A 57,671-nucleotide genomic window follows, 5' to 3' on the forward strand; every position below is an offset into this window, starting at 1 on the left:
CGATGCATCAGGAGGGCCGCCTGGTACTCCGTGGGCCGGATGTTCCAGCCGAGCGACGGGTGCTCCCACCGCGCCCCGAGCTCGGGCGCCCGGCCGGCGTTGTGAATCGCGTGGGCGCGCTTGAAGACGCCTGTGTCGTTGGTGGTCAGAATGCCGCCCTCGCCGCTGGAGAGGTTCTTGGCGGACTGAAAACTGAAGGCCGCCGCCTCGCCCAGCGAGCCGACGGGACCACTCTCCCATTCGGCGCCATGCGCCTGCGCGGCGTCTTCGATGACGACCAGTTGATGCTTGCGGGCGAGGGCCGTGAGCGCGGTCATGTCCGCGGGCTGTCCGAACTGGTGGACCGGCAGGATCGCCCTGGTCTTGCCCGGGACGATGGCCTCCTCCACCCGGCGCGGATCGAGGTTGAGGGTACCGCGTTCCACGTCCACGAGCACAATCCCGAACCGCCGATCCAGCGGCGCCGTGGCGCTGGCGATGAACGACAGGTTCGGGACGATCACCTCGCCGCCGTAGTCGAGGCCGTCGTGGTCGAGCACGGCCGCCAACGCAATGCGCAGCGCGTCGGTGCCGTGCGGCAGCAGCAGGGCATGACGGCACTGGCAGTACGCCGCCCAGCGCTCGGCGAACGCGCGCTGGCGCGTCTGCGGAAGGCCTTCGACGCCGGCCAGGAAGATCCGGCGGAAGGCCGGCTCGACCTGCAGGACCCATTCCCGAAGTGTGGCGTCATGACCCGACGGCCACGGCCGTAGGCGTTGATCACGAACCGGCTTGCCACCGTTCACCGCGAGCGGACCGGTCAGGCGGGCGCGCGATCGCGGCAACCGGCCAAGCGTTTGCCGGGCGGTGCCGAGTACCGCTTTGCGAAGCCAGGCGTTCATGCGATTAGCGCGCCTCCATTTCGACCAGCAAGCCGAACTCGGATGACCGAACCGGTGCCAGCCGGCTCAGGCCGGTGAGGGCCGCGGCCTTCGTCACCGCCGTCTCGAGCCATCGCCAGGCGGGCGATGGCTCGAACCCGGGCTGCACGACGAAGGCATCGCCCGCGGTCAGGGACTGCGGCACGGGAGGCGTCCACTTGCGGCGGACGAGCGCCCTCAATCCGATCGCGACCGCGGTCGGTGGCGACACGGGGTCGATGGTCTCGGTCACCCGCGCCGCATCCGCGCACTGCCGCAACCAGAAGCCGCGCGGGAACAGCGTGACCAGGTCTGGCGGTGGCGCCGAGTCGATCCACAGTTGCCCCCGCAGGTACAGGGCCTCGCGGTTCGGCGCGTTGAAGAACAACCGGCCGCCGGGCTTGAGCCACGACAGGAGCTGACGCGTCAATCCGACCGGATCGCCGACGCAGCCGATCAGGCCGACGTGGTAGATCACGTCATACGGGCCGCGTGCCGCGACGGTCGGCGAATCCGCCACCGCGAAGTGGTCGCCGAAGGCGGCGGTGGCGGCCGTAATTGCATCCGGCGAGGTGTCAACGCCGAGGATGTCCCGACCCGCGAGAATGGACGCCGCCGCGAGGTAGCCCCGCGAGCAGCCAACCTCGAGGATGCGAGCCGATGCCGGCAGGCGATCCAGCCGGTCGAGCACGGCGCGGTATTTCGGCGTCGCCGACAGCAGCGCGCGCAACCCGGCGAGGTCGCCGCGGGCGAAGAGCTCGCGGCACTGCTCGCCCAGGCGCCGGTAGTAACCGTAGTACGACAACGCACCAGACTGGTGCAGGCGGTCGTAGACGTCGCCGGTGTGCGGCGTGAAGCGGCAGCCGCACGACGGGCAGTCGTAGACCACGCAGGCAAAGCCGGTCAGGTAGTCCACCGTCCCGGCGACGAGGGCGCCAGGGCGCCCGCACACGCGGCAGGTGGCGGCACCGGCGATCATCGCGCGCCGGCCTGGCGGGTGAAGAGGTGGTTAGCCGCGGCTTCGGCGTTGGCGCCCTGCGACGCGCCCTGCGACACGAACTCGAGCCCGGCGCCGCCGAGGAAGGCCATCGCGCGATCGCGCTCAGCGCGGTCGGTGACGCTCAGTTCCACCATGGCCGAGACCAGCCGGCGGTCGCGCAGCGTCGCCGACGCGCCCTGCAGGATCGGCCACTCGAGCCCATCGACGTCGATCTTGAGATGCGTGGGAAAGGCCGGGGCGAACCGGCCGATGAAGTCGTCGATCGTGAACCCGATCATGCCGTGCGTGACGTTGCCCTGCCCGCTCGAATACCGCGAGGCCTCGCCGGTGGCGCTGAACTGCGACATCGCCGTGCCGATCTCGGCGGAGTCGAGGTTGAGCGTGCCCAGTTCCGTCGCCCCCGACAGCGCGACGCAGTACGACTCGATGCGGGCGCTCAGCGCGTTCAACTGGATGTTGCGTGTCAACGCGAAGTAGTTCGCGGCCGACGGCTCGAACGCGAGCACGCGGCAGCGGCGCCGCGTGGCGGCGTACAGGCTGAAGACGCCGACGTTGGCGCCGATGTCCCACAGGACCGCGTCGGCGGGCAGCGCGTCGATCCACTGGATCATGTCGGGCTCTTTGTCCAGGACACCGGCCGCGCGCGACCGCAGCAGCGGCGACGGCGCGAAGAACGTGATCGCGTCCCCGCCACCCAGCGCCAGCGTGACCGTGGCCTCGCGCGCCAGGCGGTCGAGGGCCTCGGCCCGCAGCGCCGGATCGACCAACCGCAGCGGCAGGCTGGCGGTCCGCCGCAGCGCCCCCCGCATCAGCGACCTCACGCCCATGTCATCGCCAGAACACCGAGCCGCCGGCCCGCCGGAACGGCGCTGGAATCTGCTCCGCCGACGGCAGGCCGAATTCCTGCCGGATCGCGGCGGTGGCCAGGCGCATGGTCGGCAGCAGCCGGACCGCCCAGCGGGCGGCGCGTAGTCCCGAGCGCAATTGGTAGCCGTTGGCCCCGCCCGAGGTGGACATCGAGTCGCCGTGATTGATGACGACGTTGCCCGCGAACGGCAGCGGCGCCAGCGGATGCCCGAGCTCCCGCATGTAGTCGTTGTAGTAGGCGATGCCAACCGCCGCCAGGACGTTGATCTCGCGCTGGTGCGACGCGAGGATGGTCATGTAATTCTGCTCGCCGCCCCGGATGATGCGGTCGGCCCAGGGCCCCGAAAACGGCGGATGCGTGAACGTCAACAGATCGGTGAGAACGATGACACAGGGGCCCGAGCTGGGGCTGGCGATGCGGTGGAGCCGCATGACCTGGCCGCCGTAAGTAAAGAACCGCTGCGTATTAGTGTACCAGCCATTGCCGCCACGATGCGTCTCGAGGTGCGCGCCAATGCGGTTGCTGACGTGATCGTCGGCATCGTTGAAGATCACGTACTCGGCGCCGGCGTCGCCGGCCCAGCGGGCGCCCGCCGACAGCTTGAGCACCTTGTCGGTCACCATCGAGTCGAAGTTCTTCGCCGGCAGCGCCGCGTCAATCGGCAGGAACTGCACCCGCGGATCCCGGGCCAGCGGCGAGTCGGGAATGTCGTGGCAGCCGATGGCCACGCGAATGTCGCCGCGGGTCTGCGCCAGCATCGATCGCACGACCTGCTCGAGCAGCCACACGTGATAGGCCCAGTCGTCGGCCAGCGCACGTGCGCGAAGGGAGGTCGCGAACGCAATCATCGGCATTCACCCATCCACCGTGTCACGACGCCGGCGCCGGGCGGTATTCATCTTCCGGCAAGGTGCCGTGGGGACCGGCACATTCGGCACGCGTCGAATGGCCTACCGGATCGGCTCGGTGGACAGGCTCGTGCTTGGCGAGAGTTTCGATAGTGATCCCTTCCTCGCCGCGATGCCGGACTACGCGCTTCCGGCCGACGCCATCGTCCCGGACGTCGGCGCGCACATCGGCACCTTCAGCCAGCTAGCCGCCGCGAAGGCGCCGCGCGGACGGGTGTATGCGATCGAAGCCAGCCGGGAGACGTTCGACCTGCTCACCGCAGACGTGGCCTTGAGCGGACTGGCCAATATCAGGGCCGACCATCTCGCGCTCGCGGATCGAGAGGGCGCCATCGAACTGCATCACGATCCGGACGGCAACTGCGGTCATTCGATCACCGCACCGCTGAGCGGCTCGAGCGAGTGGGTGGCGGGCACGACGCTCGGACAATACCTCGACACCCGGGACGTCAGATCGGTCCGGGTCGCAAAGTTCAGCTGCGAAGGCGCCGAGTTCCCGACCCTGCTGTCGAGCTCCGGAGTAGTAATGGCGCGCATCGAACGGATGATCGTGCTCTACCACTGCGATCTGGTGGACGAGACGCCCGAGTCCCTGGTGAGCCATCTCAACGCCCACGGTTTCGCGACCAGCATCACCAATCAGACCAAGGACCGCGGCTGGATCCTCGCCACCAGGCGGCCGTCCGGCGAGGCGCCGCCCTAAGTCTAGGGAACCAGGGCGAAGGAGTGATCGGCCAGAAACGTGCCGTCACGGCTGGTCGGTAACTGGCCGCTGCCGTAATAGTCGCCGGCGACGACTTCAAACGAACCGGCCGGCCTCAGCCAGTCGGCGACGTCGCCGCCAACCGTGGAAAAGAGGTTGTAGGTGAAGCCGCCGGGAATCAGGGCCACGCGTGGCAGCTGCACGCGCAGGGTGAAGTCGCCGGCCGGGGTGGCCGGGAGGTCGCCTCCGGCATAGCTCGTGGACCACGTCGTCACGCGCTGGCCGGCGAAATTGTCGATGCCGATCGAGACGTGGAGCGACCGCAGCGGCGCCCCGGAGGCGTTGCGCATGCGGAGCTCCATGACGCCGGGGCTGCCGGCCACCAGCGACGGAATGGCGGCGCCCTCGGCGTCGAGCCACCGCACTTCGGCGAAGCGGATGGCGCCACTGCCCTGCCGATCGGCACGACCAAGGATGGCCGTCGCCGTGCCCCTGTTAGGCTCGTTGGCATAGGCCGCGATGACCTCACGCACGGGACCCATCTTCTTGACCCGGCCGCCGTCGAGCAGCAGACCGGTCTGGCACAGGTTCTCGACCGTGGCGAGGTGGTGGCTGACGAACAGGACGGTGCGGCCGCCGCGCGCCGCCGCGTTCATCGTGCCCAGGCACTTGCGCTGGAACTCGGCGTCACCCACCGCCAGGACCTCGTCGATGATCAGGATCTCCGGCTCGAGATGGGCGGCCACGGCAAAGGCCAGCCGCACATACATCCCGCTGCTGTAGCGCTTGACCGGAGTATCGAGAAATCGCTCGGTGCCGGCAAAATCGACAATCGCATCGAACTTGCGGGCGATCTCGGCCCGCGACATGCCAAGGATCGCGCCGTTCAGGAAGATGTTGTCGCGCCCGGTCAGTTCGGGATGAAAGCCGGTGCCGACCTCGAGCAGGCTGGCGGCGCGGCCCCGCAGGACCACGCGGCCGCCGGTGGGTTCGGTAATGCGGCTGAGCACCTTGAGCAGCGTGCTCTTGCCGGCGCCGTTGCGGCCAATGATGCCGAGCACCTCGCCCCGCCGGACCTCGAACGACACGTCGGTCAGCGCCCAGAAATCCTCGGCGGCGGGCACGGGCGGCGACGTCTGCGACCGCAGGCGCCGGAACGGCGCCGTCACCTTCTGAGCAATGACGTCGCGCAGCGCCAGGTAGGGCTGGCGGGCCTGCTGATGCTGGATCCGGTAGCGCTTGCTCAGGCCCTCGACGCTGATGATCGGTTCGTCCATGGCGATCAGATCACGTCGGCGAAGCTGCGTTCCATCCGCCGGAAATACCAGACGCCAAGGGTCAAGGCGGTGGCGGACACCGCCACCGAGATCAGCAGTGAGTACGGATCGATCGGCGTGCGGCCGTTCAGGATCGACCAGCGGCAGCCGTCGATGATGCCGACGAGCGGATTGAGCGCATAGAGCGGACGCCAGCGGAGGGGCATGTTGCTGGAGGCAAAGGCGATCGGCGACACGAACAGCCCGATCTGGATGAGCAGCGGCACCACGTAGCGGAAATCGCGGTACTCGACGTTGAGCGCCGCCAGGAACAGGCCGATGCCTGACGCCAGGGCGACCGCCAGCAGCATGAAGACCGGCAGCGCCAGGATGGTCCAGCCCGGCGCAAACCCCTGCCACGCCATCACCACCGCCAGCAGCGCGAGCGTCACCAGGAAGTCCACCAACGCTGTCGCCACCGCGGCCAGCGGCACGATCAGCCGCGGAAAGTAGACCTTCGAGATCAGGTTGGTGTTCGCGATCAGGCTGGAGGAAGACTCACTGACCGCGCCGGCGAAGAACTGCCACGGCAGCACCGCCGCGAGGACCAGGAGGGCATCGGGTACGGCGCCGCGCTCGATGCCGACCAGGCGGCGGAACAGCACGAACACCAGCATCGTGATGGCCGGGCGGATGATCGCCCAGGCCACGCCGATCGCCGTCTGCTTGTAGCGGACCGCCAGGTCGCGCCACGCGAGAAAGAACATCAACTCGCGATAGCGCCACAGATCGCGCCAATAGTTGGCCGAGGCAAGCCCCGGCTCGATGACCAAACGCATGGGTGTGGGGGCCGCGCTGGCGCGGCCTAGATGAGGCGCTGCCGGACCTTGATGGTGTCGTTCGGCCGGACCAGGTCGGACATCTCGGCATCGACCTCGATGTCCTTGCCGTTGACCTTGCGGGTGATCTTGATACCCCGCGACGAACCGCGCTCGGTCAGGCCGCCGGCTTCGGCAATCGCCTGCTGCACGGTCATGCCGGGACGCAGCACGAACGCCCCCGGGGTCCTGACGAATCCCGTGACGTAGTAGCGTTCGGCCGCCTGGACGATGATGGTGTCGCTGTCCTGGAGCAGCACATTGGCGGTGAAGCGCCCGGCCTTCAGGTCCTCGATGCTGACGCGCAACAGTTCAGCCGTTTCGGTGCTGTCCGGCGAGGCCGGCGCCGCGGCCACCGCCGCCGCCATGCCGTCCTTATAGCGCTGCACGATGATCGTCGTGCCGGCGGAGGGCGTGAACGAGCCCGCCTTGGCAATCACCTCGAGCAGCGTGACCTGGCCTTCGATGGTGTACTTGCCCGGCGCCTTGACCTCGCCCATCACGTAGATCGAGCGGCTCCGGTACTGCGAGATCTCGACCGAGACCTGCGCACGCAGCACGTAGCCGTCCCGCAAGCCGGTGGCGATCATGGTCTCGACTTCGCTGAGCGTCTTGCCCCTGACCGCGATGCGCTGGAGGTACGGAAACGTGATGGTGCCGTCGGAGTCCACGCTGAAGGTCCCACTCAAGGCCGGCTCGTCGAACACCTTGATGGCCAGGACGTCCGAGGGACCAATCAGGTAGGTCGGGCTGACGGCGATCGGCGCGGGGACGCCTTGCGCGGCCCACAGGCCCGTCGTCATGGCCGCCACGAGGAACAGGAGCGAGGTCAGTTGTTTCACCATGGTCAAAACGCGTAGGCCCACGATAGGAAGATGCGCGTCCGGTCGTAGTTCCGTTCGACGAACACGGGCGACCGCCGCCGTGACACCTCGTAGTTCACCGCCACGCGCGTGCGGTTGCGCAAATTATAGCCAACGCTGGCGCCGGCGGCATCCAGGGAGTCGCGCCGGGCCGGAATGCCCTCGCGGTAGCCGTAATCGAAGATCGACTTCGACCCCCGGACCTGGACGTCCACCTCACCGAAGAGCCGGTGGGTATAGGCGAGATTGCCCGAGGTCTCCACGTAGTAGGCCTCGGTCGCGTCGAAGGAATACTGGAGATCCCGGTTCACGCTCAGGCTCAGCCGTCCAACCTCGAGGAAGGGATACGTCACACCCGCCTGGACGGCCATGCCCCGGTACCGCTCAACAAGCGGATCGACCGGCTTGAAATCCCGGTAGGTGACGGCGATGTTGCCCGACACGAGCGCCTCCGCGCCAATGCGAAGCTCGGCAGTCAGCGCGCGGTTGTCGCTGTTGCGAAGGGCAAGGGCTTCGAACCGGTCCTCCTGATAGGCCGCGTAGACGGTCAGCGAGGTCAGCGGCGTCAGGTCGGTCTTCACGCCCAATGAGTAGGTGTTACTGTCGTGGTTGAGCGCGGTGGACAGCTCCACGCCTTCTTCCACGGCGTTGAAGAACTTGCTGCGGTAGCGCGATGCCGCCGCATAGACGAGCTGGTTCGGACCCAGGTCGAAGGCGAAGCCGCCCGACAGTTCCTGTTGGTTGCGGTCGGCGCGGGTATCGATCTCGCCATTCGGACGGGTGCGGCTGCGCGTCTCGCCGCCGCCGAAGAACGGATGCATGCGGCTGATCAGAAAGTCCACGCGGCCCCGGTATTCGTGTCCGACCGAGCGTTCGTTCGTGTAGGTCCGGTAGTAGGCCAACTCGGAACCGGCGTAAAGCGACAGCTTCGCGAACCTGACGACGGAGAACACCGACACGTCAGGCGTGCCGCGGAACACATAGTCTTCCTTGGGGTTGTCGTGTTCGTCGAACACGTTGGAGTCCCAGCCCAGCTCCTCGACGACCAGCCCGGGCGCCAGCTTCACCGGCCCCCAGTTGAACACGCCGCTGGTCGGCTCCGTGGCGGCGAGGGTTTCAGTCAACGGCCCGGCACCGACGTTCTGCGCCGCGGCCAGCCGCGGCCCGGCGATGCACAGGCTCATACAGATCAAGACGCGGCACACGTGGATAAAGCCGGAGTCCCGGACCATCATCGCTTCCCTCCGCTCTTCACATCCGAGGGCCCCGCGCCCGTCACCACGACGAATGAGCCGTCGAGCTCCGGATCCGCCTCCACGCGGAGGAACCGGCCCGAGGCGTCGTACACCAGCCGGCGATTCGCCCGGCCGCTGGAGAACGTGGTATCGAACTCGGCCAGCCGGAGAACGGTCCCCTCGTAGCGGTCCCACCGGTCCGGACGGCCGTCGGCGTTGGTGTCTTCCTCGGCGCGAACCATCACGCCGTCACGAAAGTACTCGCGCCGGTCAATCTGGCGGTCGCGCCGCCGCGAGTGGTCAACCCGGCTCTCGCCCGCGACCGCGCTCACCCAGGTCCACGTGTCTTCGATGCCGTCATTCATGCTCGAGGTCCCTACTCGCGTCAGCGCCGACCGTTCGTCGAAATATTCCCAGCGATCGATCCGGCCGTCGGCATCGGCGTCGGCTTCCCCGCGCAGCGGGCGGTTGCCGTCGAAGAAGGCCCACTGGTCGATGCGGCCGTCGCCGTTCTGGTCCGCGGTCAATTGCACCAGTTGGCGCGTGTAGTTGTCGTAACTGGGAACCGTGAGTCGCCGCTCACCAGCATCGTCGCACGCCAGCGACGTGGCGACTACCAACGCCATCAACGTTCCGGTCGAGAGCCCCTCGCTCCAGCCAAGCATAGCTTCGCCCTCTCAGTTACAGACATAATACGACATTACACGCCAATACATGACTCAATAGGACTAGACATCGACACATTGCCGGTATCCGCCTGGCAGGGAGTCTTATCGGCGCGAGACGCCATGTGCGTAACTGAGAACCAGTGTAGTGGGAAGGAGCGCGCCAGGCAGGCGGCCGCCAGGGGCGCGGCCGGCGCGCCGAGTGGCGAACCGGCCCCTGGCGACGGGCGGCGGGTGGAGGTTACCGGTACCAGCTCCCGTAGTGCGACGAGTTGGAGCACACCCCGCTGGTGTTGTGGTTGTGATTGCTGCCACTGCTGTTCCGGTCGTCACGGTCGTCACCGCTGCGATACCAGCCGTCGTTGTCGTTGCAGCGGCTCGTGCGCGAGTGCTGTTCGTCACAGTCGCGGTCGTGATTGCTGTCGCGATCGCAATCGCTGTTGTGGCGGTGGTCGCGATCGCAATCGCGTTCGCGATCGTCATTGCCGTCGTGATCGCCGTCATGGTCGTGGTCGTCGCCACAGCCGTCGCCGTCGGTGTGGCTCGACACGGTCACCGACACGGTGGCGGTGGCGGCGCCATTGCCGTCGCTGATCGTGTAGCTGAAGCTGGTCGTGCCGACCCAGTTCGAAGGCGGCGTGTACTTGACCGTGCCGTTGGCATACTTCACCACGCTGCCCTTGGCGGGCTGGGTCACGGCGGTCACGGTCAGTGTGTCGCCGTCGGGATCGGAATCGTTCGCGATCACCGAGATCGTCTTCGCGGTGTTCTTCGTCGTCGTCAGGCTGTCGGCGGCGGCGACCGGCGGCCGGTTCCTGTCGAGCACCGTCCAGGTGAAGGTGGCGGTTGCCGTGAGGCCCGAGTCATCCGTCACCGTCAGCGTCACGTCATAGCTGCCGGCGGCCGAATACGCGAGCGTGCCGCCGATTTGCCCGGTGGCCGGGTTGATCGACAAGCCCGGCGGCAGGCCGGCGGCGCTGTAGGTCAGGTCGTCGCCATTCGGATCCGTGCCGACGACCTGCACGGAGGCGGCATCACCCTCGTAGTTGGTCTGGTTCGCCGCGGTTACGGCGGGGGGCTGCAGGCCCCCCGGGCAGCCCAGCAACCCGTTGTTGACGGTGCCCTCGTGGTAGTTCAGGTTCAACGACTCGAGAATGCCGTTGAGCATCGAGATCGAAACGCCGCTCGGCAGCGCGCTGGTCTGACCGCCAATGACCTTGTTGGCCATGACCAGGATCTGGTTGACGCTGGAGCCGGCCAGCGGTCCCGACAGCATGACCAGGTCGCCAAGGCCGGACTTGGTGACGCCCGCCGCGGAGAAGTCCACCGCCAGGCGCAGCGCCAGAAGTTGCGCCGCGAAGTTGCCCGCCGACGAGCTGGTCGGATTGACCGCGCTCGAAGTGAGCACCGCCGGCGTCCCACCCTGCGGCAGGAACACGGCAATCGCCGCCGCGCTGGTGAACTTCAGCGTCTTCGTGCCGCCGATGATCACGAAGCCCCCCGGATACACGCGGGCGAAGTTCGTGGCCAGCAGTTGGCCGGGGTTGTTGCCCTTCGGTTTTGCGCCCCAGCCACCCTGCGAGTAAGTCGTGAAGCCCGAGTTGGTGCACGACTGCGCCGCGGTGATCGTGACGGTCACCGTGGCCGTGGCCGTGCCGCCCTGGCCATCACTGATCGTGTAGGTGAAGGTCACCGTGCCGACGAAGCCGGGCGTGGGCGTGAACACCACGAGGTTGCCGGACGTGGTGACCACGCCCTCACCACCGGTCGGTTGCGTGACGGCGGTGACGCTCAGCGTGCCGCCATCCGGGTCGGAGTCGTTGCCCAGAACGGTGATGCTGACGGGCGCGGCGCCCACCGAACTGGCGGTGTCGTTGGCCGCGACCGGCGGCAAGGTGCCCAGGATGGTCAGCGTGCCTTCAACGAACGTGAGGTCGTAATTCGGTCCGGCGGTCAGTGCGCCCTGACGAATCGTGTAGCCGCCGAGCAGCTCACCGGCGTCGCGCACCAGCGCGCCCGAGAAGCTATCGGTGCCGACCAGCGGGCCACCCGAGGTGATCGTGTAGGTCAACGGCGGGTCGATCAGGCCGAGGAACTTGTTCACCGACGTCGCCGTGACCGTAATCGGCCGCTGGGTAATGGTGAAGGTGCCCGGGTTGCTGGCGAAGATGTAGTTGCCCGACGCGCCTCCCGTGGCCGTCGCCGTCGTGTCGTAGCCACCGGCGGTCTCGCCGCCGACGCGGGTCGTCGTGAACGTGATGCCGGCGACGTCGGCGGCCAACACGCCGGAGTGCGTCGTGGTCAGGGCCGGGTCGGAGGCGCCGTACACCTTGGTGCCGCCGCCGGCGTTGATGACCGCCGGAATGCGGTTCACCACGAGCGTCGCCGGCGCATAGTCGAAGTCGAAATTCGCGTCCTGGCCGCCGCTGCAGGTGATGGTGTAGCTGCCGGCATCGGTGTGGGCCGCGGCCACGGTGCAGGTCGGCGCCACATCGACGTCCGCCGCGGTCGCCCCGTTCGGGAACGGACCATACGCAAAGGCGAAGACCGGCGTCTCGCCGTAGTCCACGGTCACGGCCTGCGCCGTCACCGAGACAGGTGCCTTGGTGATCGTGAAGTTGCCGGTCACCAGAGTGATCTCGTAGTTGTTCAGCGCCTCGGCGGTGCCCGTGGCGGCCGGCGTCGTCACGTAGCCGCCGACATTCTCCCCAGTCGCGCGGCTGACGGACAGGGTGATGTTATCGGCGGCCAGGAATCCGATCGCCGAGACCGCAATCGACGGATCCGGGAACGTGCCCCACACCTTGGTCGCATCACCGGCGGTGACCACGGCCTGGCGGCGGCCGACCACGAAGTTGGCCTCCGTGTAGTGGAGCATGTAGCCGATCGGTAGCGTCAGACCGTACTGGCGAATGACGTAAGTGCCCGGGGCTTCGCCCGCATCGCGGCGGAGAAATCCGTCGAACGTGTCGCCGTTGAGCAGGGCCGGAGTGTGGCTATAAGTCAGCGGCGGGTCGGCTTCGCCGACCAGCCTGCCCAACGCATCCGCCGTCACATAGATATCGAGCGGCCTCACGGACAGGTAGTCCTGGTAGAAGTTCAATTGGTAGTTCGGCCCAGCGGTCAGGGTGCCAATGCTGATCAGGTAGAGGCCCGGAAATTCGCCGGCCGCGCGTGCAGGAGCGCCCGTCAACCTGTCGGAGCCGACCAGGAAGCCGCTGGTAATACGGAAGGTCAACTCCGGTTCAGATCCACCGTAGTACTTCCACTGTGGATCGGGGACCAGTTCGAGCAGCATCGGGACGATCTTCAGCTCCGCAGGAACGACTGTCAGCGTGTAGTTCGTGCCCAGGCTGAGGGTACCCTGCGTGATCGGGTATCCGCCAACGTCATCGCCCGCCGCGCGCGCCAAGCTCCCTTCGAACCCGTCACCGCCAACCAACGCGCCAAGCGCTATGCGATAGGCCAGGGCCGGATCGGCGGCGCCGTAGGATTTCTCCTGGTAATTGGCCGACACGGTGATCGGTGCCGGTGTGACGACCACGGTGGCCGTCGTCGAAGCGCTGTCCACGGCCGCGTCGCCGGCGTAGCTCACCTGCATCGTGTAGGTGCCAACATTCTCGGTCACCGACGGGATGACCACGGTGGCGATACCGTTGCTGAGGGCGGCCGTGACGGTCGTGCCGCCGAAGACGAACGCGACGTCGCCCGTGGCGACGGCCGGCAGCACCGACGCGGTCAGCGTCGTGGTCTCGCCATAGACCACCTGCACGTCGAGCGCCGCGATCGTGGACCGGCTCCGGGCCAGCACGGTGACGGTGCCGGTAACGGTGGTTTCGTTGCCGGCGTGATCGCGGGCCGTGAACGGCCGCGTTGACACGCCGAGGGGAAACTCGACGCCATTGACGACCGGATTGATGATCGTGGCCACGCCCGAGAGCGCGTCGGTGGCCTCGGCCACGAAGACGCCCGGCTCGAGCACGGCGAAGCCGGCACCGGTCTGGACCACTTCGAGGTGCGGCGCAATCACGGTGGGCGCGGTGCGGTCGATGTTCACGACCTTGCCGCCACGCTCCGGATCGTTCGTGCGGTACTCGCCACCGTTGCCGACCAGGTCGGCGTCCAGCCTGACGATGTGGAGATCGCGGCCTTCGCCGACGATGGTGAACTGGCCGCTGATGCGATCAGGCGAGCCGTCACCCATGTCCATGCCCGATTGCCCGTCCAGGACCTGGAAGTCCGCGATGACGTCGCCGACGTACCACTCGGTCCCGAAGTCGGCACTCACCGGATCGCTGTTGACGTTCGCGGGCACCGGCCAGTTGCTGAAGGTCGCGCTCGGCGGATCCATGTCGATCTTGATCGTCACCGCCACCTTGGGGCCGACCGTTTGGTCCGCGGTCACGGGCCAGTAGGTGATCTCGTTTTCGGGGCCAAAGAACGGCACGTCCACGTAGCGAACGTCCGCGCTCAGCGGCGAGGCGTGAGTGCCGGCGCCGTGGCGCTGCATGTCGGAACCGCGGACGAACCACTCGATGCTGGTGACCAGCGGATCGTCGTTCTTGGGGAACAGCCGGACAAACACCCTGCGGTTGAACCAGTCGCCGGTATCGGTGGTTGTGCTGACGGACGCAACCGGGGCGCCGGCGAGCGGCGCCGGGTAGTCGTAGATGAGGTGAGTCGCTTCGCAGGCCAGGCACGTGCCGCGGACCAGCACGGTGACCGGGTCGGCCACCGTGTCTTGCGGCGAGGTCTTGTTGCCGACCGCGGTAATCACGAAGGTCACGCGCTGGCTGGGCGTCGGGTTCGTGTAGGCGAACTCGTACTGCACCCAGCTGCCGCGCGGAATGTCGTTCGGGTCAGCGGTAGTGGCACCAGGCGTCTGCACTGCCGGCGGCAGGGCGTTGACGCTGGTCACGACCACACCCGGTTCGGACGGCGTCACCGTCACGGTCACCTGCTGCACGTCGGCGACCTTTTCGGCCGGTACCGCCACGGCGAAGGCGCCGGTGCCGGAGGTCGGCGTGGTGGCCTGCGCTTGCTCACGAATAATCGCGAGGTCCGCCAGTTCAAGCCGTTGCACCTGGTGGTTCGCGGTGTCGATCTTCAGATACCGCCCGGCCGGATCCAGCCCCTGGCCGGTGCCCCACTGCTCGGCGAGACCGCTCGGCACGCCGTCCAGGTCGTCGCCGGCCGCCGGCACCTCGAACTGGAACTGCGCGACCGGCGGCCCGGCCACCGGGAACGTCATGGTGTAGAACGCCAGGCGGAAGTTGTCGGAGTCGTTGACGACCAGACGGCCGAGGTGATCGATCAGGACCGACGACGGGGTCGCGACCGCGTCGACGGGGGGTAATTGACCCGGCGCGAGGACGGGCGGCTGGCCGACTGAGCCGAGCAGCGCGCCGTCGCGATCGTAAATCACGACGCGGTTGTTGAAGGAGTCCGCCAGGTAGATGTGGTTGCCGGCGTCGATCGTGACGCCCGTCAGAACGCTGAAATGGCCACCCGCCGCCGGGAAGCCAAACGCCCCGCTGGCGCACAAGGAGTCCGGCTCCGTGGCGGCCGGCGCCTGCGTCGGCAGCGTGGCGATCGGATTGAACCCGGTGTCGAGAATCCAGACCGTGCACTTGTAGCGGTCGAGGACGACGATGCGGGCGGCGGGATCGGTGGGCGCGGTCAGCGGAGCGACCGCGGATGCACCGGGCGAAATGGCGACACTCGACGGCACCACGGGGCCGCCAATCAGCGGATGCGCCGGGATCGAGAAATCCGAGGCAAACGAGGCCGAGCCGTCCGGATTGAAGACGGCAATGCGGCCGTTGCCGCCGTCGGCGACGAGCAGGCGGCCATCCGCGTCAACCGCCAGGCCGTTTGGCTCGCGCAGTTGCGAACCCGACAGGCCCGCCGCCGCGCCGGTGCTGTACGAATACGCGCCGGTGCCGGGCTCGCCGTTGCCGATGGGATGGGCAATCGCGATCGGATTGCCTTCGAAGTCCATCGTATCGACGCGATGGTTCATGCGGTCAGAGACGTACACGGTCGGGCCGTAAACGGCGACGCCCGATGGGTAGAACAGCTTCCCGGCCGGCGGCGGCACCATCGACCCATCGGCCGCCTTGCACTGACGCGGCAGGGAGGGGTCATCACCAAGATGCGCGAACGTGCACTCGCCTGGCGCCAACTCCGCGAATGCCGTGGCCAGATCGCCCGCGTTCGACACCCAAATCTCGTTGCCCACCGGATCAGTGGCGATCACGCCCACGTCCATGACGGGGGTCGCAAACTCCGGCGTGCCTGCGACATCGACATTCGGCTGCAGTCGCTGACCGATCGGCGCGATCGTGCGCCACATTTCGCCTTGGGCGGCCGGATCGAAACAGTTGAGTTCGCCGGGGCCGGTGCCGCAAACGCCAACGGGCGGGAGTACCTGTGCAATCACGCCGATGCTGACGGCAGCGGCCGCAGCAGTGAGCAATGCACGAAGAGGAATTCGATTCGCCATATTCACACGTCAGTCTCTGGACAAAAACGCAATAGCCGGAAGGCCCTTAACTCTTCAAAAAAGAATCAATGACTGCGTCAGTGTCATCTAGAGTCATATATAAGATATTGAAATACCCCCAATTTTGTCAAGGGGAAACGGATTTTGGTGGGTGCTGGGAAGACGCGAAATATGCCCCGAAAAAGGCCTGATCCGGACCGCGACAACCGACCTTAAGCCGCGGGATCGTGGGGTTCCGAGTCGAAGGCCGCTTCGCCCCCCCCCGGGTGCTCTCCCCTGACTACTATTCCCCGGATGATGAAGGCCCCCCCGAGGACGGCAATGGCCCCGCCGACCCCAACCCCGGGCCCCGGGCTTCCACCAGCGAACCCGATGGCGATCGCGAGCGCCAGCCCAAATCCGACCACGATAATGCCCACGGAGACGGACCGGCCGCCGGGAGTCCGGTGGCCCGGACCGCCGCGAGCTGCCGGCCGGTGGGCCGATTCCAGCGGAATGTGGCCCCTTTCGATCATCGCCAGCCGCTCACGATGCCGCATCTCCAACTGAAGGGTCCGTTGCCGGAGGCCCAGGTAGATGATGAACACACCCGAGACGATTCCGGCCAGAAACACCGTGGCAATCAGGTTGAGGTCGGACATCAGTTCTCCATTTTCCCTTGTTCGTGACCCTTAGACTCGGTGCGAACCTCGATTGTTTCACCCGAAACAATTTCCCTCCTGTTCCGCTCTAAGCTTCGAGACGGCGAATGAGGGTCCCCCCGGAGCACGAGCTGGTCGAGCGATGCCGGCTGGGCGACGAGGCCGCCTTCCGTGAGTTGGTCGATCAGTACAAAGGCATGGTCTATTCACTGGTGACGCGCAGCGTGCCCAATCGCGCCCGCGCCGACGAGATCGCGCAGGACGTGTTCTTGCGGGTGCACAAGGGACTGCCCTACTTCCGCGGCGAGTCGAAGCTCTCGACGTGGATCTATCGGATCGTCGCCAACGCGCTGGCCCAGGAGCCCCGCGAGCCGCGGGCGATCTCGATTGACGAGGCCGCCGCCTCCGGCGAGCGCGCACCGATTCTGCCGGGCGTGGAAGACCGCGCCTTTGGCGACCTGGTGCTGAAGGACCGCCTCACCAAGGCGATCGCGCGGCTGCCGGCCGGCTACCAGGTCCTCGTGAACGGCCACTACTTGAAGGGCATGCGCTACGAAGACCTGGCCGCGGCGCTCGACCTGCCGATGGGCACGGTGAAGACCCACCTGCACCGGGCCAAGCGGCAGTTGCGACACCTGCTCGAAACGGAGTTGCGGTGAGATGATTTGCGATCGACTGGAGCCGCTGATCGAAGGCTTTGCCGACGGCACCTTGACGCCGTCGGCGGAGGACCTCGCCCACCTCGACGGGTGTCCGGCCTGCGCCGTCCGCCTCGACCTGGCGCGGTCGATCGAGCACTGGCTCGCCGCGCGGCCCGAGGTCCAGCCGCCGGCGGCATTCACTTCCGCGGTGCTCGCCCGGGTCGGCCACGAGCAATGGGAAGCCGAGCGCGTGGTCGATCTCGGCTTCAACCTCGCCGTCGCCGCGGGGCTGCTGATCGTCCTCGCCGGCGCCGCCGGCCTCGCCTGGTCGCTCGGCTCCCTGACCATCACGGTGGACCTCGACGCGTTACGGGACGTCGCGAGCACCGTGCTGGCCGAGCGCGTGCGATCACAGGTACAGACCATCGGCCTGGCCGCCGCGCTGCTGACGATGACGTTGGGGTTGTGGTGGTGGGCGGAAGCCGACCACGTGCTCTGAGGCGCTACGGCGCCGGCCGGGCGGGGGGCCCGGCGATCAACCGCAGCAGGTGGCGGGCCACCATTTCGTTGCCGCGATCGGACAGGTGCACGCCATCGACAAACACCGTGCCGGGTGCCACGTCGGCGCCGGCCATGGGAATGTCGGACAGGTATTGATCGAACACCGACGACAGGTCATGAAACTCGAATGAGGACGGACGCCGCTTGATCACGCTGGCGTGAAAGCCCGGCCGGGCCTCGGCCAGGATGGCGCCCGACGCGCGCAGGTGCCGGTGCAGCCCGGCAACCGGTTGGAACACCGCGATGTAGCGGGCGCCCGCGGCTCGCGACAGGGCCGCGATTTGTTCGAGGTTGGCGAGGTACCTGGCGGCCGCGGCGTCGAGACGCCCGGGGTCGATCGGCGGCGCCGGCGTCTCAGCGAAGATCGCGTGCCGGTATTTTCGGACCCGGTGCATGACCTCGGGCAACACCCCGTCGAGTGTCAAACGTGCTCCCCAGCCTGACGGGTCGTCCACCACGCGTTCGAGCTCGTCGAAATTCTCGGGCGTTCCCGCCGGGTACGGCGCGCCGGTCGCGGGGTGCGCCAGGCTGGCGCCGGCCGCGTCGTTGGCGCCGTCGTAGGTGATGACCAGGGCCGGCCGCCGCCCCGCCACTTCCAGGGCCACGCGGAACAGCTCCTGTGTGGAATTCCACGACGGCACGCCGGCGTTGACGAAGAAATACTCGTTCTGCATCGCGTTCATGTAGGACGTGATCGTCGTGTCATTGGAACTCGCGTAATAGCCAAAGGCGGCGGACCCGCCCAACAGGAACGCCAGCTTCCGTCCGTTCGCATGCGCGGGGCCCGGCTCGCGGAACCCGTCGGCGTCGAGGCTGCAGGTCGGATTGCCGATCGCGACGCGATCGGCCGCGCGCAGCGGAAAGAAGAACAGGTAGTTGGGGTGCAGGTGCTGCGTCCCAAACGGTGCGTAGGCGCGGGTCAGCTCCCCGAGGCGCGAGGTGTCGCGCGCGAAGGCCTCCCGGATGGCGACACGGTACTGCAGCAGGATTTCCACTCCTGCCAGTCCGGCCAGGCCGGCGAGCCCCCACCACGCGGCGTGGGTGAGCACGACCGCTGAGAACCACCGCCCTTGAGGCCGCATCGCCACGTCTACAACGACCAGCGCTTCAAGGTGGAGTGCACGAACAGCCGCTGGCGCACCATCCGGCCGGGATGGCGCGAGAACTTGATCAGGCGGTGAAAGACGTGCTGCAGGCGATCGGTCATGGTGTCGGGATGACCGGCAATCCGCTCGAACACCTCACGCGCGTCGCGGCGCCGGCGCGCCAGCAGGTCGGCCCGGCCCGTGATCGAATCGCCGTGCAGCCGGAACGCGGCGACGAACGCGTCGAGGTCATGGAACACGGCGCCGGTCCGCGCCAGGTTCGCCCACAACTCGGCATCCCAACACAGGGTGGGCTGGGTCCCGAATCCGCCGGCCCGCTCGAACGCGGCGCGCCGGAAGAACGTGGCCGGCTGGATCAGGACACAGGCGCCGTGCCTGAATCGCGTCGGATTCCAGCGGTCGCTGTAGGCCGGCACGCCGAGGTCACCAGCCGGCGTGGCGAAGTAACCATGGCCGGCCACCACGTCCGCCTCCGGATGCGCCACCCACTCACGGGCCATCGTCGCCAGCGCGTCCGGCAGGTGGAAATCGTCGGCGTTGAGCACGCCCAGGATCTCGCCGCTGGCCAACGCGAATCCCGCGTTCAGCGCCGCCGCCGGTCCGCTATCCGGCGTCGAGCGCCAGTGCGCGAGCGAGGGCGCGTAGCGCGACAGGATCTCGACCGTGCCATCCGTGGACCCGCCATCCATCACGATCAACTCGAGGCGCGGGTAGCCCTGCTCCAACACCGAACGCAGGGCCTGCTCGAGGTACGGGCCCTGGTTGAATGACGGCACGACGATGCTGATCGCCGGCCACTCCGCGGGCATGGGCAGAGGCATCTTACGAGGGTGGTGGGAAGGCGGCGTGGGCGTGCCCCGGCCGGCGGATGGTGTTGTTGGCAAAACAATAGCGGCAGAGTTCATGGTTGACCACCTGCCGCTCGGGCTGCACCTCGGCGAGGCGGTACCACGGCCGCGGCGTCGCGCCGCTCTCGAGGTAGCCCGGCCCAACCGGCCGATACATGTCGGGATAGTCGAACACGTCAACGCCCTTCGAGCGGGCGGCGTCGAACACCGGGGGGCCGCAGGTCAGCAGGACCTTTTTATCGAAGTACATCGGTCCCGAACATCCGCACACGCACGGAATCGGCGAGGTGGCGCCACGTTCGGGCAACGCGCGGAACTTCCCCATGCGGTTCACGATCACCTTGCGGCCGTGCACGCGAATCGCCTGCACCAGCTTCGGCTCGAGGTGCGCGGCCTCCGGATAGAAGCTGACGCGGAGCGCATCGATACAGGCCCACGACGCCGCGTCGAGCCGATCGATGCCGAGTCCGTTGGTCTGGATTTCGACCCGGCCTATCGCGGGAGACTGCCGAATCAGGGCGAGGCCCTCCTTGAGGTGCTTCCAGATCAGGGGCTCGCCCGGACCGGTGAGGTCGAGGCGCTCGACGAAGTAGCCCGAGGCCACGGTGATCGACAGGAACTCCCGGAGCTCGCCGATCGACAACTGGTAGTTGGCATGTTCGTAGCGCATCGCCTGGTGGGCGCATGACACGCAATCGTACTGGCACGGCGTGCACACCGCGAGGTGCATGCGCTCCATGATGCGCCGGTGCCGCAGGCGGCGAACACCGCGGACCGTCGCCGTCCGCAGGGCGCCCAGGCGGTTCCATCCCCACCGGGCCAGCTGCCGCGGCAGGCGCCACGGCGATTTGGGATGCCGTGCGTCCGGCCCTACACTAGCGTCCAGATGCATCGTCCGCTTTCGACCATCGCGCAACGGGTCGTGTCCCGCGTGTCGTCGTGGTGGTGGTCACAGTGGTTCGTCCTGGGACGCCTGCCGCTGGTGCGCGAATGGCGTGGCCGCCAGTTGCGACGGCTCGCACCGCTCGCCGGCGGCCGGCCACGGGGAACGGCGATCGTGCGGTACTACTGGGAGCGCTTTCTCGAGCGGCATCGCGCGGATGTCCGGGGACGCTGCCTGGAGATCGGTTCGACCGCGACCCTCACGCGGATCGGCGGCGGCGCGATCCTTCGCGCCGAGGCCCTTGACCAGGCGCCGCGCGACGGCGTCGATGTCGTCGTCGATCTCAGCCGCGCGGACGCCCTGCCGGGCGACGTCTACGACTGCTTCGTGATCCCGTTCACGATGCATTTCATCTACAACAGCGAGGCCGCGCTCTATCACGCCGTGCGCCTGGTGAAGCCCGGGGGCGTGCTGCTGGTCAACTTCCCGTGCGTCGAGTACTACGGCGCCGACGGACTCGACATGGGCACCGGGCAGCCGCTGTTCGTCTTCTGGTGGTTCACGCCGCTGCATGTGCAGAACCTGCTGCGGCGCATCGGGCTGGGCACCGGCGACTTCGAACTGACCATCGACGGCAACCTGTTCTCCCGGGTGGCCTACCAGATGAACATGACCGCCGAGGAACTGACGTCGCGCGAACGCAACCACCGCGACCCCGGACATCCGCTGCTGATTTCCGTGCGCATCGTGAAGCCCGCAGGCTGGCACCCCGAGCCGCCGGCCTGGCGCGAGCCGTGGCTGCCGGCCACCACGCCGATCGCATGGAATGCGGCAACCGGCCACTACCCGCCACAGATGACAGCCGCAGATTAGACACCGATCTGATGGGACGGACTGTGCAAGGGTTCGCCCCTTCCTCTTGGTAGCGGGCGCACATTGTCGAGCAAGCATCGAAGTCCCGGGAAACAATTACGGAAAGATCTGTGTCCAATCTGTGTCTAATCCGTGGCTGTACTTGATCTGTGGCTATCCGTGGCCCTCACCAGGCCGTTCGCCCGCCATCGACGACCAGGTTGGCGCCGGTCATGTAAGACGAGGCGTCGGACACGAGAAACAGCACCGCGCCCTGATACTCGTCCACGCGTGCCATGCGGCCCATCGGAATCCGGTCCGTGAGGTTGCGAACGAAGACGGGATCGTGGCCGGCGAACACGCCGCCCGGCGACAGCGCGTTGACGCGGATGCCGTCCTTCGCCCAGTAGGTGGCCAGGTAGCGCGTCAGGTTGATCAAGCCGGCCTTGGTCGTGGCGTAGGCAGCCGGGGTATTGAACGGTTCGCCGGTGTGCGGACTGCGCGCCCCTTCGTAGATGCGATGGTCCGGGCTGACGGTCCCGACATCCGAGGCAATGTTCAGGATCACGCCTCGCCGCTGCGCCACCATCTGCCGGCCCACCGCCTGGCAGCACAGGAACGCGCCGGTCAGGTTGACGCGCAGCGCCTCGTCCCACAACTCGAGCGGGTAGTCCTCGAAGCGCGCGAAGTAGTCGCGGGCCCTGGCGCCGCCGCCCTGCACGGTCAGCGCCGCGTTGTTGATCAGGATGTCGATGCGGCCGAACCGCGCGAGGGTCTCCTGCACCAGCCGCTCGACGTCGGCCTTGACGGTCACGTCCGCGGCCACGCCGTCCGCGGCCACGCCGGTGGCCGCCGCAATCTCGGCGGCGGCCTGCGTGGCCCGGTCGGCCGACAGATCGGCGAGCACGGGATGGCCGCCGCAGCCGGCGATCGCGCGCGCATGCTGCCGGCCGAGCAGGCCGGCGCCGCCGGTGATAATCGCGACGCGGCCGGTCAGGTCGAAACGGCCGTGCGGTGAAGGACTCTCATTCATGATCAGGCTCACACCGGATGGCGGATGTCGTACGGCGGTTCGCCGTCCGGATTACCGCGCTGCAGGGCCGCCAGCGCGGCCTCGACGCGCGCGATGTTCTCGGGATAGTCCAATTCGTAGACCGGCTCGTGCATCACGAACGGCAGGATCCGCCGCCCGCACATCATCCCCTGTTCGAGCACGACGTGCGGCCGGACAATGTCCACGTAGCCGTTCTGCCAGTAGACCTCCGGCAGCGACTGGCGCGGCAGGCAGTAGGGCTCCCCGCTCTCGACGGGAATGACCGGTTCGAGCAGTCCGCCGACGACTCGCCACATCTTGTACGGGGTCTGCGACGGGGCCGTCACCGACCGCAGCGAATCCGCGGCGCCATGCCGGAGCATCAGGTCGATGGCCTCGTCCACGCGTGCCGCGCGCCTGACCGGACCGGTCGGACGCAGGTGCACGACCAGGTCGCAGGCGTAGCCCTCGGCATCGCGCAGGGTCTCCAGCGCGTGGCGAAACACCTCCAGGTCCGTTGACAGATCCTGGGCCAGCGCCGCCGGCCGCATGAACGGGACCTCCGCGCCGTGCGCGCGCGCGACCCGCGCGATTTCGTCGTCATCGGTTGAGACGATGGTGCGGGTGATGTGCCGCGACGCCCGCGCCTGCTCGATCGAGTAGGCAATCAACGGCTGGCCGGCGAGCATCATCAGGTTCTTGCGCGGAATGCTCTTCGAGCCGCCGCGGGCGGGAATGATCGCCAGGATCTCGGGCCGCCGGGCCGATGCCGTCACGATAGCGTCACCGCCTGGCCGAGGGCCAGCGACTCGCGCGCGGCGAGCGCCACCCGCAGGCTCCGCGCCGCCTCGCGCAGCGGCACCATCGGCGCGTGGCCGCCGGCCATGGCGGTCATGAAGTGCGAGAGCTCGTCCACGAACAACTGGTTCCGCTTGAAACCGTCGAAGGTCTGCCGCTCGACCGCGCCCGCCGCGGTGGTCATCGTCAGCGAGGGGGCATTGAGGTCCACCTCGATCACGCCGTGATCACCCTCGATCCGGCAGGTCCGCGCCGCCGGCCTCGTGAGAAAGCTCAGGTGCAGTTCCACGATGACGTCCCGATCCGCGAACCGGTAGTCCATGACCGTGATTGCCGTGTCTTCGACGTCGATCTCCAGCTGGCCCAGGCGGCCGCCGGTGGTTGTCACGCGTTGCGGCAGGCCGAACCACCAGGTGAGGTAATCGAACTCGTGGATGTAGCAGAGGATGACGCCGCCACCCAGGTCGGCGCGGGCGGCATACGATTGCCGGTAGTCCTCATACGGATGCGCCAATGGCAGGTACTCGCCAAACTCCGCGCGCACCGATCGCAGCGGGCCAATCGCGCCCTGGCACAGCAGCGCGCGTGCCCGCGCCAGCGCCGGGTGACAACGCAGTTGATAGCCGACCGTCGCCACCAGCCGTTGCCGTTCGACGACGGCGATCAGGTCATCGACGCCGTCCCCAGTGTGCGAGAGCGGCTTCTCGATGAACAGGTGACAACCGGCGTGGGCGGCCGCCATGGCGGTCTGCAGGTGCAGACTGTTCGGGTTGCAGATCATGACCGCGTCAGGACGCTCCGCCAGGGCTTCGTCCAGACTCGCGAACGAGCGGATGCCGCAGGCGGCTTCCACCGTGACGGTGTCGTCGATCGTCATCGTGTCGGTGATCACCTGCGGGAGTCCGCGCACGCGATACGCCAGGATTTCGACGCCGGCCCCGCACGACGCGCGCAAGTTGCGCGCGTGCCGCTGGCCGACGCTGCCAAGCCCGGCAATCAGGACCTTCATCAGGATGCGGCGCGCGACAGCGGCGGCGGCAGGTGGCCCCGCAGGTGCGCCAGGTTGCGGCGCGCCATCGCGACCGGATCCGGGCCGGCAGGAGTTTCCAGGATCACGGCTCCGGCGTAACCGGCCGCAGCGAGGGCGGCGAAGAAGCGCGGAAAGTCGGCGTCGCCCTGGCCGAGCGCGACACTGCCGCCACCGCGCGTGCGATCCTTGATGTGCACGCCGCACAGCACTGGACCGAGCGCCCGCAGATCGCCCGCCGGGTCGTGGCCCATCGACGTGGCGTTGCCGACATCGTAGTACGCCGCCAAGGCCGGCGAGCTTGCCCGATCGATCAGGCGTCTCAGGGGTTCACCCGGCCAGTCGCTCTCCAACCCGACGCGGATGCCGAGCCGCGCGGCGGCCGCGAGCGGTTCACCGAGCGCGCCGAGCAACTCGTCGGCTTCCGCCTCGGTGAGAATCGCTCCCCCCTCCAGTACGGGGACCAGCACCACGCCGATGCCGGCCTTGGCACTTCGCTCGATCAGCCGCGTCAGCAGGATGCCGTGCTGTTGTCGCTCGGCCGCGGTAACGCGCACGAACGGCCGATCGATGAAGCAGTCGGCGCAGAGCGAGGTCAGCCGGATCTCGTGTTCGGCGGCCAGGGCACGAATCTCGGCCATGCCGCGATCGGTCCAGATCGGATTGTCGTCGAGGCCATCGCCGGTCACGAGCCACTCGATGCCGCCAAAGCCGCACGCGCGCGCCGCCGCAAACTCATCGCGCCAGCTCGCCGCGGGGAACGCCTGAAGCCGGGCGGCCGGAGGGCGTGACAGCCGGCCCTGGAGGATGCCGATGATGTTCACGGCTTGAGGCCGACGCGGCGCAGCTTCCGCATGGTCGCCACCTCGCTCGCGTAGACCCGCTTGACACCGTCACCAAGTGCCAGTTCCACCGCGTGGATGTCTTTGACGAGGCGCGTGAACCCCTGCGGCTCGACCGATGCCGCCTGATCGCTCCCCCACATGGCGCGGTCCAGTGTGAGGTGGCGTTCGACCACCGCCGCGCCCACGACCACCGCGGCCACCGTGGTGGTGAGGCCGACTTCGTGCCCGGAATAGCCGACCGGCACGCGGTATCGCTGCTGCAGGACGGGAATCATCCGGAGGTTGAGTTCCGCGGTCCGGCTCGGGTAGGTGCTGGTGCAGTGCATCAGCACGAGTTGGTCGCGCGACAGGATCGCCACCGCGGCGTCGATCTCTTCGAGCGTGCTCATGCCGGTGGAGAGCAACAGCGGCCGGCCGGTGCGGCGATGGCGTTCGAGCAACGCATGGTCGGTGAGCGACGGCGATGCGATCTTGTAGCAGGGCGGGTCGAAGCGCTCGATGAAGTCCACCGACGCCTCGTCCCAGCACGACGCAAACCACGGCAGCCCCGCCGCGCGGCACGCCGCATCAATCGCGAGGTAGTCGTCGTGGCCGAACTCGAGCCCCCGTTTCAGGTCGCCGTTGGTGGCGCCGAACGGGCTCTCGCGGGGCTCGGCCAGCGCCTCGGCCGAGTAGACGCGCTCGACGGTCCGCTTCTGGAACTTCACCGCGTGACAGCCGGCGGCGGCGGCGGCCGCAATCAGCTGCGTCGCCAGCTCCACGCTGCCGTTGTGGTTGATGCCGATCTCCGCCACGATCCAGGCCGTCTGGCCCGGTCCGACCGCGCGCCCGCCGATGGTCACCGTCGTCATGCCAGCGCCTCGGTGCGGAACCCGCGCGGCAAGACGATTGGCGGGCCGTTGAGGATGCCGTCGCAGACCACGTCGAGCGCCGGGTTTCGGCCAGGCTCGAGGTCGGCCATCGTGCGCAGCACGAGCCGGTAGGGCGGTTCGAGGGGGCTGGTCGTCCAGGTCATGGGCACGTGGTAGCGCAAGAAGAACAGGTGAAAGTATTGCCGCGCCAGCGCGATCGCGCCAGGGTCGGCGACCGCGCGGTTGCCGGCCGCCCAGGTGTCGAGCCAGTCGGCATACGCGCGGCGAGAATCGATGTCTACTGTGAAGCCCTTGCCACGATAGTGCGGATTGCCGCAAACCACCGTGGTGCGGCCGCGAATCACCGACTCGAGGCCGGCGGTGCTGTTGTAGGCGAGCACCAGGTCGGCGGCCCCGCACAGCGCCGCCGCAGAAATCGGCTGCTCCGGCTCGAGCAGGATCACGCCCGGCAGCCCGGCGGGCCACGCCTGCCGGATTTGATCGAGAATGCGCTCGCCGGTGGTGACGCGGGCTTCGGCCGGGTGCGCCCGCACGATCAGGCGCACCTCGGGGTGCCGGGCGAGGGTGCCAATGGTCTCGCGCAGCCAGTCGAACACGCCGGAGAACGCGACGTCACGGCCGGCCGTGGCCAGGTCCCACGTCACGTTGGTGAACGCCACGGCGACCTTCGACGCGGGGCTGATTCCCAACTCGGCGCGCAGATCGACCGCCGCGGTGGCGGTGGCGGCCGGTGGTCGATCGTCGTAGGTCCGCGCCGGGAGGTCGGCCAGAAACGCATCGACGTCGGCCTCTTCGGCCGCCGTCAGCGGTTGGCCGCGAGCCTGCCGCCAGAGGTTTTCGAGGTCGGGGTCCATGCAGTCGCGATTGATCGCGTAGATGTGGCGATCCCATCCGCCCTTCCCCATCTCGCGGCACACCACGCGCACGCCCCGCGCCTGCGCCAGCTCCGAGGCGATGCGCCACATGAAGTGGGCGCCGCTCTCGGCAATCACGACGTCGGGCTTCACCTCGTCCAGCCAGCGCTCGACGGCTTCGACGATGACCAGCGCGCTGACCAGGAGCCGGCGGCGCACGGCGACGTGGTCCGGCGCGTCGCCGCGCGCGTCGCGGCGCAGGAAGTGACAGCCCGAGACGTGCAGCCAGCTTCCGACCGGCCAGCCGTTGAACACAAAGGCCTCGAGGTCGGCGTCGGCCACCTGCCTCACGGTGGCGTGGGCCCGCACCTGGGCGTCGGCGGTGACCAGCGAGCGCACCCCGCGCCACGGCAGCCCGCATGACTCGAGAATGCCCCGCTTGTCGTCGATGCAGCCGGGGCAGCGGTCGCCGCGCCGCGTGAACACCGTCCGCTCATCGCAGATCGGCAGTTCCGGCAGATCGCATAACAGCAGCTCGGCGCGCGCGCCGCGGCGCTCGAGGGCGTGGGCCAGCAGGATTTCCAGGACCAGGTGCCAGCAGCCGCTGCCAAACGTCGCCACCGCGACCTTGGGGCCGGCGTCGCCGCGGCCGGCGCGCGGCGGCGCCGACTCGATCAGCGCGCGAAACTCGCGCTCGAGGCGCCGCTTGTGCATCGACGACACCAGCCGGTTCTGGATGCGCTCGACGGTGTCGCGGGCGAAACCGCTCACGCCAACTGGCCCATCTGGTCGGCGACCGGCTGCCGCCACAGGAAGTCTTCCTGCGCGCCCTCCGCGGCCCACGCCCCGAAGGCCCGCAGATCCGGCGCGGCCTTGAGTTCCTCGCTGCTGCGCGCGGTGACGCGCACGCGCATGGTCGCCTCGATGTCACGCTCGTGCTCGATCACGACGCTCGACAGCGGCAGCGGGCGCAGCAGGAATGCGCCGTAGGCGTAGCGCTCGGCCAGGGTGCGTTCCGCGGCGCTCATCGCCGGCATCGTGTGGAGCCGCGCCAGCCGGTCGAGATACTCCTCCCGCGTCGAGGAATCGGTGGTGAAGCCGCGGTGGTCGTAGCGCCCGGTCCCGGCCGTCAGCACGCGGATTCCAAAGCTCGCCGCCTCGATGCCGATGGTGCCGCGCACCGTCAAACAGTAGTCCATCACGCCGAACAGTGAGAACGTGTTGATGTCGGTGCCGGGAGGAACGATGGTCACGTGCGGGGGCAGCGCGCCGATCCGGGTCCGCAGCGCCACCAGTTCGCCGGCCTCCCCGCTGAACCGTTCCATCGCGTTCTTGGCCACGTGCACCGGGTGAATCTTGATCACCCAGTTGAGCGCGGTGTTGGCGCACGCGGCGCGCACGGTCTCGACCAGCCAATCCTCGTAGTTGCCGAACAGGTCGGTGCCCCAGAACAGCGTGGCGTCCCAGATCACATGCGGAAAGATCACGGCGGTGGGCTTTGCCGGATCGAGGCCCAGCCGCGCGCGCAGCTCCGGAGCGGTGACAATCGACTTGTTGATCTGCGTGCCGCCCCGGCTGTACCAGTCGCCGGCGGCATAACTGTCGGCGAGTTCGGCGCGAAGCGCCGCGCGCTCCTCATCGGACCAGCGCGCCGCCGTCATCTTCGCCCACGACTCATCCGAGAGCGACGCGTGATGCTGATCGCGGTTGCCTTTGTGGTAGCGCTTCAGGATCAACGCGCTGCTGCGATGGGCGTCGAACCACGTCAGCACATCGATCCCGCGCTCGACGCATACGTCCATCATCTCGCCGTGACCGGTGTAGCGATTGCCCATGAAGATGACGACCTCGGGCCGCACGCGATCGACGATGCGGTGGGCGGCGGCGGCGCGGGCCATGCCGGCGGCCAGGTGATCGAGCAACGTGCGGCGGGTCAGCTCCTGCGTGAAGTCGAGCCGGCCGGCTCGCAGCGATCGAAACGTCGTCGACAGCGCGAAGCGGGCGACGCGAGCGCCAAGGTACTCGAACCCGATCACGTCTTCGACGCAGTGAGCCCGCGCCACCACCGCGGCGGCCTCGCGCCGCGGCTCGGCGTGGGTGAACTGCTCCCAGTGCACGAACTCGCCGACGCCCGCCATCCGGAAGTACTTCGCGAACTGCTTGTCGGTGAGCACCACCGGTGTGAAGCCGCCGAGTTCCAGGCCCTTCACCAGTCCCGATTCCACCTCCGCGCCCTTGATGGTGCCCTTGGTGACGAGAAGCGCGCGCCGCGCCGGCCCGGGCGCCAGCAGCGACGGCCCCAGGACCGGGGCGTAGGCCCGGTGCCACGCCCGGTACTCCTCCCGGTTCCTGCGCTCGAACCGGCGGAACTCCGCGTTGAGCGCCAGGCGGCCGAGGTAGCGCGCGCGGCTGATCACGCGGTCAAGACCGACCGTCCGTAACGCCGCCTTGAGCTGGTCGCGGCGGGTCACGCGGCTCCCGGACGCCGCTTGGGATGCGGTCTCAGGTCGGACGGATCGCGGTTCACGTACTGGTGCAGGAACGACCCCGTCCACCGCGCGTCGAGGCGCGGCTCGGCGCGGAAGGTGGCCGGCCGCACCTGGAAGACCAGGACGTCGCGGTGCGAGGTCCGCGCCAGCGTGGCGCGATGAATCACGTTGTCGTCGAACATCACGACGGTGCCGCGAGGTCCGGTCACGGCGTGCCGCTCGTATCCGTTGGCAAGATAGCGCTCGACCTCGGCGGACGGCACGCGGCTCTTCCAGTGGAGCGGCGCCAGTGGCGCCCCGTACGCCGGACGCCCGGAGCCCCGCTCGCGCACGAACTCGAACGGCGCCGTGCCCTCGTTCACGTCGGTCAGGTACACCATCACCTTGATCACCTCGCGGGGATGGTTGTCGTAATGCCACAGCCACGATGCGTCCGGCGTCTGCTCGCTGATCGGGCTGCGATAGACGTAGACCTTGTCGACCACGACGAACGAACCGTAGAAGCGCCGCTCGATCTCGTCCATCAACGGTTCGCAGAGTTCCGGCAGGCCGTCGAGCGACAGCGGATCCAGCAGCTGGATCGCGATCACCTGGCGATTGATCACTTCAGGTTGGGCCTCGGTGCGCGGTCCCGGCATCGCCGCGCCCAACGGCGGAACGAACTGGCACTGCGCGGTGATGCCGAGCGCCGCATCGGCGGCGGCGGCGACGCGGCTGACCACATCACCGTGCGACGCCGCCAGCGGCAGCGGCGCCGACGCGTCTCCGGGCCGGCTGACAATCACGCCGAGGTCGTGAATGCGGCCGGCGTTCGGCGCGGCCGCGGGATGGGCGCGGCGAAACGCCCGCTGCGCCCGCCGGTAGTGCCGTGAGTAGCGCCACAGGATGTGCCGGCCCTTGAGCAGGTCCCATGCCTCGCGGGTGCGGCGCCCGGCGTAACGGGCAATGGCCACTGGTCCGCGAAGGCGCACGCCCAACGTCCGTTCGGTCAGCAGCCTCACCAGGCGGCGCCCGGCCGCCGGGTCCATTTGCTTCGCGGCCTGGTACACAGCGCGATGCCGCGCCGCCCGGCCTTCCGCGCGGTCCTGCGCCAGGCACTCGGCCCAGTTGCGCGCCAGCCGCTCGCGAAGGGCCTCCCGCGCCACGGCATCGACGTCGAAGGCGTCGAGCACGAACCCATAGAGCCGATATCGCTCCCGCACGGTCACCGAACGAGGCGCGCTCGCGCGGACGGTGCGGTCATGGCTGCGAAAGCGATTGAGCGGTTGCGCCACGTAGGCGACATCGGCCTCGCGCAGCATGCGGGCCCAGAGCATGTGGTCGGCGGCGAGGCGGAACGTGGTGTCAAACCCGCCGCAGCGATCGAGCAGCGAGCGCCGGAGCAGGACGGCGCTCGCGGTCGGAATGGTCTTCTGATCCAGGAGGAACGGCAGCTCGATTGCTGCGGTAGTGATGAAGTCCCGGTCCCATCGCGGGTGAGAAGGGCTGACCGATTGCGGCGTGCCGCCGGCGTCGATGATCCGGGAGCGGCAGTAGGCGAGCCCAACCGGCGGGTTCGCGTCCAGCACGCCGGCCAGCACCGCGAGCAGCGCCGGCTCGCACGAGTCGTCCGCGCCCGCGAAGTACAGGTACTCGCCGTGCGCCATCGCAGCGCCATCGTTCCAGCGCTGGTACGCGGATCCCGAGCGGGTGTCGAACCACACGGCGCGGATCCGCGGATCCCCCGCGTACTTCTCAATCACCGCCCGGCTGCCATCCGTTGAGGCATCGTCCAGCACCAGCAGCTCGAAGTCACCAAGCGTCTGGTCGAGCAGCGACCGCAACCGCTCGTCCAGGTAGGACGCGTAGTTGTAGTTGGGAACGATGACGCTGACCTTCACCGGCATGCGCGACCCGTCCGCAGCACGCCGTGCCGTGCCAGTTCCGTCAGGGCGTGCCCGGCCGCCGCGTCAATCGGCGGTTGCTCCCGGTACCAGGCGACATACGCCGCCAGCCCCTCGGTGAGTGAGGTGGGGTGCCACGCTCCGAACATCGCGCCATAGGCCCGCAGGTCCGCCGACGCATGCCGGATGTCGCCGACGCGGTAGCGTCCGGAGGCGGCGAGCGTGGGCGACACCCCGGCGATCGCGGCCAGCCGCAGGGCCATCTCGCGCAGGGTCGTGCGGCAGCCGGTGCCGACGTTCAAGGTGTGTTGCCAGCGACCCGGGTGGCTGATCCCCGACACCAGCGCTCCCACCACGTCGGCGATGTAGACGAAGTCACGGGACATCTCGCCGTCTTCGAACAGGTCGACGCTCCCGTTGGCCAGCATGCCGGTGGCAAAGTTGGCGACGATGCCGGTGTACGGGTTCGCCGGCTGCTGCAGCGGGCCGTAGACATTCTGGAACCGCAGCACCAGCAACTCGAGGTCGTGGGTCGCGGCCGCCATCTGGAGCGCCTGTTCCTGCCACAGCTTGGTCAGCCCGTAGATCGAGACCGGCCGCACCGCCGCCGCTTCATCCGCGGGCACCGGCTCGAGAGGCTCGCCCGCCGCGTTCTCGAACTCCCAGCGGCCGGCTGCCAGGTCCGCCTCGCGCCGCGCTCCCGGATACAGCAAGCGGTCACCATCGCGATACGGTCCCTCGCCGTACACCGCTCGGCTCGACGCCAGGATCACGCGCGCGGGCCGCGAGCGGAGCGACGCCAGGCCCTCGCACAGGCAGACCGTCGCGCCGGCGTTGGCGTCGATGTAGCGCTGCTGTTGGTACATCCCCTGCCCGGTGCCCGTCAGCGCGGCGAGGTGAACGAGCACTTGCGCGCCTTCGGCCGCTTCCCGCCAGGCGTCCACGTCGTGAAGGTCGCAGCGGACGCACCGGGCGCGAGCGGCGACATCCGGCGGGAACGCCGCGGCCGGTCCGTGCACGTCGGGCACGAGCGAGTCGATCACCACCACGTCGTCGCCGGGAGGCAACGCGTGAAGCAGCGATCGGCCGATGAAACCCGCCCCGCCTGTGATCAGGATCTTCATCAGCGCAACCGCGGGCGTGACTGCCGGTTTGCCCACCCGGACGCCAACAGGTGCGGCCAGGTGGATAGCGGGCGGCCCGACACCGTGGCCCACGCCGCCGACAGGCGGTGCTGCCAACGCTGCCGGAACGCCGCCGGCCGTTCCCGCGTCCGCCGCCACACCGCCGCCACCGGAGAGGAAGCCGCGCGCGACGCCCACCGGCCGGCTCGAGCCCAGCCAACGCGGTTCGCCAGGCCGGCGTAACACTGCAGGCGCGCCCGCCGCCACGGACTGACGGCCGAGCGCAGGGCGAGATCGATGAGCCGGCCGGCTTCCGCCTCGAGTCCGGCGGCGGCGCAGCTGGTGGCGGCCCTGGCCAGCTTCGCGGCGTAGCGATCGAGGTCGGCGGCCGCGACCCCGGCAGCGAGCGCGTAGCCGTGCATGCGCTCGTGAATCCACGCGTAGTCAGTCAGGGTGTGGGGAGGCACGCCGCCCTTGCGCTCGCCGGTCAGGTGGTGGATGTCGCGCTTGTCGGCGAGGTAGGCACGGCAGTGGTGCAGCCGCACATTCCGCGATGCCGCGCGGCCCTCGAATTCCCAATCCTCGTAGATGGCCAGCTCGCGGAAGGGGCCGTTGGCTTCGACCACGTCCCGCCGGTAGAGCGGCGACGGCGCCGCCCAGACCCTGCCCATCAGCAAGTGCGGAAACAACCGCGCGCGGCTCTCGCCGGTCCCCCTGGCGGGAAGTCCCGACCACTCGCCGCCCAGCGGGTACTCGCGCGTCAGGCAATACGAGATGCCGCAATCCGGATGGTCGCGCAGCCCGCCGACCTGCCGCGCGAACTTGTCGGGCATCAACAGGTCGTCGGAATCGAGGAACTGGATGAACTCACCGCTCGCGGCCTCGAGTCCGGTGTTGCGCGCCGAGGCGACGCCGATCGCGGCGGTGCGCGCGAAGCGCACTTCATCCGGATGCGCCGCGGCCAGCGCCTGCCCCACCGCCGTCGTGTCGTCGCTGGAGCCGTCGTCAACAATGATGGCTTCGATCGGCCGGTAGGTCTGCGCGAGCACGCTCTCGACGGCCGCCACCAGCAGCACCGGCCGGTTGCGGACCGGGATGATGGTTGACACGAGTCCGGGACGGCACTCGATCATGGGTCCATCTGCTGGCCGGTGCCGCCGCCGACGGCGGCGCCCTGGGCCAGTGACTGATTGAGCGCGTCCACCATCGCGTCGATCGCCGGCGCGCGGTCGCCATGCTGCCGCTGAATCATGGCGAAGCTGTGCGCGAGGTTTCGCTCGCGAGTGGCCTGGCCGAACATCAGGGTGCCTTGACCGCCGACGTACCGCCGGAATGGCACCGGGCCGAAGAGCGCGACGTGATGGCCCGCCAGCCAGGCTCTGAGCGACAACTCGTGATCGACCAGCATGCCGACCTCGCCGGGGCGGCTGTAGTCGAGACTGAAGCCGCCGAGCGACAGGTAGACGTCGCGCCGGTAGAAGATCGGCCCGATACTGACACCCTGCACGAACATTAAGGGCAACCCGGAGGCGGCGTCGCGAAACGGGATGTCCTTGGCGTAGGTCCACTTACGCGCTTCGCGGTACCCGAACACCTCGCGCGCCTGCACCTTGTCGGACGGCGCCGACAAGTCGAGCTGCCAGCCCTGGTGGCCGCCGAGCACCGCCAGGCGCGGGTAGCGGTCGAACAAGTCGAGGGCCTGCGCCGCCCACGCGCCCGAATCGGGCGGAATGTCATCGTCCTGGAGGAGGCAGACCACTTCGCCCCGCGCCAGGCCGACGGCGCGGTTGTAGGCGCGGCTGTCGTGCACGTCGTTCGACCGGATGAGGAAGTCGTTCGGCCGCGACAGCAGGCGTTGCCACTCGCGCTCGGAGCCATCGACCGAACCGTCGTCGCACACGATCAGTTCCTCGGCGATGGTCCGGCGCAGTCCCGCGGCGATCGCCGCGATGTTGTCGCGATGATTGAACGACAGCAGGATCAGGGAGAGCCGCGGACGCTCGCTGTGGGTGTGCGGGCTGACCGCCCGCGCCGCCTTGTCGGCGCGCACGCGTGCGATCAGCCGCTCGCGGCGGCTGAACAGGGCCGTCAACCGCCGCCACGCCCGCCGTGGCAGCGCCCGCAGGGCGGTGTCAGGCATTGGCACCCGCCAGCGGCGCCGGGGGCGGCGGCTCCGCCAACCGGCTGTCGCGCTCCAGTTGCAGGGCGTCCCACGTTCCCGATCGCACTACCTTTCCGCCTTCCATCACCAGAATCATGTCGGCGTGCCTGATGGTCGAGAGGCGATGCGTGATGACCACGATCGTGGTCCGGTGGTGAATCGCGTCGATCGCCTTCTGGATGCGCTGCTCGTTCTCGGTGTCGAGTGAGTTGGTCGCCTCGTCGAGCACGAGGATGCGCGGCCGCCGCAATAAGGCGCGGGCAATCGCCAGCCGCTGGCGCTCGCCGCCCGAGATCAGGACGCCGCCGGCGCCAACCAGGGTGTCGAGGCCGGCGGGCAGGCCCGACACGAACGCATCGGCCGCCGCCAGCCGGAGGGCGTCCCAAATCTCGTCGTCGGTGGCTTCGGGGCGTGCCCACCGCAGGTTGGCGCGCACCGTGTCGTCATAGAGAAACGTCTCCTGCGGCACGTAACTGGTCTGCCCGCGCCACGACGCCATGCCGTCGCGCGTCAACGGCTGGCCGTCCACCAGGATCCGGCCGGACGTCGGCGACAGCAGCCCCCAGCAACAGGTCGGCCACCGTGCTCTTCCCGGAACCCGACGCGCCGACAATGGCCGTCGTGTCGCCGGCCTTGATTTCGAGATCAAGATCGGCCACCGCCGGTGTCTCGCGGCCCAGGTACGAGAACGACACGCGATCGAACCGCACGCTGCCGGTCAGCGTGACGTCCGCCGGCGAATCGACGCGAGGCTCCGCGGCCGCAAGGCAGTCGCGCTCGAGTTGCCTCACGATCTCGAACACCGGCAGCGTCGACGCCAGCGCCTGGAGATGCCGGTAGACCGCGACCAGCCGGGGCATCAGCCGCGCGAAGATGAACAGCATCACGAGCAACAACGCCGCCGGCTCGTTGAGCAGCGCGGACGAAGCGTAGACGATGAACGCCAGGAGGATGGTGGACCCCAGCTCCAGCATGCGGTGGAAGTCGGCGTCGCTGGCCGCCGCCTGCAGGGTCACCGCTTTCGAGTCGCCCGCCAGTCGCACCACGACGTCTTCGTGCCGGGCGGTCACGGCGTAGCTCTTGGACACCTTGACGCCGCCGACGTGTTCGACGATGGCCCGATGCAGCCGCTGCCGCTGGCGCGCCGCCGTCGTGCTGAGTGTGCGCGCCTGATCGAGCGGGCCGCGCACGAACCAGCCCAGCACGACGGCGCTCACCAGCACGAGCACCGCCATCTCGGGCGAGAGCCGGAGCGCGAGAGCGAAGTACACCGCCGCCACCACCAGCGCCACCAGCAGATCCATCAGGTTGCCGGCGGCCACGCCGACGCGACCCACCTCGGTGATGATGACGTGCATGAAGTCGGACGGAGTGCGGGTCACCAGGAAGCGCCACTCGGCTCCGACCATGGCCTTGTAGACCCGGAGGCGCAACGCCTCCGCGAGGTTCTCGCGCAGCGATGTGGTGAGCACGGATTGCGCGCGCTGAACCACCGCGCGCACGGCGGTGATCGCGACAAACAGCAGGAGCACGGCTCCCAGCGTCGGCGCCACACCAATGGCCCCGAGGCCGGACGTGATCCACCCGCCCGCACGCGGGAGCGGATTCTCCTCGACCGCGCCGACCAGCTCGAGCAGGGGCGCCAGCAGCAGCACGCCGGCGCCTTCGGTGGCCGTCAGCAGGAGCAGGAGCACGGCGGCGCCGGCGGCTTCCCGCGGCGAGGTGCGGATCATCTCGCCCAGCAGCGCCCGGGCACTGTGCGGCAGCCGCGCGGCCCGGCGCGCCTGACCCTCGCGCGGCGATCCGGTTACCAGTGGTACAGCTCCAGCGGGCAGTTGTTGTTCAAGTTCAGCAGCGCGTCGTGCGGATGCAGGTGAATCCCGGCCGCCGGCCGGCTCAGGCTGATGTGCGGGACAAGGTGGCCCTGCCCGCCGACGGCCAGCAACCACGCCAGCAGGCTGAACTCCGAGTTGAAGGCCCCGACGAACGCCTGGCAATCGGCGAACAGTTGCAGGTCACGAATCGCGCTGAGCGCCAACGGGCGCGCGATCTCGGGCCGCGCCAACGCGCGCTCTTCGATGTACTGCCCGTTCACGGTGATGTCCGGAAACAACGCGCGATCGTGCGCCACGGTGAGGAAGGTGTACTGCGGCCGGAGGGCCGCGGCGCGGGCCACCTCCACGCTCGATTCGGTCGCCAGAAAGATGTGGCGGATGCCGTAGGCCGTGCACAGCGTGTCGGCCGCATCGAGGTATTGCGACATCCCGAACGACCGCCGGTTGGACCGGAGCGGCGCGTCCGGCTCGGTGCTGGCCGCGTCACTGCGGCGCACGTGCATGCCGAGCACCGGAACCCCCGCCGCCGGCCAGCCCGCGGCGCGCTTCCACTCAACCAGTTGCGCCTCGAGGTCCGCGGTCGGCGTGAACGCGTAGCGCGTGGCCACGGCGAGCTTGAGCGTGCGTTCGAGCCGCGCCGGCGTGAAGGCGCCGCAGCCGGGGCCGCGCCATCGCGGTGGCGGCGCCATCGGCGACCAACCGTCAGCCGCGGTCCGCGATGGCTGGGCGAAGAACTCGCGCCAGCCGTCCGCCGCGCTGGCGCAACGCGCGGCGTCGGTTGGGTTTCCCGTACGGCTCCACAGCCATGGGCTCCAAGTCCGCCCTTCGGAGGCGAGGGCCGCCACCTCGGTCGGCGGTCCGTCGGACATGATCTCGGTGGCACAGCCAAGGTCAACGTGGTGACGGATCGCGGTGCCCACCAGGCGGATGTTCTTGCCGATCGGACGATACGTCAGGCGCACCGGCCGCGCCGAGGCCGCGCCGTGCTGGACGCTCTCGACGCGGCGGCGGTAGTGATCCGAAAACTGCCGCTGGCCCGCGATCGCGGCCGGGTCGGGCGAAGGGGCGTGCTCGGCTGGCACCGGCCCCGACTGGAGGTGGGACCGGTAGTGCTGCAGCAGGAGCGCACGCCGTTCGCGATCCCAACGCGGTCCCCAGATGTCCCGCAGCCAGAAGCGCAGTGCGCCCCCTCGCCGCGGCGCGGCGGCCAGTCTAGGCGATGCCGACGCCACGTTCCGCTTCCGCGCGCGCCCCGAGAAGATCCCGGTACCACGCGAGATAGGCCTCGACCTGGCGGTCGAGGGTGAAGCGACTGGCGACGTCGCGCGCGGCGTTCTCGCCCAGCCGCACCCGTACCGGCTCGCAATCCAGCAGCGCCTCCACCGCGTCGGTCATCTCGACGGCACCGGCGGGAGGCACCAGCATGCCAGTGGCATCGCCGATCCCGTCACGGCGCCCGGCACGAACGGCCTCGATCGCGGCCGGCCGAATCTGTTCCGGAATGCCGCCGACCGCGGTGGCCACCACCGGTGTGCCGCACGCCATCGCCTCCAGCACCGCGAGTGGAAACGTGTCGGCCCGGGCGGCGTGAAGGTAGAGGTCGGCCGATTGGTAGTACTGGGCCATGACGCGGGGATCGCCGACGACCGGGACCGATCGGATCGCGGCACCGGGCCGGGAGCGCGCCGCGAACTCGCGTCCCACGGCCACGAACACGAGTGGCTCGGCCCGGCGCCGGGCGGCGAGACCATCGATCAGCCGAGCCAGCGTGCGGTCGTCTTTCCACATGCTGCCGCTGCTGCCGGCAGTCAGCAGGATGATCGTCGAGGCGTCCGGCAGGCCGAGGCGGGCGCGCGCCTGCCGGCGGTCGGCGGGCCGGAACACGCTGGTGTCAACGCCGTTCGGGATCACGCGCACATCGCCGGCGGACGGGGCCAGCATCGAGCGCCCCACCTGATCGCGCAGCCACCGCGAGGGCGCCGCCAGGTGAACGCGACTGGCCGCAAACACCTCCTGCTTGCGGCGCCAATTACGATCGGTCGCGTCGCGACGAATGGGGGGATCGAGCGTGAGGTCCGGACACTGGCCGCAGCCGGTTTGCCAGCGGCCGCAGCCCAGCGCATGCGCGCAGTGGCCGGTCATCAACCACATGTCATGCAGGGTGAGCACCGTCGGCAATCGAGCACTGATTGGCGCCAGGGCCCGCAGGTCGAAGTAGCCGCCGTGAAGGTTATGCGCATGCACCACGTCCGGCGCTGAGGCGAACTGATCGAGCAGGCGCGCGCTGGCCGGGAAGGCGAAGTCCTCGATCCCGTTCAGGTGATCGACGATCGCGCGCGGGTGCGTGGCCATCCGCAACGAGCGGCTCAGCAGGCCGAACCCGCGGTTAGGATGGCGCTCCGCCAGCCGCCGTAACCGAACCTGGACCGCGACATAGCCGGTGGCGCTGAACCACGGGCGGTCGTCGTCCGGCAACGGCAGCACGCCCGGATCGCCGGTGCCCTTGCGTCCCACGACGTGCCAGACCTGGTGGCCGCGAGCGGCATATCCGCGCATCAGGCCGGCGGCGACCGTGGCGGCCCCGCCGCCGTGATCGGTGGCGCCGACCTGCACGATGGCGAGCGCGCGCGCGGACGCGGTCAACTCGTCCACCTCCGCCAATGCTCCCCGAACTCGTCCCCCGTCCAGTTGCGGACCAGCACGCGCGGCACCCGGAACCGGTCCGTGCCCGCGTGGACGCGACCGGGCTCGGTCGTGCACGCGAATTCGAGGCCCGCATTTCTCGCGACGGCCGCGACCTCATCGGAGACGTCGCTCCTACCGCCAAAGGGGTACGCGAACGCGGTCGCGGGCGAGCCGCGCCACGACTCCACGTGCCGGCGTCCCTCGGCGATCTCGCGCCGCTGGTCGTCGTGCCGCAGGTAGGCGAGCGACGGGTGCGAATGCGTGTGCGAACCGATCTGAATGCCGTCGCGGGCGCCGAGCGCCGTCACTTCATCCGGTGTCAACGCGCGACGGGAGGGCGGCGCCGCGCTGGCCTGCGACGCGAGTCCGGCAATCGCCGCTGCGCAGACGTCCCCGGGGACGCGCCGCAAGCGCCGGCATAGTTCGCGATAGAGCTGATGCCGAGGCGTGGGCGTGTCGCCGGCCTCGACGTGCCATCCGGCGCAGGCCGCGCGGTCGGCGTCGCTGTAGCTCGCGTCCGTCCCCATGTCCTGTTCGATCACCTCGCCGGCAATGGTCACGCGCACGCGCGCCGGCAGGGTGCCGGGCGCCAGCAGCAGCCGCTCGAGCGCATCCCACCAGAACTCGCGACCGTCACCGACCGCCCCGCTGGCAATGAAGACCGTCGCCGGCACACCGTACCGATCGAGCAGCGGCGCTGCCACCGCGAGGTTGTCGGCGTAGCCGTCGTCAAAGGTGATGGCGACGGCGCGCGCGGGGAGCGAGCCGTCGTGCGCGCGCCGCACCAACTCCGCGAGCGGCAGGGGCGCCGCGCCCCGGCGCAGGATGTCGAGGTGGGCCTCGAAGGCGGCCGCCGTCACGGCGAGCCGCTGCGGGTCGGCATCCAACTCGGCGACACGGTGGTACAGCAGCACCACGCCGCCGGGCGGCCATCGATCGAGCCGCCGGCGAACGCCGTCCCATGCCCGGCGCCACGCCGGCCGCGGCGGGATGTTCAATCGTCGATTTTGAAAACCGGGCAGAGCTCCGCCCTCTCAGTCACAGCAGCGCCGAACGTTCTTCCGCAATTCGTTCACTGAGAAGGCTTCGGGCGCTGAGGGACAGTCGTTATCGTAGCCCGGCATCTCCCGTCGCGGCGATGCCTTTCTGGGCGCGCGCCGCCTCCACTTGCGAGGCGATCCACGAGTAGGTCGTGGCCAATCCGGCGCGGAGGGGCATGCGAGGGGACCAGCCGAGCTGCTGGCGCAGGAGGCGGTTGTCGGAGTTGCGGCCGCGCACGCCTTCGGGACCGGCGACCGGCCGGATGCTGAGGTGCTTCCCCGACAGTTCGATGATGGCGGTGGCCAGCGCGCGAATGCTGATCATTTCTTCCGACCCCAGGTTCACGGGCCCTGCGAAGTCTGAACGCATCAATCGCAGCACGCCCTCAATCGCGTCATCCACGTGCATGAACGATCGCGTTTGCGCGCCGTCGCCCCACATCTCGATCTCGCCGCCGTCGTCTGCCTCGGCGACCTTGCGGCAGAGTGCGGCGAGCGCTTTCTCGCGGCCGCCGCGCCAGGTGCATCGCGGACCATACACGGCGTGAAAGCGCGCGATGCGAACCGCGAAGCTGCCGTTGCGCGCATGCGCCGCATACAGCCGTTCGGAAAAGAGCTTTTCCCAACCGTACTCGCTGTCGGGTTGCGCCGGATAAGCAAGCGGTTCGGCGCAGTGCGGGTCGGCCGGGTCGCGTTGCACCGACGCCGGGTAGACGCACGCAGACGAGGGGAAGAAGAGCCGTGGCACGCGGGCTCGCGCGCACGCCAGCGCCACGTTGATGTTGATGAGTGCCGAATGCGACATGATCGCGGCGTCGTGATCGCCGGTGAACGTGAAGCCGGCGCCGCCCATCTCGGCCGCCAGTTGGTAGACCTGGTCGAACGGTTGATCGATCACCTCGCGGCACACGCGCGGATCGCGGAGGTCGCCGATGACGAACTGGTCGGCGTCAACCGGTGAGAACTCAGGATGCTTGAGGCCGATGGCGCGGACCCAGGCGCCGTCGGCCTTCAGGCGCGAGACCAGGTGCGCGCCAATGAAGCCGCCGGCCCCGCACACCAGCACACGTGACATGCAACAATTCTACCCTTCGCCCGGACCGAGCAGGGACGCGGCGCGGACGGCCTGGTCACCACACGTAGCGCGTGATGTAGAGCGGCGCGTTGTGGAGGCCGGCCAGCAGCAGCACCACGACAACCCGCCGATAGAGGACGGGCCGGGCGCGTTCCAGGTGCGCGAGTGCGGCGGATCCGAGCATGGCCAGGAACGGAATGGCGTGCAGGAGATATCCGGCCTTCACGTCGAGGCCGGGATAACCGATCAGCAGGGCGAAGTATCCACCGGCCGTCACGACCACCACGATCGTGGCGAGGCCGAGGCCGCCCGCATCACCATCCCCCTCTCTCCGGCGCCGCGTCTTCCACATGCGGGTCATGCCGAGCCAGATTCCGGCGAGCACAACCGCGGTGGGCACGAGCGCGACCGCGTTCACCCGTCCCAGGTACGGCGCGATCGTCTGCCGGTTACTCGCCACCGGGTTCGACTGGGCAATGTCCATCAGGACCTGGCCTGACGCCCAGCCACCGGCGGGATCGTGGGCGCGAACCACCCAATAGCACCAGTAGTCGCCCCAGAAGTCGGCGTAGAGCACGGGCAGCAGGGCCTGGCTCTCTCCTACTGCGAACGTCTCGCGCACAGGATCCAGGAACAGGTCTGGCAGGCCAAGGTCCGAGTAGAAGCCCGCGGGCCGGTTCGCCAACGACCACCGCTCACCGGGCGGTGTGTTGAACGCGGCGATCGATCCAAAGCGCTGAAACAACGACGCGTAATACCAGCCGCAGATCAGCACCGCGATCAAAGACACGGTGGCCAACCCCCGCATCCGTTCCGCGCGACGGTCCCGCTCAACGACGACATGCCACGCGAGGTAGGCGACGGCCGCCACGGCAACGAACGCGCCCCACTGCTTGGCCAACAGCAGCAGACCGATGCCAGCACCGAGCAGGACCCAGCCGCGAACGCGGCCGCGCCGATCCGCGAGCGTGGTCAACAGGCGTTCGACCACCACCACCGAGAGGAACGCCGCGAGAGGTTCGCCGCGAACAAAGGCAAACATCTTGTAATAGACCGGAGTGATGGCCAGCAGCATGAGCGACCAGCGCGTGAACGTTCGCCCGCCGGGCCGGATGACCTGGCACAGCCGAACCAGCATCAACGTCAGGCCGATCGACCACACGACGTTCTGCATCTGCGCGGCCTTGACGACCACGCCCCAACGATCGGTCGCGAACGCCCGCAGCAGCGCCGGCAGCACGTACGGGAGCGGCGCGGCAAAGAATTCCGCGGTGTCGTCGGGGCCAGGCAGGTGCCCACCCGCGAGCACGGCGATGTAGCGCAGGTGGTCGAGTGCGTCGTAGCCGACGAACGGACTGTGCAGCAGCGCGTTCAGCAGCACGAGGCCGTTGATCCAGAACAGGGCGGCCACGACGACCCAATCTCGCCACACGCTGACGACGGGACGGCGAGGCGCGCCTGCGGGCATCGAGCGGGATTTTGACACGGTATGCCGCGGTCGTGGTTCGTAGACAGCTAGAACAGCGGCGTCGGCACGTCGATCGACGGCCGTCGCGCGAGCGACGTGCCGGCGGAGTATTCGCCCTTCTCGGGCGTGAACTCCACGATCGGGTAACGGCCCGGGGCAAGGGCTTGCGGGCGGCACAGCACAACGGCCGCTGACGGCTCGTCTTCGAAAACCATGACCTGGCCGTCGGTGCAACGCTCGCGAAACACCGACGCCTCGGCCAGGAACTGGTACTTCTGCAGCCACAGGACGATGGGGCCCCGCCTGTCCCAATGGATTGAAATCACCGTCATCATCAGGATCAGGCCGGCGAACACGCCAATCGCCAGGCCACGAGTCGAGGGCCGGCCACGCTCCAGTACCGCGGTCGCTATCGCGACCAAGGCGCAATACGCCGGCACCAGGACGAACCGGGGTTCGTAGCCCTGCGGCTCCCGGTCCGGGGCCAACAGGAACAGCACCGTGGCCGCGACGCCAAGATACGCGAGCCACGCCCGGACTTCAGGCCGGTTCGCGCCGGTGGCCCATTCGCCGCGGGCCCGGCGGCGGACTGCCGCTGCCCACAGCCCGCCGAGCGTCGTCAGCGCCACCACCATGATCACGACGTTGTGTGGATAGTCGCCGCCCAACTCGCTGAGCAGGCGCCGGCCCGTGGGGGAAAAGACCGGGGTCCATTGCCCGCCCCATGCCTGGGCGGCGTGGACGACCGTGACCATCGCGGCCAGGGCTCCGTACTGACGCCGCCGCGCATGATGGGCGGCGGCCGCGCGAAGCAGGATCGGCACCGCCAGCAGGCCAACGGGCGTCGTCAACAACCCGACCGCGACGCCGGAGAATCCGATCCAGGACAGGCGCGCCGGCACGGTGGTGGCGGTGAGCAGGTACGCCATCGCGGCCAGGCAGGCCGACCAATTGACCCACGTGAGATTCGCGAACAGGCTGGAGTCGATGACGTGCAGCGCGCACATGATCGAGGCGGCGAGTAGCGCGGCCGCGCCGGCGTGCTGCCCACCAGGTTCGGCCAGCAGCCGCTTCGTCTCGCGATAGAGCAGCGCGACGGCCGCGAGTGCCGCCACGCGGTAACCAACGGCTTGAGCCGCCAGCGGCAGGTAACCGAGCGCGTAGGCGACGGTGGCGGGAATCACATGAAAGTAGCCGTTGGCCCAGAAGAACGGGGTGGCGCCGGTGACGTTGTTGATGTACGTCAACAGCCCGGTGTCGTCCACGCCGAGGGCCCCCGACATCAGGGACAATGCCGCCAGGGCGCACACCGCCAGGGCATCAGGCGTGCGCGTTGGGGACGCCATGGGATCGCGCGAGACTCTAACACGGCCGGCGACGCGCGCCGGGTGGTCTGACGCTAAGATGTCGGGGTGAATCGCCGGGGCCTGCGCCCGTTCTTGAAATGGGTCGGTGGCAAGCGGCAGTTGTTGCCGGTCCTGCGCCGCTACTACCCGGCGACCTTCGGCGGCTACTTCGAACCGTTCGTCGGCAGCGGCGCGGTGTTCTTCGACCTGCTGGGCCGCGGCGATCTCGACGGCCGCGCGATCACGCTCAGCGACGACAACGCCGACCTGATTGGTTGCTACGCGCGCATCGGCGACTCGCTCGACCTCGTGCTGGCCGAACTCGATCGGCTCGCGCACGATCACGCCGCCGGCGGCCGGGCCCACTACCTGCGCGTGCGCGACGAGCGCTTCAACCCACGCCGCGCGGCGTGGCGCGGCGCCGGCAGCGAGATCGGCACCTACGGCGCCGATCTCGCCGCGATGCTGATCTACCTCAATCGCACCGGCTACAACGGGTTGTTCCGGCAGAACGCGTCGGGCGAGTACAACGTGCCGCCCGGCCGCTACGATCGGCCGCGGATCGTCGATCGGCCGCTGCTGACGGAGGTGTCGGCGATCCTGAGACGGCCCAACGTCCGCGTCCAGCACGCGCCGTTCGACCAGATTGCCGACACGGCCGTCGCCGGCGACTTTGTCTATTTCGATCCGCCGTACGCACCGCTGAGTGCCACCGCCAACTTTCGCGGTTACACCGGACGTGGGTTTGCCGACGCCGACCAGGAACGCCTGCAACGGGTGCTGATCGCTCTCGCCGAGCGCGGGGTCCAGGTGCTGCTGTCCAATTCCACTGCGCCGGCCGTGACGCGGCTGTACGAGGGCAACCAGGACGTACGCGCGGCGGGACTGCATGCCTGGCGGTTCCCTGCCCGCCGGGCCGTCAACTCGAATGCGGAGCGGCGAGGCACCGTCGAAGAACTCGTGGTGTCGAACGTTCGTCCCGTCGAGGCGAAGAGCAGCTAAGGAACCAACCCGGACGAAAAGTGCGGGCTGCCCGAACACAGGCGATCGCCGACGATGCCGGCGGCCAGGGTGTTGGTTGTCACGTTCCAGTGTCCCTGTCCGGCGGGCATCTCTGGAGAAAGACCACCGTTCAAGAAGGCGCCGCTCGCGGCGCTGTATTCGGCAAGGGGCTCGGCGAGCATGACCGCGGGTATCCCGTTGGCGGCGGCAAAGTCGCGAATGCGGCGATCCGGGTAGAAGAGGTCGTCCACGCCAAGTCCGTCCGCCAGCGCCCGCCGTGCCGCCAGCTCGGGGTGCACCTGTTGGGCATTCGAGAGCGTGACGATCCAGAACTCGGCGCCGCTCGCGGCGACCTCGCGCGCCAGCGTCAGGAACAACGCCTCGGTGACGCGCCACGCCTCGGCGATGGCGGGGGTCGATGGTGGCCGGTAGATCTCCTCCGAGCCCAGCCCGCCGGCGATATCCGGCCGCAGTTCCTCCTCTTCTTCCTTGACGGCTGGCCGCAGCGTGGCCCATCCCCTGTAGAGCAAGTCCGCGGTTCGGAGGCGCTCCGTGACGGCGATGCGCAGCCGGCGAAACCAGGGCTCGCCGGCATAGGGGTCGACGGCCGTCGGCGCGTTCAAGACGAGCATGTCGCCGCGCAAGGCGAAATAGGGGGTTGGGTCGTGGTTGGACTCGTTCAAGCCGGGGTGGTTGTTGAAAAGATCGTTGCTGGTGTAGACGGCGAGCACGACCACGTCGGGCCGGTAGTTGGTGACATGACTGCGGTAGGTGAGCAGTTCCTGTGCCGTCCCGTAGCCGCCGACACCGAAGTTCATCACCTCCGCGACACGGCCGGTGCCTTGAACGCACCCCGTCAGCCGCGATTCGAGGAACGACGTGAACGTCTTCTCCTGCGGGACATTCACCGCCATCATGTACGAGTCGCCGAGCACGGCCACGCGCACGGTGCCGGGAGGCGCCGCGGCCGGGTGCTCACGGTCGCGCAGGCCATCACTATTGATCCGGACCCAGACGACATTCTCCTCGCGGCTCCAGCCTTCCTGGTTGGGTCGCAGCGCCCACCCGCGTTGAGCATCCGGCAGGTAGAACCGCGCGGCGTCCCTCTGGTTGGTGGCCCGCAACGCGATCTCGCACGCCAACACCGCCAGCAACATGGCGGCGACCGGGACCAATCGCCGCCACCAGACGCGGGGGCCTGGCGAGGGTGCGGGGGCGGGCATGGCTCATTATCCACACAGGATCGTGGAATCGAACGCCGGCGCGGCCGGGCGGGAGCCCCGGCCTGGCGCCGGTGGCGATGCGCGTGCGCCCGCCCGCCGGCCGTGCTACGCTAAACAGGATTTTCCGCGCGCGAAAGTGGCGGAACTGGCAGACGCGCCGGCCTTAGGAGCCGGTAGCCGCAAGGCTATAGGGGTTCGACTCCCCTCTTTCGCACCATTTGCCTCCTGCCCGCAAGGCTGAGGGCGGACCTCGGCGAACACCGAGATCACCAAATCACCAGATCATGAAATCAGAAATTGTTGACGTGAACGAAACGCGCCGTGACCTCACGGTGGAAGTCCCCAGCACGGTGGTCGATGAGGCCATCGGCCACGCCGCCGCCAAGATCGGCCGCGCCGCGCGCATCCCCGGGTTCCGCCCCGGCAAGGTGCCCGCCACCGTCGTCCGCCAGCGCTTCAAGGGCCAGATCATGCAGGACGTGGCCGAGCAATTGGTGGCCAAGGCCGTGGGTGACGCGCTGACCGAACGCGGCGTCGAGCCGATCGAGACGCCCGACATCAAGGACCTCGTCCTCGAGGAAGGCAAACCCCTCACGTTCAAGGCGTCGTTCGACGTGATGCCGAGCTTCGACCCCGGCGACCTGTCCACCATCGAGGCGACGCAGCCGGCGGCGGCCGTGGCGGACGAGGTGGTCAACCAGTCGCTCGAGCGCCTGCGCGAACGCGCCGCGCGTTTCGAGGCGGTGGAGACCGGCGCCGTGGAAGCGGGCCACACCGTGGTGGTCAGCCTCGAACGGCAGGGCATCGACAAGGACGGCAAGAAGGGCCAGCCCGACAAGCACGACCAGGTCTCGATCGAACTGGGGGCGCCGTCGAACCCGCCGGGCTTTGACGCCGAGATGATCGGCGTGACGCCCGGCACGACCAAGAGCTTCACCATCACCTACCCCGCCGACTACACCATCGCCGAACTCGCCGGCGGCACGGTGGACTACACGGTGACGCTGAAAGAGATCAAGAAGCGCGTGGTTCCGCCCCTGGACGACGAGCTCGCGAAGGACCTGGGCGAGTTCGACTCGCTCGACGCGCTGCGGACGCGCGTGCGGGAAGACCTCGAGCACGAGGCAATGCACGCGGCCGAGCGCCAGCTCCGCCAGGATGTGCTGAAGCAGCTCGCGGCGCGCGTGCCATTTGCCGTGCCGGCCACGCTGGTGGAGCGCGAAATCGACCGCCGGCTCGAAGACTTCGCGCGGCGCCTGATGGATCAGCGGGTCGATCCGCGGCAGGCCAACATCGACTGGAACGCGTTCCGCGAAGGCCAGCGGGAGCCCGCCACCGAGGCGGTCGGGTCGGCCATCGTGCTGGACGAGATCGCCAGGCGGGAGAACGTCGCCGTGACGGAAGCCGACCTGGACGCCGAACTCCAGCGCTACGCGGAGCAGACCGGGCACACCGTGCCGAGCATCCGGGCGCGCCTGCAAAAGGATGGCGAACTGGGCCGCCTGGCGGCCGGATTGCGCCGGGAAAAGGCGGTTTCCCTGGTCCTGTCCAAGGCGAACATCACGAAGTCCTGACGCGCCCTTTTGGCTATTGCACTTCCGGCGTCTTCAGCCGATAACAGTAGGAAGCCTAATCCATATGAGCTACCAGAATCAGCTTGTGCCGATGGTGGTCGAACAGACCAACCGCGGTGAGCGCGCATACGACATCTTTTCGCGCCTCCTCAAGGACAACATCATCTTTATTGGCACGCCGATCGACGACGGCGTGGCCAACCTGGCCATCGCGCAGATGCTGTTTCTCGAGGCCGAGGACCCGGACAAGGACATCCAGCTGTACTTGAACAGTCCGGGCGGGTCGATTACGGCCGGGTTTGCGATCTACGACACCATGCAGTTCATCCGTCCCGACGTGCAGACGATCTGCATCGGCCAGGCGGCGTCGATTGCGGCGGTGCTGCTGGCGGCGGGGACCAAGGGCAAGCGCTTTTCCCTGCCCAACTCGCGCATCCTGATCCACCAGCCGTGGATGTCGGGGCTCGGCGGCCAGGCCACCGACATCGACCTGGCGGCGAAGGAAATCATACGCATGCGTGCGCGAATCAACGAGATTCTGGTCCAGCACACGGGCCAGGAAATGAAGCGCATTCAGGACGATACCGAGCGCGACTACATCATGTCGGCGGACCAGGGCAAAGAGTACGGAATTATTGACGACGTCATTCGTAAACGGGTGTAACCTAGGTATACGGCATGGTAAAAAAGAACGGCGACGGCGGCGAGATTTTACGCTGCTCGTTCTGCAATAAAGACCAGAACGACGTCCGCAAATTGATTGCCGGTCCGACGGTATTCATCTGCGACGAATGTGTCGAGGTCTGCAACGACATCATTGCCGACGACAACCGGTTCGACAACCGCGGGACGCGCACGTCCCTGCCGGCCCCGCCCGAGATCAAGAAGTTCCTCGACGAGTACGTGATCGGCCAGGAACTGACGAAGAAGAAGCTCGCGGTCGCGGTCTACAACCACTACAAGCGGCTGGAAATCCAGAAGCAGCCGCGCAGCCGGCACGACGTCGAGCTGACCAAGTCCAACATCCTGCTGATCGGCCCGACCGGCAGCGGCAAGACGCTGCTGGCACAGACGCTGGCCAAGCTGCTGTCGGTGCCGTTCACGATCGTCGATGCGACGACCCTGACCGAGGCCGGCTACGTCGGCGAAGACGTCGAGAACATCATCCTCAAGCTGCTGCAGGCCGCCGGCGGCGACATCGAGAAGTGCCAGCAGGGCATCGTCTACATCGACGAAATCGACAAGATCGGCCGCAAGGACGAGAACCCGTCGATCACCCGCGACGTCTCGGGCGAAGGCGTGCAGCAGGCGCTGCTCAAGATTCTCGAAGGCACCGTGGCCAACGTCCCGCCGCAGGGCGGACGCAAGCATCCGCACCAGGAATTCTTCCAGATCGACACCACCAACATCCTGTTCATCTGTGGCGGCGCGTTCGTCGGCCTCGACAAGGTGGTGGAGCGCCGCATCGGCAAGAAGACGCTGGGCTTCAAGGCCGAGATCAAGTCGAACAAGCACTTCGACGTCGGCGCCATCCTCGAGCAGGCCGAGCCCCAGGACCTGATCAAGTTCGGCCTCATCCCCGAGTTCGTCGGCCGCCTGCCCGTGATGGGCACGCTGCACGAGCTCGACCGCCCGGCCCTCGTCCAGATCCTGACGCAGCCGCGCAACGCGATCATCCGTCAATACCAGAAGCTGTTCGAGTACGAGAACGTCAAGCTGCGCTTCACCGACGAATCGATCGAGGCGATTGCCGAGATGGCGCTGGCCCGCAAGATCGGCGCCCGCGGCCTGCGGATGATCATCGAAGACCTGATGCTCGACCTGATGTACCAGATGCCCGGGCAGAAGAAGGCCCGTGAAGTGGTGATCACGCGCGAGATGGTCGTGAGCAAGAACACCGGCCTCGAAGTCATCGAAAAAGCCGGCTAGCAGCACCAGGCACTTAGGCACTTGGCACGTTGGCACCAGCACCCTAGGCACGCCCGGCACCGTACGCACCTCCAGGCACCTTAAAAATATGGTCGAAGTCTACGAGACCCTCCCGATCGTCCCCCTTCGCGACGTCGTCGTGTTCCCGCACATGATGATGCCGTTCGTCATCGGGCGGCCGTCGTCCATCCGCGCGCTCGAACACGCGCTGGGCAAGGACAAGCGGATCTTCCTGGCGGCGCAGCACGACGCCTCCACCGACGATCCCAAGGCCGAGGACATCTTCACGATGGGCTGCGTCGCCAACGTCGTGCAGAGCCTGAAGCTGCCCGACAGCAACATCAAGGTGCTGGTCGAGGGCGTCGATCGCGCGCGCGTGATCGAGTGGAAGGAAGACAAGGGCTTCTACCGCGTGGTGGTCAAGGTGCTGCAGCGGCAGAAGGACGCCGCCGGCGACGTCGAGCAGACCATGAGCCGCGTCGTCACGCTGTTCGAGCAATACGTCAAGCTGTCGAACAACCTGCACTACGACGCGATGATCGCGGCGGTGCGGGTGGACGACCCGGGCAAGCTGGCCGACACCATCTCGGCGCACCTGCTGGTCGGCATCGACGAGAAGCAGAACCTGCTCGAGATCGTCTCGCCGCTCGAGCGCCTCAACCGCATCGCCGGCATCCTCGAGGCCGAAGTCGACAAGCTCCAGGTCGATCGCCGCATCCAGTCTCGCGTCAAGAAGCAGATGGAGAAGGCGCAGAAGGAGTACTACCTCAACGAGAAGATGAAGGCGATCCAGAAGGAACTGGGCCGCAAGGACGACAAGGGCAACGAGGCCGACGACCTGAAGAAGAAGATCGAACAGGCGCGGATGCCGAAGGACGTCGAGGAAAAGGCGGTCCAAGAACTGAAACGCCTCGAGGCGATGCCGCCGATGTCGGCCGAAGCCACCGTCTCGCGCAACTACCTCGACTGGCTGATCGCGGTGCCGTGGCACAAGAAGACCAAGGAGAACCGCGACCTCAAGAACGCCGAGGTCGTGCTCAACGAGGACCACTACGGCCTCGACAAGATCAAGGACCGTATTCTCGAGTTCCTCGCGGTGCGCGCCCTGGTGAAAAAGCCCAAGGCGACCATCCTCACGTTTGTCGGCCCGCCGGGCGTCGGCAAGACCTCGCTGGCCAAGTCGATCGCCCGCGCCATGAACCGCAAGTTCGTGCGCCTGTCACTGGGCGGCGTCCGTGACGAAGCCGAAGTGCGCGGCCATCGCCGCACCTATATCGGTGCCTTCCCCGGCCAGATCATCCAGATGATGAAGAAGGCCACCTCGCTCAACCCGGTGTTCCTGCTCGACGAAATCGACAAGATGTCGATGGACTTCCGCGGCGACCCGTCAGCGGCATTGCTCGAAGTGCTCGACCCCGAGCAGAACGGCACCTTCCTCGATCACTACCTCGACGTCGAGTACGACCTGTCGAACGTCATGTTCATCTGCACCGCCAACGTGCTGCACACCATTCCGCAGGCGCTGCGCGACCGCATGGAAGTGCTGCAACTGGCCGGCTACACCGAGCAGGAGAAGACCGAGATCGCCAAGCGCTTCCTGGTCAGCAAGGCGGTGGAGGGCTCGGGGCTCACCGAGAAGAACATCACGTTCGCCGACGAGGCGCTCCAGAACATCATCCAGCGCTACACGCGCGAGGCGGGCGTCCGCAACCTCGAACGTGAGATCAACGCGATCTGCCGCAAGATCGCCCGCAAGGTGGTGGTCGAGGGCCCGAGCACGTCGGAGACGATCACCGCCGAAAAGGTCACCGAATACCTCGGCGTGCCGCGCTACCGCCCCAGCGTTGCCGAAGAGCAGAACGAGATTGGCGTCGCCACCGGCCTGGCGTGGACCGAAGTCGGCGGCGAGATCCTGGTCACCGAGTGCACGCTGATGCCGGGCCGCGGCCGGCTCATCCTCACCGGCAAGCTCGGCGACGTGATGCAGGAGTCGGCGCAGGCGGCAATGAGCTACGTGCGCTCGCGGGCCGAAGCCTTCGGCATCCCGAAAGACTTCAACCGCAAGGTCGACGTGCACGTGCACATCCCCGAAGGCGCCATCCCGAAAGACGGCCCCTCGGCCGGCATCACGCTGGCCACGGCCTTGATCTCGGCGCTCGCGCGCATTCCGACGCGCCGCGACGTCGCCATGACCGGCGAGATCACCCTGCGCGGCAAGGTGCTGCCGATCGGCGGCCTCAAGGAAAAGCTGCTGGCCGCGCACCGCGCCGGCGTGAAGACCATTCTCGTGCCGAAAGAGAACGAGAAGGACCTGGCCGACATCCCGAAGAACGTGCTCGACCTGCTCGACATCCACATGGTCAGCCACATGGATGAAGTGCTGAAGATTGCCCTCGCCGGGCCGTTGACGCCGCTGACGCCGACACCCGATGCCGACATCGACGGGTCGGCCGATGCGATTACGCACTGAGTGAAGGTCACTTCTGAGTTCGTCACGAGCGCCGCGGGAACAGTTGGGTTCCCGAAGGACGGCGTGCCCGAGCTGGCCATGGTGGGCCGCTCGAACGTCGGCAAGTCGACGCTGATCAACGCCCTCGTCCGGCAGAAACTCGCCCGGACGAGCGCCGCTCCCGGCAAGACGCGACTGGCGAATTTCTACCGGGTCGCCGTGGAGAGCAGGCCCGCGTTTTACCTGGTGGACCTCCCCGGCTACGGCTATGCGCGCGGCGGCGAGAAGAGCCGCCAGGAATTCGACGCGCTGGCCGCGGAGTATTTCAGCAGCCGGCACGCCGAGGACGATCCCGGCGGGCCGGCGTCAGGCGAGAAGGCGCCGGTGTTCTGCGGGGTCCTGGCGCTGGTTGACAGCCGGCACCCGGGGCTGGACGCGGATCGCATCGCCTGGACGTGGTTGAGCCGCATGGGCATCGAACGCCATGTGGTCGCGACCAAGGTGGACAAACTGACGCGTGCCGAGCGGCATCGTCATCTCTCGGAACTGGAACGGCTTTACTCAGGTCCGGTCACGCCCGTGTCGGCGGAGACCGGTGAAGGATTGGATGCACTGTGGACACTGATCGCCAGGCTGCTGACGCGGCCGTAGCTACGCCGACCACGCCCGCCACCGAACCGGCCACCCTCGATCTCTCCACCCTCAAGGATCTCGGCGTCACGGCGCTGACCAAGATCGCCAGGGACCTGGAGATTCCAGGCGCGACCGGCATGCGCAAGCAGGAGTTGATCTTCGAGATCCTCCGGGCCCGCGCCGAGAAGGCCGGGCTGATCTTCTCGGAAGGCGTGCTCGAAGTGCTCCCAGACGGCTTCGGCTTCCTGCGGGCCCCCGACTACAACTACCTCGCCGGCCCCGACGACATCTACGTCTCCCCCTCCCAGATTCGCAAGTTCGACCTGCACACCGGCGACACCATCTCGGGGCAGATTCGCTCGCCGAAAGAAGGCGAACGTTACTTCGCGCTGATCAAGGTCGAGGCCATCAACTTCGAGCCGCCGGCCCGCGGCAAGGAGCGCGTGTTCTTCGAGAACCTGACGCCGCTCTACCCGCAGGAACACATCCACCTCGAGGCCGACCCCGAGAACCTGTCGACCCGCGTCATGGACCTGATGACCCCGCTCGGCAAGGGCCAGCGCGGCCTGATCGTCGCGCCGCCGCGCACCGGCAAGACCATGCTGCTGCAGTCGATCGCCAACGCCATCACCATCAACCACCCCGAGATCTACCTGATCGTGCTGCTCATCGACGAGCGGCCCGAGGAAGTGACCGACATGCAGCGCTCGGTCAAGGGCGAGGTGGTGTCGTCCACGTTCGACGAGCCGGCCCAGCGCCACGTGCAGGTCGCCGAGATGGTGATCGAAAAGGCCAAGCGCCTGGTCGAGCACAAGAAGGACGTCGTCATCCTGCTCGACTCGATCACCCGCCTCGCCCGCGCCTACAACACCATCGTGCCGACCTCGGGCAAGGTGCTGTCGGGCGGCGTCGACAGCAACGCGCTGCAACGGCCGAAGCGCTTCTTCGGCGCCGCGCGCAACATCGAACAGGGCGGCTCGCTCACCATTGTCGCCACCGCGCTGGTGGACACCGGCTCGCGCATGGACGAAGTGATCTTCGAGGAGTTCAAGGGCACCGGCAACATGGAAGTGCACCTGGACCGCAAGCTCGCCGACCGCCGCGTGTTCCCGACCATCGACATCCAGAAGAGTGGCACCCGCAAGGAAGAGCTGTTGCTGTCGAAGGAAGACCTGGCCCGCGTCTACGTGCTGCGCCGCGTCCTCACGCCGCTGTCGCCGGTCGAGGCCATGGAGCTGCTGCTCTCGAAGATGAGCAAGACCAAGACCAACGCCGAGTTCCTGTCAGCGATGCAACAGGGCAAGTAGGATAGCGCCATGGCCGCGTCGACGACCGTGAAGGTGGGCCTCACGCAGATGGCGTGCGGCGACGACCCGAAGAAGAACCTGGCGAAGCAACTGGCGCTGACCGAACGCGCCCTGAAGAAGGGCGCGAAGATCGTCTGCACGCAGGAGCTGTTCCGCTCGCCGTATTTCTGCCAGGTCGAAGACCACCGCTTCTTCGCGCTCGCCGAGTCGATTCCGGGGCCGTCAACCGACGCGTTCTGCAAGCTCGCCAGGAAATACAAGGCCGTGATCGTGGCCTCGCTGTTCGAGAAGCGCGCCGCCGGCGTTTATCACAACACCGCGGCGATCATCGACGCCGACGGCTCGCTGATGGGCGTGTATCGCAAGATGCACATCCCCGACGACCCGCTGTTCTACGAGAAGTTCTACTTCACCCCCGGCGACACCGGCTTCCGCGCCTGGAAGACCAAGGTGGCAACCATCGGCGTGCTGATCTGCTGGGACCAGTGGTTCCCGGAAGGCGCCCGCCTCACCGCCATGCAGGGCGCCGAGATCCTGTTCTATCCCACCGCCATCGGCTGGCACCCGTCCGAGAAGAAGCAGTACGGCGTGGCGCAGCACGATTCGTGGGAGCTGATCCAGCGCAGCCACGCGGTGGCCAACGGCTGCTACGTCTGCGCCCCGAACCGCGTCGGCCACGAGTTCATCAAGGACAGGACCGGCGCCCCGGTGGACAAGGACGGCATCGTGTTCTGGGGCCAGTCGTTCGTGGCATCGCCGAACGGACAGGTCGTCGAACGCGCCCCGGCCGACAAGGAAGCCGTGATGGTGGTCGGCTGCGACCTCGCCAACGTCGAGTTCAGCCGCACCCACTGGCCGTTCCTCCGCGATCGCCGCATCGACGCCTACGGCGACCTCACCAAGCGCCTCAGCGATTAACCCCCTTGGCACCCAAGGCACCGCACGCACCCAAGGCCCCGAAAGGGACGCCAGCGGACCACGGCTTCTCATTTCCAGCCGAGTGGTATCCACATCGCGGCACCTGGATCAGCTGGCCGCGTCCCGAAGGCATCTCGTTTCCCGATCGCTACCACGACGCCATCGAAGACATCGCCGGCCTCATCCGCGTGCTGGTCACGCGCGAGGAAGTGCACCTCAACGTTCCCAACACCAACTACGAGCGCATCGTCCGCGCGTTCTTGCGCGATCGCAAGGTGCCGCTTGGCCGCGTGCGCTTCCACCACATCAAGACCAACGAGTGCTGGGCCCGCGACCACGGTCCCGCTTTCGTGCTGCGGACCCGCCGCGGCAGGACCGAAGCGGCGATCGTCGACTGGGGCTTCAACGCGTGGGGCGGCAAGTATCCGCCCTATGACGCCGATGACGCCGTGCCGGCGCGGATTGCCGAAGAACTCGGGCTGCCGGTGTTCTATCCGGGGATCGTGATGGAAGGCGGCGCGGTTGACTTCAACGGCGCGGGCACGGTGCTGACGACGACTTCGTGCCTGCTCAACAAGAATCGGAACCGGACGCTCTCAAAGACCGACATCGAGTGCTTCCTGCGCGACTACTACGGGCAGCAGCACGTGGTGTGGCTCGGTGACGGCATCGAGGGCGATGACACCGACGGCCACATCGACGACCTGGCGCGCTTCGTCGATGCGCGGACGATTGCGATTGGCATCGAGACGAACCGGCGCGATCCGAACTTCGCGATCCTGCAGCGCGCTCGTCGCGCGCTCGACAAGGCGCGCGACCAGGACGGCCGGCCGTTCGACATCCTCGAGCTGCCCATGCCAAAGCCGCTCTCGTATGACGGCCAGCGGCTGCCGGCGACCTACCTCAACTTCTACTTCGTGAACGGGGCGCTGCTGGTGCCGACCTTCGGCCAGCCCGCACGTGACCGCCAGGCCATGGCCGTGCTGCAGCGCCACCTGCCCGGCCGCAAGGTCATTGGCGTCGATTGCCGCGCCCTGATCTGGGGTTTGGGCGCAATTCACTGCTTTACGCAGCAAATGCCCAAGTTCTAGGTGCCTGGGGTGCCGGGGCGCGTGCTAGAATTGGTGTTTCCCTAGCGTGCTGGAAAGCGAGCCTATTAGTGGGCTCCGGATCCAGCGAAAGGACGCTGATAATGAAGCCGAATATTCACCCGGAATACAAAGAAGTCGAAGCCCACTGCGCGTGCGGCGCGAAGTGGATGACCAAGTCCACGAGCAAGGACCTGCACTTGGACGTCTGCTCCAGCTGCCACCCCTTCTTCACGGGCCGCCAGAAGTTGCTCGACACCGAAGGCCGCATCACGCGCTTCACCAAGAAGTTCGGCGCGCAGACGGTGGAAGCCCGCAAGACCGCCGACAAGGCCGTCAAGGCAACCAAGGCCAAGGCCGCGAAGAAGGCCAACTAGCCGCCGGGTAGCGCGCCTGCCGGCGTGTCCCGGTCACCACTCGACCTAACCAGGTCGAACACCGAGTTGTCGCTCGGGAGGATGAAGATCGTACGATCGCTCTGGCTGGTCGTGGTGATGTTCACCACGCGGCCGGGCGCTGGCGCGAGCACCGCCGTCGTCTGGTTCGCGGTCTCGATTTCACAGGGCGGGTTCTGCACACCCAACGGCAGGGCCACGCCAAGCACGAAGAACGCCAGGGCAGCGTCCGGCGAGACGAAGGGCACTGAGAACACCGGTGCGTTGGTGTTGGGTGTCGGCGTGGTCGGCGCCGGTGTGGTGGCGGTGGGCGTCGGCGACGAGACTCCTGATCCGCATGGTCCTCTTCATCGGCAGTAGTCGCTGGTCCTGCCCATTACCCCATCGGCTGGGGGCAGGCTTCGAACGAGAGCGGCGTCGGCAGCTGACAGCGTGTCGAACCAGCAGATCCCGTACGGCATGATGTCGTTGTCATGCGCGGCGAGCCAGGCCGGATCGTTGCTGGACGCGTTACGCTGCCGCAGGTCGTAGACGCCGTAGTCAAAAAACACATTCCGCGCTGAATCGCGAAGGCCGACACCAGTTCCGAGCACCTCGCCTAGCGTGACGGTGACGCCGCTGATGGGCGTGGACCGGGAGTCGAGCTCGACCGGAGCCGGCAGGGTGTCGGCAATGGCCTGGAACTTCGGCGGCAGGTCGCGCAGGTGGCCAAAGCGGAACATGATTCCGCAGTCGTTGACGAAGTCGAACGTGTACTGAATCTCGCCACTGGCCAGATAGCGACCGGCGCGCAGCAAGGTGGCCGGCATGGTCGCCCTCACCTCCACGGCCGTGGTCTGGCCGGGCAGGTCGAAGCGGAAGCCGCCGTGGGCCTTGTAGTCTCCACGCACTTGCCCGGGATACAGGATCGAGGTGACGCGGCTCATCTCCACCGGCAGCGGCAACGTCAACGGATTCGCGCACGCCGGAGGGGTGCCCAGGGGCCGCCACACCTGCCCATTGAAGTCCCACCCGGTGAACGTCGTTGTGACTGGAGGTGCCGTTGGGGTGGTCGGGGTCGCCGGCAGGGTCGTGGTGGTTGGGCTGGTGGGCGCGGCCGACGAACCGCCACCGCAACTGGTCACCGCCAGCGCGACCCCCATCACGGCCGACAGAACCCTCAAACCATTCATGGACGCGAATATACGGAGCTCGAGCGCAAAAGTCGTTGGAGTGACATCAGAATTTCTAAGAGAATGTTAGGGCCATGGCGGCCGGGGGTCCAGTATTCGAATTCGATGAGTTCCGGCTGGATGCTGGAAAGCGC

Annotated in this window: 51 protein-coding genes and 1 tRNA gene (2 of these 52 running past the window's edge); 17 read left to right on the forward strand and 35 right to left on the reverse strand. The window is 68.0% G+C overall.

All coding sequences use genetic code 11. The features are described 5' to 3' along the window. The 4 genes in view from WC815_13860 to WC815_13875 are tightly spaced (at most 7 nt apart) and all read right to left on the reverse strand, a layout consistent with a single transcriptional unit that may run on beyond the window. Positions 1-881, reverse strand: the 5' portion of a protein-coding gene (locus tag WC815_13860) for a DegT/DnrJ/EryC1/StrS family aminotransferase (GenBank protein MFA5909860.1). It extends 433 nt beyond the left edge of the window; the window shows 881 of its 1,314 coding nt (coding positions 1-881); its start codon is at positions 879-881; the stop codon falls past the left edge of the window. Positions 882-885: 4 nt separating this feature from the next. Beyond that, positions 886-1,878 (reverse strand): class I SAM-dependent methyltransferase, encoded by a 993-nt coding sequence (locus WC815_13865; protein MFA5909861.1) that lies wholly within the window; start codon positions 1,876-1,878, stop codon positions 886-888. Next, the gene (locus WC815_13870) at positions 1,875-2,720 is read right to left on the reverse strand and encodes an FkbM family methyltransferase (GenBank protein ID MFA5909862.1); all 846 of its coding nucleotides are present in this window, start codon (positions 2,718-2,720) and stop codon (positions 1,875-1,877) included. Before WC815_13870 ends, WC815_13865 begins: the two co-directional genes overlap by 4 nt. A 7-nt stretch (positions 2,721-2,727) precedes the next feature. Then, positions 2,728-3,621, reverse strand: coding sequence for a hypothetical protein (locus WC815_13875; protein ID MFA5909863.1), 894 nt, complete (start codon positions 3,619-3,621; stop codon positions 2,728-2,730). Positions 3,622-3,712: 91 nt separating this feature from the next. Here WC815_13875 and WC815_13880 point away from each other — a divergent pair, with 91 nt between their 5' ends. Then, positions 3,713-4,378: an FkbM family methyltransferase gene (locus WC815_13880; protein MFA5909864.1), complete on the forward strand. Its 666-nt coding sequence runs from the start codon at positions 3,713-3,715 to the stop codon at positions 4,376-4,378. 2 nt (positions 4,379-4,380) lie between these two features. Here the strand turns inward: WC815_13880 and WC815_13885 are convergent, their stop codons facing one another. The 7 genes from WC815_13885 to WC815_13915 form a co-directional block, all read right to left on the reverse strand. Then, positions 4,381-5,655, reverse strand: coding sequence for an ABC transporter ATP-binding protein (locus tag WC815_13885; GenBank protein MFA5909865.1), 1,275 nt, complete (start codon positions 5,653-5,655; stop codon positions 4,381-4,383). Between the two features lie 5 nt (positions 5,656-5,660). Beyond that, positions 5,661-6,473: an ABC transporter permease gene (locus WC815_13890; protein MFA5909866.1), complete on the reverse strand. Its 813-nt coding sequence runs from the start codon at positions 6,471-6,473 to the stop codon at positions 5,661-5,663. 26 nt (positions 6,474-6,499) lie between these two features. Beyond that, positions 6,500-7,357 carry a polysaccharide biosynthesis/export family protein gene (locus tag WC815_13895; protein MFA5909867.1) on the reverse strand — a complete coding sequence of 286 codons (858 nt, stop codon included), beginning with the start codon at positions 7,355-7,357 and terminating at the stop codon, positions 6,500-6,502. A gap of 2 nt (positions 7,358-7,359) precedes the next feature. After that, on the reverse strand, positions 7,360-8,559 hold the full coding sequence (locus WC815_13900; GenBank protein ID MFA5909868.1) for an outer membrane beta-barrel protein: 1,200 nt from the start codon (positions 8,557-8,559) through the stop codon (positions 7,360-7,362). A gap of 47 nt (positions 8,560-8,606) precedes the next feature. Then, complete coding sequence (locus WC815_13905; protein ID MFA5909869.1) at positions 8,607-9,275, reverse strand: hypothetical protein; 669 nt, start codon at positions 9,273-9,275, stop codon at positions 8,607-8,609. A 241-nt stretch (positions 9,276-9,516) separates the two neighbouring features. Further along, the gene (locus WC815_13910) at positions 9,517-15,753 is read right to left on the reverse strand and encodes an MBG domain-containing protein (GenBank protein MFA5909870.1); all 6,237 of its coding nucleotides are present in this window, start codon (positions 15,751-15,753) and stop codon (positions 9,517-9,519) included. A gap of 239 nt (positions 15,754-15,992) precedes the next feature. Next, positions 15,993-16,421, reverse strand: coding sequence for a hypothetical protein (locus WC815_13915; GenBank protein ID MFA5909871.1), 429 nt, complete (start codon positions 16,419-16,421; stop codon positions 15,993-15,995). A 107-nt stretch (positions 16,422-16,528) separates the two neighbouring features. Here WC815_13915 and WC815_13920 point away from each other — a divergent pair, with 107 nt between their 5' ends. Beyond that, positions 16,529-17,080 carry a sigma-70 family RNA polymerase sigma factor gene (locus WC815_13920; protein MFA5909872.1) on the forward strand — a complete coding sequence of 184 codons (552 nt, stop codon included), beginning with the start codon at positions 16,529-16,531 and terminating at the stop codon, positions 17,078-17,080. Between the two features lies 1 nt (position 17,081). Then, positions 17,082-17,561 (forward strand): hypothetical protein, encoded by a 480-nt coding sequence (locus tag WC815_13925; GenBank protein ID MFA5909873.1) that lies wholly within the window; start codon positions 17,082-17,084, stop codon positions 17,559-17,561. Positions 17,562-17,565: 4 nt separating this feature from the next. Here WC815_13925 and WC815_13930 read toward each other — a convergent pair whose 3' ends face one another. The 3 genes from WC815_13930 to WC815_13940 are packed head-to-tail and all read right to left on the reverse strand — an operon-like array spanning position 17,566 to position 20,469. Next, a complete protein-coding gene (locus WC815_13930; GenBank protein MFA5909874.1) occupies positions 17,566-18,705 on the reverse strand; it encodes an SGNH/GDSL hydrolase family protein in 1,140 nt (379 codons plus the stop codon). Positions 18,706-18,713: 8 nt separating this feature from the next. Then, positions 18,714-19,538, reverse strand: coding sequence for a glycosyltransferase family 2 protein (locus WC815_13935; protein MFA5909875.1), 825 nt, complete (start codon positions 19,536-19,538; stop codon positions 18,714-18,716). A gap of 13 nt (positions 19,539-19,551) precedes the next feature. Next, on the reverse strand, positions 19,552-20,469 hold the full coding sequence (locus WC815_13940) for a hypothetical protein (GenBank protein MFA5909876.1): 918 nt from the start codon (positions 20,467-20,469) through the stop codon (positions 19,552-19,554). On the opposite strand from WC815_13940, the gene WC815_13945 reads away from it, so the two are divergent. Next, positions 20,464-21,333 carry a hypothetical protein gene (locus WC815_13945; protein ID MFA5909877.1) on the forward strand — a complete coding sequence of 290 codons (870 nt, stop codon included), beginning with the start codon at positions 20,464-20,466 and terminating at the stop codon, positions 21,331-21,333. The two genes, WC815_13940 and WC815_13945, sit on opposite strands and share 6 nt — an antisense overlap. Positions 21,334-21,499: 166 nt before the next feature. Here the strand turns inward: WC815_13945 and WC815_13950 are convergent, their stop codons facing one another. From WC815_13950 to WC815_14040, 19 genes are all read right to left on the reverse strand, one after another. Next, a complete protein-coding gene (locus WC815_13950; protein MFA5909878.1) occupies positions 21,500-22,345 on the reverse strand; it encodes an SDR family oxidoreductase in 846 nt (281 codons plus the stop codon). A gap of 8 nt (positions 22,346-22,353) precedes the next feature. Further along, a complete protein-coding gene (locus WC815_13955) occupies positions 22,354-23,121 on the reverse strand; it encodes an acylneuraminate cytidylyltransferase family protein (protein ID MFA5909879.1) in 768 nt (255 codons plus the stop codon). Next, positions 23,118-24,152 carry a Gfo/Idh/MocA family oxidoreductase gene (locus WC815_13960; protein MFA5909880.1) on the reverse strand — a complete coding sequence of 345 codons (1,035 nt, stop codon included), beginning with the start codon at positions 24,150-24,152 and terminating at the stop codon, positions 23,118-23,120. The genes WC815_13955 and WC815_13960 overlap by 4 nt, the downstream gene beginning before the upstream one ends. Beyond that, positions 24,152-24,994 carry a sugar phosphate isomerase/epimerase family protein gene (locus tag WC815_13965; GenBank protein MFA5909881.1) on the reverse strand — a complete coding sequence of 281 codons (843 nt, stop codon included), beginning with the start codon at positions 24,992-24,994 and terminating at the stop codon, positions 24,152-24,154. Before WC815_13965 ends, WC815_13960 begins: the two co-directional genes overlap by 1 nt. Then, entirely contained in the window at positions 24,991-25,866 is an 876-nt protein-coding gene (locus WC815_13970) for an N-acetylneuraminate synthase family protein (GenBank protein ID MFA5909882.1), read from the reverse strand. Before WC815_13970 ends, WC815_13965 begins: the two co-directional genes overlap by 4 nt. Then, complete coding sequence (locus tag WC815_13975; GenBank protein ID MFA5909883.1) at positions 25,863-27,512, reverse strand: hypothetical protein; 1,650 nt, start codon at positions 27,510-27,512, stop codon at positions 25,863-25,865. The genes WC815_13970 and WC815_13975 overlap by 4 nt, the downstream gene beginning before the upstream one ends. Continuing rightward, a complete protein-coding gene (locus tag WC815_13980; protein ID MFA5909884.1) occupies positions 27,509-29,212 on the reverse strand; it encodes a hypothetical protein in 1,704 nt (567 codons plus the stop codon). The genes WC815_13975 and WC815_13980 overlap by 4 nt, the downstream gene beginning before the upstream one ends. Further along, on the reverse strand, positions 29,209-31,116 hold the full coding sequence (locus WC815_13985) for a glycosyltransferase (GenBank protein ID MFA5909885.1): 1,908 nt from the start codon (positions 31,114-31,116) through the stop codon (positions 29,209-29,211). Before WC815_13985 ends, WC815_13980 begins: the two co-directional genes overlap by 4 nt. Continuing rightward, complete coding sequence (locus WC815_13990) at positions 31,107-32,237, reverse strand: NAD-dependent epimerase/dehydratase family protein (protein MFA5909886.1); 1,131 nt, start codon at positions 32,235-32,237, stop codon at positions 31,107-31,109. The genes WC815_13985 and WC815_13990 overlap by 10 nt, the downstream gene beginning before the upstream one ends. Beyond that, on the reverse strand, positions 32,237-33,370 hold the full coding sequence (locus WC815_13995) for a glycosyltransferase family 2 protein (protein MFA5909887.1): 1,134 nt from the start codon (positions 33,368-33,370) through the stop codon (positions 32,237-32,239). The genes WC815_13990 and WC815_13995 overlap by 1 nt, the downstream gene beginning before the upstream one ends. Next, positions 33,367-34,377, reverse strand: a complete 1,011-nt coding sequence (locus WC815_14000; protein MFA5909888.1) for a glycosyltransferase family A protein — start codon at positions 34,375-34,377, stop codon at positions 33,367-33,369. The genes WC815_13995 and WC815_14000 overlap by 4 nt, the downstream gene beginning before the upstream one ends. Beyond that, a complete protein-coding gene (locus WC815_14005; GenBank protein MFA5909889.1) occupies positions 34,370-34,927 on the reverse strand; it encodes an ATP-binding cassette domain-containing protein in 558 nt (185 codons plus the stop codon). The genes WC815_14000 and WC815_14005 overlap by 8 nt, the downstream gene beginning before the upstream one ends. Then, positions 34,842-36,131, reverse strand: coding sequence for an ABC transporter ATP-binding protein (locus WC815_14010; GenBank protein MFA5909890.1), 1,290 nt, complete (start codon positions 36,129-36,131; stop codon positions 34,842-34,844). The genes WC815_14005 and WC815_14010 overlap by 86 nt, the downstream gene beginning before the upstream one ends. Positions 36,132-36,205: 74 nt before the next feature. Next, a complete protein-coding gene (locus tag WC815_14015) occupies positions 36,206-37,465 on the reverse strand; it encodes a hypothetical protein (GenBank protein ID MFA5909891.1) in 1,260 nt (419 codons plus the stop codon). Beyond that, positions 37,446-38,885 (reverse strand): glycosyltransferase, encoded by a 1,440-nt coding sequence (locus WC815_14020; GenBank protein MFA5909892.1) that lies wholly within the window; start codon positions 38,883-38,885, stop codon positions 37,446-37,448. The genes WC815_14015 and WC815_14020 overlap by 20 nt, the downstream gene beginning before the upstream one ends. After that, on the reverse strand, positions 38,873-39,916 hold the full coding sequence (locus WC815_14025) for a polysaccharide deacetylase family protein (GenBank protein ID MFA5909893.1): 1,044 nt from the start codon (positions 39,914-39,916) through the stop codon (positions 38,873-38,875). The genes WC815_14020 and WC815_14025 overlap by 13 nt, the downstream gene beginning before the upstream one ends. A 109-nt stretch (positions 39,917-40,025) precedes the next feature. Then, on the reverse strand, positions 40,026-41,033 hold the full coding sequence (locus WC815_14030) for an NAD-dependent epimerase/dehydratase family protein (GenBank protein ID MFA5909894.1): 1,008 nt from the start codon (positions 41,031-41,033) through the stop codon (positions 40,026-40,028). Between the two features lie 55 nt (positions 41,034-41,088). After that, the gene (locus tag WC815_14035) at positions 41,089-42,501 is read right to left on the reverse strand and encodes a glycosyltransferase family 39 protein (GenBank protein MFA5909895.1); all 1,413 of its coding nucleotides are present in this window, start codon (positions 42,499-42,501) and stop codon (positions 41,089-41,091) included. A gap of 47 nt (positions 42,502-42,548) precedes the next feature. Then, positions 42,549-43,847, reverse strand: coding sequence for a hypothetical protein (locus WC815_14040; GenBank protein ID MFA5909896.1), 1,299 nt, complete (start codon positions 43,845-43,847; stop codon positions 42,549-42,551). Between the two features lie 66 nt (positions 43,848-43,913). Between WC815_14040 and WC815_14045 the strand changes: the two genes are divergently transcribed. After that, positions 43,914-44,849, forward strand: a complete 936-nt coding sequence (locus tag WC815_14045; GenBank protein MFA5909897.1) for a Dam family site-specific DNA-(adenine-N6)-methyltransferase — start codon at positions 43,914-43,916, stop codon at positions 44,847-44,849. Here WC815_14045 and WC815_14050 read toward each other — a convergent pair. Then, entirely contained in the window at positions 44,846-46,072 is a 1,227-nt protein-coding gene (locus WC815_14050; GenBank protein MFA5909898.1) for an SGNH/GDSL hydrolase family protein, read from the reverse strand. The genes WC815_14045 and WC815_14050 overlap by 4 nt on opposite strands. A gap of 130 nt (positions 46,073-46,202) precedes the next feature. Between WC815_14050 and WC815_14055 the strand changes: the two genes are divergently transcribed. The 11 genes from WC815_14055 to WC815_14105 all read left to right on the forward strand — a co-directional run bounded on the left by WC815_14055 (position 46,203) and on the right by WC815_14105 (position 56,725). Further along, positions 46,203-46,289 (forward strand) — tRNA-Leu (locus WC815_14055). 67 nt (positions 46,290-46,356) lie between these two features. Then, on the forward strand, positions 46,357-47,646 hold the full coding sequence (gene tig / locus WC815_14060) for a trigger factor (GenBank protein MFA5909899.1): 1,290 nt from the start codon (positions 46,357-46,359) through the stop codon (positions 47,644-47,646). A gap of 64 nt (positions 47,647-47,710) precedes the next feature. Next, positions 47,711-48,310, forward strand: coding sequence for an ATP-dependent Clp endopeptidase proteolytic subunit ClpP (gene clpP / locus WC815_14065; GenBank protein MFA5909900.1), 600 nt, complete (start codon positions 47,711-47,713; stop codon positions 48,308-48,310). 14 nt (positions 48,311-48,324) lie between these two features. Beyond that, the gene (clpX, locus tag WC815_14070; GenBank protein MFA5909901.1) at positions 48,325-49,575 is read left to right on the forward strand and encodes an ATP-dependent Clp protease ATP-binding subunit ClpX; all 1,251 of its coding nucleotides are present in this window, start codon (positions 48,325-48,327) and stop codon (positions 49,573-49,575) included. Positions 49,576-49,663: 88 nt separating this feature from the next. Next, positions 49,664-52,045 (forward strand): endopeptidase La, encoded by a 2,382-nt coding sequence (lon, locus tag WC815_14075; protein MFA5909902.1) that lies wholly within the window; start codon positions 49,664-49,666, stop codon positions 52,043-52,045. After that, complete coding sequence (locus tag WC815_14080; protein ID MFA5909903.1) at positions 52,046-52,675, forward strand: GTPase; 630 nt, start codon at positions 52,046-52,048, stop codon at positions 52,673-52,675. Further along, positions 52,639-53,964 carry a transcription termination factor Rho gene (rho, locus tag WC815_14085; protein MFA5909904.1) on the forward strand — a complete coding sequence of 442 codons (1,326 nt, stop codon included), beginning with the start codon at positions 52,639-52,641 and terminating at the stop codon, positions 53,962-53,964. Before WC815_14080 ends, rho begins: the two co-directional genes overlap by 37 nt. Positions 53,965-53,973: 9 nt before the next feature. Beyond that, the gene (locus WC815_14090; protein MFA5909905.1) at positions 53,974-54,882 is read left to right on the forward strand and encodes a carbon-nitrogen hydrolase; all 909 of its coding nucleotides are present in this window, start codon (positions 53,974-53,976) and stop codon (positions 54,880-54,882) included. 5 nt (positions 54,883-54,887) lie between these two features. Then, positions 54,888-55,973 carry an agmatine deiminase family protein gene (locus tag WC815_14095; GenBank protein ID MFA5909906.1) on the forward strand — a complete coding sequence of 362 codons (1,086 nt, stop codon included), beginning with the start codon at positions 54,888-54,890 and terminating at the stop codon, positions 55,971-55,973. A 101-nt stretch (positions 55,974-56,074) separates the two neighbouring features. Continuing rightward, a complete protein-coding gene (gene rpmE, locus WC815_14100) occupies positions 56,075-56,347 on the forward strand; it encodes a 50S ribosomal protein L31 (GenBank protein ID MFA5909907.1) in 273 nt (90 codons plus the stop codon). 81 nt (positions 56,348-56,428) lie between these two features. Then, complete coding sequence (locus WC815_14105) at positions 56,429-56,725, forward strand: hypothetical protein (protein ID MFA5909908.1); 297 nt, start codon at positions 56,429-56,431, stop codon at positions 56,723-56,725. Here the strand turns inward: WC815_14105 and WC815_14110 are convergent. Continuing rightward, positions 56,713-57,537, reverse strand: coding sequence for a hypothetical protein (locus tag WC815_14110; GenBank protein ID MFA5909909.1), 825 nt, complete (start codon positions 57,535-57,537; stop codon positions 56,713-56,715). The two genes, WC815_14105 and WC815_14110, sit on opposite strands and share 13 nt — an antisense overlap. A 74-nt stretch (positions 57,538-57,611) precedes the next feature. Here WC815_14110 and WC815_14115 point away from each other — a divergent pair, with 74 nt between their 5' ends. Then, on the forward strand, positions 57,612-57,671 hold the 5' end (the start) of the coding sequence (locus WC815_14115; GenBank protein ID MFA5909910.1) for a tetratricopeptide repeat protein. Its footprint extends 1,260 nt past the window's final position; the window shows 60 of its 1,320 coding nt (coding positions 1-60); its start codon is at positions 57,612-57,614; its stop codon lies beyond the right edge, outside the window.

This window comes from Vicinamibacterales bacterium, from assembly GCA_041659285.1.
Classification (GTDB): domain Bacteria; phylum Acidobacteriota; class Vicinamibacteria; order Vicinamibacterales; family UBA2999; genus 12-FULL-67-14b.

What these genes read in the sequence shown, in the direction of transcription:
- WC815_13865 (MFA5909861.1), bottom strand. Translation starts at nt 1,878, where the DNA reads ATGATCGCCGGTGCCGCCACCTGCCGCGTGTGCGGGCGCCCTGGCGCC.
- WC815_13875 (MFA5909863.1), bottom strand. Translation starts at nt 3,621, where the DNA reads ATGCCGATGATTGCGTTCGCGACCTCCCTTCGCGCACGTGCGCTGGCC.
- WC815_13880 (MFA5909864.1), top strand. Translation starts at nt 3,713, where the DNA reads ATGGCCTACCGGATCGGCTCGGTGGACAGGCTCGTGCTTGGCGAGAGT.
- WC815_13885 (MFA5909865.1), bottom strand. Translation starts at nt 5,655, where the DNA reads ATGGACGAACCGATCATCAGCGTCGAGGGCCTGAGCAAGCGCTACCGG.
- WC815_13890 (MFA5909866.1), bottom strand. Translation starts at nt 6,473, where the DNA reads ATGCGTTTGGTCATCGAGCCGGGGCTTGCCTCGGCCAACTATTGGCGC.
- WC815_13895 (MFA5909867.1), bottom strand. Translation starts at nt 7,357, where the DNA reads ATGGTGAAACAACTGACCTCGCTCCTGTTCCTCGTGGCGGCCATGACG.
- WC815_13900 (MFA5909868.1), bottom strand. Translation starts at nt 8,559, where the DNA reads ATGAGCCTGTGCATCGCCGGGCCGCGGCTGGCCGCGGCGCAGAACGTC.
- WC815_13905 (MFA5909869.1), bottom strand. Translation starts at nt 9,275, where the DNA reads ATGCTTGGCTGGAGCGAGGGGCTCTCGACCGGAACGTTGATGGCGTTG.
- WC815_13915 (MFA5909871.1), bottom strand. Translation starts at nt 16,421, where the DNA reads ATGTCCGACCTCAACCTGATTGCCACGGTGTTTCTGGCCGGAATCGTC.
- WC815_13920 (MFA5909872.1), top strand. Translation starts at nt 16,529, where the DNA reads ATGAGGGTCCCCCCGGAGCACGAGCTGGTCGAGCGATGCCGGCTGGGC.
- WC815_13925 (MFA5909873.1), top strand. Translation starts at nt 17,082, where the DNA reads ATGATTTGCGATCGACTGGAGCCGCTGATCGAAGGCTTTGCCGACGGC.
- WC815_13930 (MFA5909874.1), bottom strand. Translation starts at nt 18,705, where the DNA reads ATGCGGCCTCAAGGGCGGTGGTTCTCAGCGGTCGTGCTCACCCACGCC.
- WC815_13935 (MFA5909875.1), bottom strand. Translation starts at nt 19,538, where the DNA reads ATGCCCGCGGAGTGGCCGGCGATCAGCATCGTCGTGCCGTCATTCAAC.
- WC815_13945 (MFA5909877.1), top strand. Translation starts at nt 20,464, where the DNA reads ATGCATCGTCCGCTTTCGACCATCGCGCAACGGGTCGTGTCCCGCGTG.
- WC815_13940 (MFA5909876.1), bottom strand. Translation starts at nt 20,469, where the DNA reads ATGCATCTGGACGCTAGTGTAGGGCCGGACGCACGGCATCCCAAATCG.
- WC815_13950 (MFA5909878.1), bottom strand. Translation starts at nt 22,345, where the DNA reads ATGAATGAGAGTCCTTCACCGCACGGCCGTTTCGACCTGACCGGCCGC.
- WC815_13960 (MFA5909880.1), bottom strand. Translation starts at nt 24,152, where the DNA reads ATGAAGGTCCTGATTGCCGGGCTTGGCAGCGTCGGCCAGCGGCACGCG.
- WC815_13970 (MFA5909882.1), bottom strand. Translation starts at nt 25,866, where the DNA reads ATGACGACGGTGACCATCGGCGGGCGCGCGGTCGGACCGGGCCAGACG.
- WC815_13985 (MFA5909885.1), bottom strand. Translation starts at nt 31,116, where the DNA reads ATGCCGGTGAAGGTCAGCGTCATCGTTCCCAACTACAACTACGCGTCC.
- WC815_13990 (MFA5909886.1), bottom strand. Translation starts at nt 32,237, where the DNA reads ATGAAGATCCTGATCACAGGCGGGGCGGGTTTCATCGGCCGATCGCTG.
- WC815_13995 (MFA5909887.1), bottom strand. Translation starts at nt 33,370, where the DNA reads ATGATCGAGTGCCGTCCCGGACTCGTGTCAACCATCATCCCGGTCCGC.
- WC815_14000 (MFA5909888.1), bottom strand. Translation starts at nt 34,377, where the DNA reads ATGCCTGACACCGCCCTGCGGGCGCTGCCACGGCGGGCGTGGCGGCGG.
- WC815_14010 (MFA5909890.1), bottom strand. Translation starts at nt 36,131, where the DNA reads ATGATCCGCACCTCGCCGCGGGAAGCCGCCGGCGCCGCCGTGCTCCTG.
- WC815_14030 (MFA5909894.1), bottom strand. Translation starts at nt 41,033, where the DNA reads ATGTCACGTGTGCTGGTGTGCGGGGCCGGCGGCTTCATTGGCGCGCAC.
- WC815_14035 (MFA5909895.1), bottom strand. Translation starts at nt 42,501, where the DNA reads ATGCCCGCAGGCGCGCCTCGCCGTCCCGTCGTCAGCGTGTGGCGAGAT.
- WC815_14040 (MFA5909896.1), bottom strand. Translation starts at nt 43,847, where the DNA reads ATGGCGTCCCCAACGCGCACGCCTGATGCCCTGGCGGTGTGCGCCCTG.
- WC815_14050 (MFA5909898.1), bottom strand. Translation starts at nt 46,072, where the DNA reads ATGCCCGCCCCCGCACCCTCGCCAGGCCCCCGCGTCTGGTGGCGGCGA.
- tig (MFA5909899.1), top strand. Translation starts at nt 46,357, where the DNA reads ATGAAATCAGAAATTGTTGACGTGAACGAAACGCGCCGTGACCTCACG.
- clpP (MFA5909900.1), top strand. Translation starts at nt 47,711, where the DNA reads ATGAGCTACCAGAATCAGCTTGTGCCGATGGTGGTCGAACAGACCAAC.
- clpX (MFA5909901.1), top strand. Translation starts at nt 48,325, where the DNA reads ATGGTAAAAAAGAACGGCGACGGCGGCGAGATTTTACGCTGCTCGTTC.
- lon (MFA5909902.1), top strand. Translation starts at nt 49,664, where the DNA reads ATGGTCGAAGTCTACGAGACCCTCCCGATCGTCCCCCTTCGCGACGTC.
- WC815_14090 (MFA5909905.1), top strand. Translation starts at nt 53,974, where the DNA reads ATGGCCGCGTCGACGACCGTGAAGGTGGGCCTCACGCAGATGGCGTGC.
- rpmE (MFA5909907.1), top strand. Translation starts at nt 56,075, where the DNA reads ATGAAGCCGAATATTCACCCGGAATACAAAGAAGTCGAAGCCCACTGC.
- WC815_14105 (MFA5909908.1), top strand. Translation starts at nt 56,429, where the DNA reads ATGAAGATCGTACGATCGCTCTGGCTGGTCGTGGTGATGTTCACCACG.
- WC815_14110 (MFA5909909.1), bottom strand. Translation starts at nt 57,537, where the DNA reads ATGAATGGTTTGAGGGTTCTGTCGGCCGTGATGGGGGTCGCGCTGGCG.